The sequence below is a fragment of the Streptomyces sp. NPDC054783 genome (assembly GCF_053611725.1).
Window position 1 is genome coordinate 111,985 of sequence record NZ_JBSHAY010000010.1, and the last position, 57,671, is coordinate 169,655.

The following is a 57,671-nucleotide window of genomic DNA, read 5'->3' on the forward strand; positions in this document are numbered from 1 at the left end:
TGGAGGCCTGATACGTACGGACGTGTGTGCTGAGTCCGAGCGTATAGGCCGCCGAGGACAGCCGGTCCCGGGTGTACCGAACCGTTGCCGCGCTCCGGGGCTCTCAGTCCGGTACCACCGTCCCGTCCGTCAGCCCGTCGTACATCCCGCGCACGAGTTGCTCGCCGAGCCGGCCCGCAAGCCGCAGCGCCCGCTCGAACTCGTCGAGTGCGCGGAAACGCGCGCCGTAGCGCCGTTGTTCGTCCAGCGGAAGCCGGGGCAGCTGCAGTCGGCGCACGTCCAGCCGGGTCGCGGTGGAGGCGTAGCTGCTGGCCTGCCGGTTGTTGGCGGTGCCGCGCAGGAACCCGGCGAGGAACCACGGGTCGAGCGCCGTGCGATCGGGGCGCAGCAGCACGAGGTTGCGCCCCAGGGCGGCGCCCGCCGTCGCGTCGTCGATCACGCGCGCCACCGAGCCGCCGCCCAGCACCGGTACGACGACGTCGCCCGGCTCGGTCAGCACGGCCTCCTCCTCGCTCTCCGGAAGCGTCCCGGAGGGCGCCGCTGCGGCGAGGACGTCGTGGTCGGTGAGGACGGGTACGCGCGCGTGGCCGCCGTTTCCGCCGGTACGCAGCATCAGGGCGCCCCCGCGCGCGAGTTCACCGATGGTGGTGAGCGGCCAGCGCGCGCCCGGCGCGGGGATGGCGGGCGGCGGAGTCAGCTCGGCGGTCAGGCGCAGGGTCTCACCGAGGCGCTCGCGCACCGCCGCGAGCTGCTCCGCGCCGTCGGCCACGGCCGCCGGCGGCAGATGGCGGGCGGGGGCCAGGTCGACGTCGTCGTCGAGGAGTTCGATGACCGGCACGGAACGGGCGAGCCCCGGCCGCTCCGCCGGCCGCCCCGCGCGCTCGAAGGCACGCCAGGCGTCCAGCACGGCCTCGCGCACGGCCGGCCAGTCCGGCCCGCCGCGTCCTTCCCCGGCGAACCTGCCGGTGTCCACGAGCAGCACCTCGGGCGACGCCGGCGTGCGGTCGGGCCGGCGCAGCACCCACACGTGCAGCGGGATGTTGTACGGCGGTGCCGCCCCGACCGGCAGCGCGACCACGGCCCGCAGCGCGCCCCGGCGCAGCAGGTCTGCGCGGATCCGGCGCCCGGAGCGGCGGGAGGCGGCGGCCGGCGGCATGAGCAGCACGGCACAGCCGCCGTCGGCCAGCCGGGCCAGCGCATGCTGCACCCAGGCCAGTTCGGACTCCGTGCGGGCCGGGAAGCCGTACTCCCAGCGGGGGTCGTAGGCGAGTTCGTCGTGGCCCCAGTTGCGCTCGTTGAACGGCGGATGGCACAGCACGGCGTCGGCGCGCAACTCGGGGTGGGCGTCGGCGCGCAGGGTGTCGCCGACGGCGCCGCGTACGCCGGCCCGGGAGTGCAGGGCGAGCCGCAGCGCGGTGAGCGCGGCCAGGTCGGGCGCGCTGTCCTGGGCGTACAGCTCCCGGCCGGGGCGGGTGTCGACGGCCCGCAGCAGGGCGCCGGTGCCGCAGGCGGGGTCCAGGACGGTGCGGGCGGGGCCGGCGAGGTCGGCCATGAGTCCGGCGAGTTCGGCCGGGGTGAGCGTGTACTGGCGGGGGTTGGCGTCCAGGTGCCGGCCCAGCAGGAACTCGAAGGCCTGCCGCGCGCCGGTCTCGGCGGCCAGCTCGGCCGCGCCCCGCAGGAGCGGGGCGGAGGGGAGAAGTTGGGGGCCGGTGGGGGTGCGGAGGGCGGGGCTGCGGGGGGTGGCGGCGCTTGCGGTGGGGGTGGGGGCGGTGGGGGCGGTGGGGGCGGTGGGGGCGGTGGGGGTGCCGTGAACGGCGGCGGTCTTGTGAACAGCTGGTGGGGTGTTCACAGGCTGCTCGGCCGTTGAGGAGTTCACAGCGGGGGACCTGAGCGCCGCGTTCACACTCGGCGCCACGGAATCCGGGTTCACACCGGCCGTCCCAGGGGCCGCGTTCACACCCGGTACCGCGGCACCTGAGTTCACACCGGATGACCCCGAGCCGCCACGCCCGGTCCGCCGCCCCCGCACGCTGCCGAAACGCGCCGTCAGCACCTCCTCCAGGGCGCCCGGCAGCATCGCGGCGAGGCGCGCGTCGGAGCCTGCGCTCGCGTCGAGCCAGACGGTGGGGCGCTCGTGGATCAGGAGCAAGACGCAGCCGGCGTGCACCAGGGCGGTCAGCGGGCCCTCGGGATGTCCGACGAGCTGCTGCCAGACGCGTTCCCGCAGCGGGACCTCGGCTAGTTTGCCCTGCTTGCGCAGCCAGGCCTCGACCTCGGCGAGCGCGAAGGACGGGCTGGTCTCGGTGCCGCCGACCGGTTTGGGGAAATCGGCGTGCCGGCGGCGCCAGTTGCTGACGGCGGCCCGGCCCACTCCGGCGAGCCGGGCGATTCCGGCCGCGGTCACCTCTGTCGCGTTGTCCTGCACCGGCCCCGCTCCCCTCGTCCCGTCCCGTGTGTGCCCGAGCATACCGGCGTACACAAGATCCGTGCATTCACGCCGTGTACTCGCGCATGTCTGTGAATCGTGTTGACTCGGTTCACAGGCTCTGCTCTCATTGACCCAGCGAACGAGCGGCCACCGGAGGGGGAGGCCGCCGCTTTGGGGAGGGATTCGCCATGGGCATGAAGGCCAAGGTCGCGCTGGGCGCCGTCGTGGGGGTCGTCGTCATCGGTGCCGTGTCGGCGAACGCCGGCAGCAGCGGCAAGGACGGCGGTTCCGGCGGCAGCGGCAAGGGCTCTTCCGCCTCCGCCGAGCACACGCCCGGCGGCGCCAAGGACAAGAAGAAGGCCGCCGCCATCGCCGGTGACGGCGAGTACCAGGTCGGCTCGGATGTGAAGCCGGGCACCTACCGCACGACCGGCAACACCGACGACATGTGCTACTGGGAGCGTGCCAAGGACGCCAAGGGCGAGACGGAGTCGCTGCTCGCCAACGACAATGTCACCGGCACGAGTTACGTGACCATCAAGTCCACCGACAAGATCTTCAAGTCCACCGGCTGCAAGGACTGGGAGGCCGTCGACCCCAAGGCGAAGGGCACGCCCGGCTCCTCGATGGACGGCGACGGCGGCATGTTCAAGGTCGGCACCGACATCGCGCCGGGCACCTACCGGTCGACCGGGAACACGGCCGACGACAACTGCTACTGGGAGCGCACCAAGGACGCCGCGCACGGGCTGAACTCGGTCATCGCCAACGACAACGTGACCGGCACGGCCGTCGTCACCATCAGCCCGAGCGACGCCTACTTCAAGACCAACGGCTGCGGCGGCTGGAAGAAGGCGGCCTGATCCGGCCCGTCCTCGGCCTGACCCGGCCCGCCCCACCGCCGCTCACCGCACGCCGCTCGCCAACCGCGCACCGCACCCGCGCCCCCCAACCGCGCACACGCGCACCGCACCGCACCTGTCCCACCGGCTCCGGCTGCCCGGGCCCGACCCGGTGCAGCCGGACCGGTCCGGACGCCGTACGACTTGCCGTCCGGCTCGCCGTACACACATCCCCGTAACACCCGGCTCTCCTGAAGGACTGTCATGCGCCTCACCCCCCGTGTCGCCACGCTCCTCGCCGTCGCGGCGCTCCCGCTGGCCCTCACCGCCTGTTCGTCCGGTTCCTCGTCCGACAACGGGGGCACCGGCGCCAAGCCGGCCAAGGCGAAGGACCTGAACGCCGGTCTCGCCACCGGTACGCAGCTGAAGAAGGCGCTGGCTCCGGCGTCGGTCTTCCCCTCCGGGTTCGCCCCCGAGGCCGACGGCGCCTCCGACAGCGGCGGCCAGTTCCTCTCCCCCGTCGACCGGAGTACCGCGAAGCCGGACTGCGCCAAGCTGGAGAGCACGTCCTGGATACAGGTGACCGGCTTCAAGGGAGGCGTGTCGTTCGCGCAGAACGACTACGTCAACCACGACAGGACCGAGGAAGTGGCGCAGGAGATCGACGCGTTCCAGGGCACCACCGCGAACACGGTGATGAAGCAGCTGCAGACCGTCACCGGTGAGTGCGCCGGCTTCACGGACACCGACGCGCACGCCAAGGTGAAGCTCGCGGGCACGTCCACGGCCGGGCTCGGGGACGAGGCCTACACGATGACGCTGACGAGCGGTGCGTGGCAGAACGGCTCCACCCTCATCGCGACTCGTTCCGGCAATTCCGTGATCACCGTGCTGTCCACGGCGGGCACGGACAACGGAGCCGCCACCGCGAAGAAGGTGACGACGCGGATCCTGGGCGGCCTGAAGGGCCTGAAGACCGCCTGACCGGGGGAGTGGATACGGCACCCGCTCACAGCGGGTGCCGTATCCACACGTTGGGCTCGGCGTAGACGGCGCAACCCCGCTCCGGTTCGCAGCGGACCGGGACCAGTGCGCCGGGCACCTCGCCCGTCGGCCGCGGTGTCGAACGGCGGGCCGGTCCGGCGGCGCCACTCCTCCAGCGAGGCGCCCACGGTCATGGAGGCCGGCGCGATGGAGTCGATGGTGGCTCCGGCGCGCCCGTGGACGCGCAGCCACGGGTCCTCGGGCAGGCCGTCGGCGCGGAACCGGCCCGCGTAACGGTTTCGCCGGTCAGCGGGTCGGGTGCGGCGCGTGCGGCTTTAAGCTCCTGGGCCGGTTTACGCCCCCCGGGCCGGCGCGGCTCAGCGGGCGCGGAAACGTTCCGGTGCCTTGGTGGGGTTGCCGCCCGTGGGGAGTTTCTGGGCGGGGCAGCCGTCGAGGACCTTCTTCATGGCGGCCTTCTCGGCGGCGGTGACCCACAGGCCGTACTTCTTCTTCACGGCGACCTGGGCGGCCACATAGGTGCAGCGGTACTTGCTGTTGGGCGGGAGCCAGGTGGCGGCGTCGCCGTCGCCCTTGCCGCGGTTGGTGCTCGCGTCGACCGCGATGAGGTTGAGGGGGTCGTTGGCCAGGGCTATGCGCTTGCTCGCGTCCCAGTACTTGGCGCCCTTCTGCCAGGCGTCGGAGAGGGGGACGACGTGGTCGATGTCGACCTGGCTGCGGCCGCGCCGGTAGGTGATGTCCTTGCCGGAGTAGGGGTCGGGCTCGAGCAGACCGTAGGAGACCTTGCAGGTGCCGCCGGTGAACTTCACGTCCTTCAGGTCACGTTTGAGTATGTCGTCGCGGGTGTCGCAGGAGTTGGCGTCGGTGTCCGCCCATGCGGTACCGAAGCGGATCCGCGAGTAACCGGTCTTCGGCGCCCGGCCCTTGACGGCCAGTGTGTCGACGGCGGCCAGGACCGCGCCGTTGCCCCCGCCCCCGGCACCGGCACCGGCACCGGAGGTGCCCTTGTCCTGCCCGGACTTGCAGCCGGCCACGGCGACCAGCACCGCCACGGCGGCGACCGCCCCACCCCTCAGACGCGCCACGGTGCGTCCCCCTCACTCGCCCGGATCCGCCCGTCGGACACGGGCGGAATCGTTCCGTCCCTTACGGTAACCGCCGCCAAGCCCACTTCAGATGGGGACCAAAGCGTCGTTTTCGGGCGACCGGTGGTCGAGTTGGGGCATGGCGGTGCCGTACGGGGGGAGCACGGCCGGCGCGCGCGTGCGCCCGCTCACAACGGGCCGCCGGGGAGTCTTCCGGCTCCTACGACCCCAGGATCGAGGCGAGGAACTCCCCGACCCAGCCCAGCAGTTCACGGCCGACCAGCGGCTTGCCGCCGACCTTCGCGGTCTTCGGGCGCGGGACCAGCACCTGGTGCACGGCCGGCTTGATGACCGTGCCCGGGTACAGGCGCTTGACCCGCAGTTCCTGCGACTCGCGCAACTCCACCGGCGCGAAGCGGATGTTGGTGCCCTGCAGGACGATCTCGCCGACGCCGCACGCGCGCGCGAGCATGCGCAGCCCGGCCACCAGCAGCAGGTTCTCCACCGGTTCGGGCAGCTTGCCGTATCGGTCGGTGAGTTCCTCGCGGACGGCCTTGATGTCCTCCTCGGAGTTGGCGGAGGCGATGGCGCGGTAGGCCTGCAGGCGCAGCCGCTCGCCGGGCGCGTAGTCGTGCGGGACGTGCGCGTCGACGGGCAGCTCGATCTTGACCTCGAGCGGCGCCTCCTCCTCGATCCCGCCGGTCTCCAGCTGGCGCCGGTAGTCGGCGACCGCCTCGCCGACCATGCGGACGTACAGGTCGAAGCCGACGCCCGCGATGTGCCCGGACTGCTCGCCGCCGAGCAGGTTGCCGGCGCCGCGGATCTCCAGGTCCTTCATCGCCACGTACATGCCCGCACCCATCTCGGTGTGCTGGGCGATGGTGGCCAGGCGTTCGTGCGCGGTCTCCGTCAGAGGCTTCTCCGGCGGGTAGAGGAAGTAGGAGTAACCGCGCTCGCGGCCGCGGCCGACCCGGCCGCGCAGCTGGTGCAGCTGGGACAGGCCGAAGGTGTCGCCGCGTTCCACGATGAGCGTGTTGGCGTTGGAGATGTCGATGCCGGACTCGACGATCGTGGTCGAGACGAGCACGTCGAACTTCTTCTCCCAGAAGTCGACGACGACCTGCTCCAACGCCGACTCCGACATCTGGCCGTGGGCCGTGGCGATGCGTGCCTCGGGGACGATCTCGCGCAGGCGCGCCGCCGCGCGGTCGATGGACTCGACCCGGTTGTGGATGTAGAAGACCTGGCCCTCGCGCAGCAGTTCGCGGCGGATGGCCGCGCCGATCTGCCTCTCCTCGTACGGGCCGACGAAGGTGAGCACCGGGTGGCGCTCCTCGGGGGGCGTGGTGATCGTGGACATCTCGCGGATGCCGGTCACGGCCATCTCGAGGGTCCGGGGGATCGGGGTCGCGGACATGGTCAGCACGTCGACGTTCGCGCGGAGCTTCTTCAGCTGCTCCTTGTGCTCGACGCCGAAGCGCTGCTCCTCGTCGACGATGACCAGGCCCAGGTCCTTGAACCTGGTCTCGGAGGAGAACAGCCTGTGGGTGCCGATCACGACGTCCACCGCGCCCTCCTTCAGTCCCTCCAGGACGGCCTTGGCCTCGGTGTCGGTCTGGAAGCGGGAGAGTGCCTTCACGCTCACCGGGAACTGCGCGTACCGCTCGGAGAACGTCCCGAAGTGCTGCTGCACCAGCAGGGTCGTCGGCACCAGGACCGCGACCTGCTTCCCGTCCTGTACGGCCTTGAAGGCGGCGCGTACCGCGATCTCGGTCTTGCCGTAGCCGACGTCGCCGCAGATCAGGCGGTCCATGGGGACGGTCTTCTCCATGTCCTCCTTGACCTCGGCGATGGTGGTGAGCTGGTCCGGGGTCTCGGCGTAGGGAAAGGCGTCCTCCAGCTCGCGCTGCCAGGGCGTGTCGGTGCCGAAGGAGTGTCCGGGGGCGGCCATGCGGGCGCTGTAGAGCTTGATCAGGTCGGCGGCGATCTCCTTGACCGCCTTCTTCGCGCGTGCCTTGGTCTTCGTCCAGTCGGCGCCGCCCAGGCGGTGCAGGGTGGGTGCCTCGCCGCCGACGTACTTGGTGATCTGCTCCAGCTGGTCGGTGGGGATGTAGAGGCGGTCGCCGGGCTGGCCGCGCTTGGCGGGCGCGTACTCCACCACCAGGTACTCGCGGGTGGCGCCCTGCACCGTGCGCTGCACCATCTCGATGTAGCGGCCGACGCCGTGCTGTTCGTGGACGATGTAGTCGCCCGACTCCAGGGTGAGCGGGTCGATGGTCTTGCGGCGGCGGGCCGGCATCCGGGCGCCCTCGCGGCCGGTCGCGCGCTGGCCGGACAGGTCGGTCTCGGTGAGCACGGCCAGTTTCAGTGCCGCGTCCACGAAGCCGTACTCGATGGAGCCGCAGGAGACGTGCACCACCGACGGGCTCAGCTCGCCGAGGTCGGCGTCCATGCGGGCGGCGATGCCCTCGTTGCCGAGCACCTCGACCGTACGGGCGGCCGGGCCGTGGCCCTCGGTGACGAACACCGCGCGCCAGGCGTCGGCGAGCCAGCCCTTGGTGTCGGCGAGGGCCCGCGCGGTGTCGCCGCGGTAGGTCTCGGGCGCGTGCATGCCGAGCTTGAGGGTGTCCGCGTCCAGTTCCTCGTCGGCGGCGAACGGGGACACCGACCACCACATCATGTCCAGCTCGCGCGCGCGGTCGCGGACGTCTGCGATGGACCACAGGGAGGCGGCGCCGACGTCGATCGGGGCCTCGCCGCCGCCGGCGGTTGCCGCCCAGGAGGCCTGCAGGAACTCCTGGGAGGTGGCCACGAGGTCGGCGGCACGCGTGCGTACCCGCTCGGGGTCGCAGACCACGGCCATCGCGCCCTTGGGCAGGACGTCGAGCAGCAGCTCCATGTCGTCCACCAGGACGGGGGCGAGGGACTCCATGCCCTCGACCGCGATGCCCTCGGCGATCTTGTTCAGGAGTTCGCCCAGCTCCGGGTGTTCCTCGGCGAGGGCACGCGCGCGTGCGCGTACGTCGTCGGTGAGCAGCAGCTCGCGGCACGGCGGTGCCCACAGGCCGTGCTCGGCGACCTCGAGGGAGCGCTGGTCGGCGACCTTGAAGTAGCGGATCTCCTCGACGTCGTCGCCCCAGAACTCCACGCGCAGCGGGTGTTCCTCGGTGGGCGGGAAGACGTCCAGGATGCCGCCGCGCACGGCGAACTCGCCGCGCTTCTCGACGAGCTCCACGCGCGCGTAGGCGGCGGCCGCGAGGGCTTCCACCACCTCGTTCAGATCGGCGGTCCGGCCTGTCTTCAGCGACACCGGCTCCAGGTCGCCGAGGCCCTTGACCTGCGGCTGCAGCACGGAGCGCACGGGTGCGACGACGACGGAGACCGGGCCGGTCTCGGGGTCGTCCGTGCTGGGGTGGGCCAGGCGCCGCAGGACGGCGAGGCGGCGGCCGACGGTGTCGCTGCGCGGGCTGAGCCGCTCGTGCGGAAGGGTCTCCCAGGAGGGGTACTCCACGACGCCCTCGGCGGGCAGCAGGGAGCGCAGGGCTGCCGCCAGGTCCTCGGCCTCGCGGCCCGTGGCCGTGACCGCGAGCACCGGGCGGCCCGCCTCGCGGGCGAGGGCGGCGACCGTGAAGGGGCGGGCCGCCGGGGGGCCGACGAGGTCGACGTGCATGCGGTTGCCGTCCGCGGCCGCCTTGATCGCTTCCGCGAGGGCGGGGTCCTTGACGACGGCGTCGAGCAGACCGTGCAGGCTCATGGAGGGGCTTTCCGTCCGGTGGTGGGCAACGCGAATAACCCGACGCGTGTGACGGCCGGGGGTGTCCAGCGTACGACTCCGCCGGGGTTGGCGCCGGGGCCTGTGGACAACCCCTGTTTCCCCTGACGGCAGAAGCACCCGGTCGACGACAGAAGAACCCGGTGCCGGGCAGTCCGAAGACTCCCCGGCACCGGGTCTTTCCCCCGCAACCCCCGTGTGCGGTGGTCGTGGCGTCGGTCCAGCCTGTGCGGCTACTCCGTCGCGATGGCGTTCAGGACGTTCATGCGGCCCGCCCGGAACGCCGGGATCAGCGCGGCGAACAGGCCCACGAAGGCCGAGCCGATGAAGACGGCGGTGATCGTCGGCCAGGGGATCTCGAGGATCTTCAGGCCCTGGAGGGCGAGGAGCTTCTGGGCGGTCGCTCCCCAGCCCATGCCCAGGCCGAGGCCGAGCAGGGCGCCGAAGACGGCGATCACCACGGACTCCAGGCGGATCATGCGGCGCAGCTGGCGGCGCGAGAGGCCGATGGCCCGCATGAGGCCGATCTCCCGGGTCCGCTCGACCACCGACAGGGCCAGGGTGTTCACCACACCCAGGACCGCGACGATGATCGCCAGGGCCAGCAGGCCGTAGATCATGTTCAGCAGCTGGCCGATCTGGTCCTTCAGCGCCTTCTTGTAGTCGGTCTGGTCGCGCACGGTGTACTGCGGGTAGTCGTCGTGCAGGGCCGCCTTCAGCGCCTTGTAGGCGGCTGCCTGCCGACCTTCCTTGGCGCTGGCGAAGACCAGCTCGTCCAGCGGCATCCTGTCGGCGGGGACGTACTTGGCGAGCGTGGCGATGGAGGTGTACTTGGCGCCCTGGTCGATCACGTCGTCGCTGCTGGTGATCGCGCGGACCGTCAGGTGGGCGGTGGCGCCGTCCCGGAACGCGACGGTGATCTTCGAGCCGAGGTGGATGCCGTGGGCCTTGGCGAACTTCTCGTGGACGGACATCGAGTCGGGCAGGTAGGCGTCCTTGAGGTTCCCGGCGACGGTCTTCTTGCGCAGGTCGGTCGCGTACGTCGGGTCGGCCGCCGTGATGTCGGTGTCCTTGAGCGTCTGCCCGTCGGGGGTGGTGTAGTCGGCCACGGTCGTCCGGTACTCGGTGACCCGCGCGAGGTCCGGGGTGTTCTTGATGACCTTGACGGCCTGCGGGTTGATGCGCTGGCCGTTGTCGCCCTGGATGATGAAGTCCGTACCGACGGTCTTGTCGAGCTGGTCGGTGGCGGAGGCCACCATGGAGGAGCCGACCACCGACAGGCAGGCCACCAGGGCCAGGCCGATCATGAGGGCCGCGCCGGTGGCGCCGGTGCGGCGCGGGTTGCGCAGCGCGTTGCGCTCGGCCATCCGGCCCACGGGACCGAACATCCGCAGCATGACCGCGCCGAGGATCCGGACCAGTCCGGCGGCCAGCAGCGGGCCGATGACGACGAAGCCGATCAGCGTGGCGACCACGCCCAGGCCCAGCCAGCCCGACCCGGCCTTGGCCTTGTCGGCGCTCGCGGCGACGTACAGGCTCCAGCCGCCGGCGGCGGTGAGCAGCAGCCCGATCACCGCGCGGACGGTGCCGGCCTTGGCGTCGGCCGGGGCGCCGGCGTCGCGCAGGGCGGCCATCGGGGAGACCTTGCCGGCGCGCCTCGCCGGCAGGTAGGCGGCCAGGACGGTGACCACGACGCCGAGGAGCAGGCCGACCACCGGGGTGGTCCAGGCGACGGTCAGGTCGTCGGTGGACAGATGCATGCCCATCGTGCCCATGAGCTTCATCAGGCCGACCGCGATGCCGACGCCCGCGCCGACCCCGAGCACGGAACCGATCACGCCGAGCAGCAGCGCCTCGATCAGCACGGACCGGTTGACCTGCTTGCGGGAGGAGCCGATGGCGCGCATCAGGCCGATCTCGCGGGTGCGCTGGGCGACCAGCATGGAGAAGGTGTTGATGATCAGGAAGATGCCGACGAGGAAGGCGATCCCGGCGAAGCCGAGCATCGCGTACTTCATGACTTTCAGGAAGCTCTCGACGCTCTTCTGGTTGGCGTCGGCGACCTCCTTGGCGGTCTGCACCTTGTAGCCGTGGCCGAGGGCGGCCGTGACGTTCTTCTTCAGCTGGTCGTTCGTCACGCCCTGGGCGGCGGTGACGTTGACGTTGGTGTACACACCCGTCCGGCCTACCAGCGTCTGCTGGGCGGTCCTGGTGTCCAGGTAGAAGATCGCCGCGCCGGGGTTGGTGACCTTGAAGGCGGCGATGCCGGACACGCGCGCGTGGTGGGTGCCGACGACCGAGATCATGCCGATGTCGTCGCCGAGCTTCAGGTCGTGCTTGGCGGCGGTGTCCTCGTCGACCATGACCTGGTCCGGGCTCTTGGGCGCCGCACCGGAGGTGATCTTCATGGTGCGGGCGTCGTTGCCGTTCCAGCTGCCGACTATGGTCGGCGCGCCGCTGCTCGGCGAGAGCTTGTCCTTCTTGGCGTCGATGACGGTGACCGAGGTGGAGAACACCGTGCCCTCGGCCTTCCGCACGCCGTGGGCCTGCCGGACCTTGCCGACGACGGAGGCCGGCATGACCGGCGGCTTGCCGGTGCGGGAGGTGGTCTCACCGGTGTCGGAGGAACCCTTGGCGCTGACCGTCACGTCCGAGGACGTGGCCTGGAAGAGTTTGTCGAAGGTCGTGTTCATCGTGTCGGTGAACACCAGCGTGCCGCACACGAACGCCACCGACAGCAGGACCGCGATCGCCGACAGCGCCATCCGGCCCTTGTGCGCGAAGAAGTTGCGCATGGAGGTCTTCAGGACGGTCATGACGTGCGCCCCCGGGCGTCGAAGTCCTTCATGCGGTCCAGGACCTGATCGGCCGTCGGCTGGTACATCTCGTCGACGATCCGGCCGTCGGCGAGGTACAGCACGCGGTCGGCGTAGGACGCGGCGACGGGGTCGTGGGTGACCATCACGATGGTCTGGCCGAGTTCGTCCACCGACCGGCGCAGGAAGCCCAGGACTTCTGCGCCGGCGCGCGAGTCGAGGTTTCCGGTCGGCTCGTCCCCGAAGATGATCTCCGGGCGGGCGGCGAGGGCGCGGGCCACGGCGACGCGCTGCTGCTGGCCGCCGGAGAGCTGGGTAGGCCGGTGCTTGAGCCGTCCGGCGAGCCCGACGGTCTCCACCACGCGGTCCAGCCAGGCCTTGTCCGGCTTGCGCCCGGCGATGTCCATGGGCAGCGTGATGTTCTCGAGGGCGTTCAGCGTCGGCAGCAGGTTGAACGCCTGGAAGATGAAGCCGATCCGGTCCCGGCGCAGTTGGGTGAGCTTCTTGTCCTTCAGGCCGGTGATCTCGGTCTCGTCCAGGTAGATCTTGCCGCTGGTGACGGTGTCGAGCCCGGCGAGGCAGTGCATGAGCGTGGACTTGCCGGACCCCGAGGGGCCCATGATGGCGGTGAACTGGCCCCGCGCGATGTCCACGTCCACGTGGTCGAGGGCGACGACACGGGTCTCGCCGGCCCCGTACGCCTTCACGACCTGCCGCGCCCGCGCGGCAACGGCCGTACGCCCTCCAGTGCCCCCGTGCCTGGGAATGGTCACAGCCGATGTCACGGTATGTCTCCTATGTCGGTCGGCAAATCGGTGAGTGGTGCCCCGGCTTGCCGGGGCGTCGTCCTGGGTACGTCGTCGAGTCTCGCGGTCGGCGGGGCCCTCGCGCGCTGGTGCGAAGCCCCCTCTTTCCCGGGGGAAAACCCCACCCCGCCGGTGTGGTCTGCCGCCCCCCAGCGGCGTAAAGCCAGGCTAAGGACCGGGCCCCGCCCCTCTCGTCCTCCGCCGGGACGAACCCTCCCCGAGCCGTAGTACGGAGGTACCCCTAGGGGTGCTCCACCCCCGGGCGGAGCCCTCCTCGGGGTCGTCTCCACCCTTCGGCGCGGAAAGCCTCCACCCTCCCGTCGCGTCAGGGTCAAGTTCCGGCTGCCGCGGGGGAAGCTGTCGTAGCGGAAATAGGTGCAAGGGGCACGGGAGGGGATCCGGTGGGGGTACGACACCCGCGATACGCGGTGGCGAGGTCCCCGGGCAGGACACCCGGCACCGGGGTGCCGTCGTCGCCACGCCGATGCCGGCGACGGCACTGGCCGCGCTCGACGCCACCATCGTCTCCACGGCCGTACCGCAGATCGCCGGCGACCTCGGCGGGTTCTCCGTCTTCTCCCGGCTCTTCTCCGGCCATCTGCTCGCCGTGACCGTCACCCTCCCCGTCCACGGCAAGCCGTCCGACACCATCGGCCGCAAGCCGGTGCTGGTGACGGGCGCGGCCGTGTTCCTGCTGAGCTCGCTGCTGTGCGCGGGCGCCTGGAACATGGCGGCGCTGATCGCGTCCCGGATCGTGCAGGGGCTGGGCGGCGGGGCGTTGCAGGGCACCGTGCAGACTCCGGCCGCCGATCTGTGTCCGCCGGCCGAGCGGCCGAAGATCCGGTCCAGGCTGTCCACGGTGGGGACGGTGTCGGCGGTCGCGGGGCCGGGGCCCCGGCGGGGTGCTCGCCGCGCACGCCGACTGGCGCTGGATCTTCCTGATCAACCTGCCGATCGACGCCGCCACCCTGTGGCTGATCGCCCGTCATCTGCGCGAGCCCGGGCGGGAGACACCGGAAAACGGCGCCCACGCGCGCCTTCCTGGTGCTGCTTCTCGTCGCGCCGCGGCGGTTCCCGGTACGCGAGGAGTGACCCCGCCCGCCGGCGCCTGCCGCGAGAGCCGCAGGTTAACGTCGGTAACCCGCCACCTCGGAGCGGGTTTCGCCGTAGTAAGCGCATACCGACTGGCCAGTTTGGTGAAACCCCCACGCGGCCCCGAACTCGCGAGTAGCGTGCGTGGCTCCACCCCACCCTCCCTGCGGTCCGCCGCCACGGACCCGAGCCACGCAAGGAGCCCCGGGATGTCCTACGACCCGCCACGCCCGTCGTACGCCCCGCCCCATCCGCCCTACGAGCCGCCCCACCGGCCGTACGACCCGCCCCACCCCGCCTACGGCCCACCACTCCCCTACGACCCACCACCCCCCGCCTCCCTCACCTACCCCTGGCAACCCCCGCCCCCACCCCCGCAGCCGGCCCGCCCCGACCGCCGGCCGACCCATGAACCCCTCGGCCACCACAGCGACCTGCGGGTGCTGCGCAGCGCCTACCGCTGGCAGCGGCGTACGGCCACGATCACCGCGCTGGGCTACTTCACCCTGTTCCTGGTGCTGTCCGCGTCCGCGCCCGGCGTGATGACGCGCCCGGTCGCCGACGGCATCCCCGCCGGTCTCCTGCTCGCCCTGATCCAACTCCCGGTCACCTGGCTCGCGATCGCGCTGTACGAGCACACCGCGCGTCGGCACGTCGATCCGCTCGCGGACCGCATCCGCAAGGAGGCCGAATTGAACGCACGCCGAGGAGCCGCCCGATGACCGCCGCCGCCGGCACTCCGGCCGTGGGGGGCTTCGCCGGTTTCAGCGGCACGGGCCAGTCCATGTCCCTGGTCGCCTTCTCCACCGTCGCCACGGTGACCCTGCTGCTGTGCGTGATGACCGGCCCCGACCGCGACGACCTCGACGAGTTCTACACCGGCTACGGCTCCCTGTCCCCGCTGCGCAACGGCCTCGCCATCGCGGGGGACTACATCTCCGCGGCCACCGTCCTCGGCACCGGCGGAGTGATCGCCCTGTGCGGCTACGACGGAGTCGTCCTAGCCCTGAGCACCGCGCTGTCGCTGATGCTGCTGATGTTCCTGCTGGCCGAACCGCTGCGCAACGCGGGCCGGTTCACCATGGGCGACGCGCTGGCCCGCCGGCTGCCCGGACGGTGCGTGCGCATGACGGCCTGCGCGGTGACGATCGCCGCGCTGCTGCCGCTGATGCTGGTCCAGCTCGCCGGAACCGGGCAGCTGATGGCGTTCATCCTGGGCTTCACCGGCGAGTCGCTGAAGACCGCGTGCGTCGTCGGGCTGGGCGCCCTGATGATCGCCTACGCGGCGATCGGCGGCATGAAGGGCACCGCGCTCATCCAGATCCTGAAGATCGTGATGCTGGTCGGGTCGGGCGCCGTGGTCGCCGTGCTGATCCTGCGCCGCTTCGACTGGGATCCGGGCGCGCTGTTCGCCGCGGCCTCGCGGCAGAGCGGCGCCGGGCCGGCCTTCCTGCACTCCGGGCTGCAGTTCGGCACATCGGGCAGGTCACGCCTCGACATGATCGCCTCGGAGCTGACGGTGGTGCTCGGCGGCGCCTGCCTGCCGCACATCACCATGCGCATGTACACCGCCTCCAGCGCCCGCCAGGTGCGCCGCTCGATGTCCTGGGCGGTGTCGATCGTCGCCCTGTTCGTACTCGTCATCACGGTGGTCGGGTTCGGCGCCACGGCACTGGTCGGCCGTGCCGTGATCGCCGGGGCCGATCCGCAGGGCAACACCGCGTATCTGCTGGGCTCGCGGGCAGTGTTCGGCGCGGACGTGTCCACGACGGAGACCTTCCTGTTCACCATGGTGACGACGGCGATCTTCCTCACGCTGCTCGCATCGGTCGCCGGGATGATCCTCGCCTGCGCCAACTCCCTCGCCCACGACGTGTTCGCGGCCCACGTGCAGGAGATGCCGGCCCCCCGCGAGATGGCCCTCGCCCGCGTCTCGGCGCTCGCCATAGGCGTGCCGACGATCCTGCTCGCCACGATGGTGCAGCACCACAGCCTGCAGCCCCTGGTGACGCTCTCCTTCTGCCTGGGCGCCTCGGCCATAGCGCCCGCCCTGGTGTACGGGCTGTTCTGGCGCCGCTACACCCGCAGCGGGCTGCTGGCGACGCTGATCGGGGGCACGCTGACCGTGCTGCTGCTCATGCCGGGCACCAACCTGGTCTCCGGCTCACCGGTCTCGGCCTTCCCGCACGCCGACTTCAACTGGTTCCCGTTCACCACGACCGGCATCGTCTCCATCCCGGCCGGCTTCCTCTTCGGCTGGCTCGGCACGATCGCCTCGGGCCGCACCAAAGCGGAGCAACAGCGGCACCAGTACGAGGCGGTGGAGGGGTGGATCCTGGCGGGCGCGGTACGGAAAGGGAGTTGAGCGGAGGCACCGCGGGGTTTGCGGGTGGGCGCGGGGCCCGGCTGGACCGGGAGGGCGCGCGGTCGGGCACGGGAGCCTCGCGGTCGGCGCGGGTGCGCGAACCGAGCAGGAGCCTCGCAGCCGCCGCGGGTGCGCGAACCCAGCGGAGAACCTCGCAGCCGCCGCGGGTGCGCGAGCCGAGCGTGTGGCCCCGGCTCACAACTCCGGGTGCGCGATGCCGGAAAGCTCGAACTCCGTGCCGGCCGGCCGGAGTCGGAGGCCCAAGCGGCGGCGCTAGTCCAGGGCGGCTCCGCCGGTCAGGGAGATCAGGCTGCTGCGGACCTCGTCCATGGTCGCCTGGACGACGTCCCAGGTCTCGCCGTGCTCGCGCAGCACCTGTTCCGTCTGCCGGGCGATGCGTTCCTCGCGCACGCGCGCGCCGGCGATGATCTCGGCGGCACGCGCGTGCGCCTCTTCCTGGCTGCGGCGCGCGTACTCCTCGGCCTCCCCGAGGGCCCGCTCGGCGTCGGACAGTGCGGCCTCGGCCCGGCTCGCCCGCTCGGCGTGCCGGGCGTCCAGTGCGGCGATCCGCTCGGCCTCCTCGCGCTCGACCTCGGCCCACTGCTCGGCGTACTCCCGGGACCGCTCGGCGAGCATGCCGGTGGTGCGCTGCCGTACCTCGCGCAACGCGGTGAGCGCCTCCGAGCGCTCTTCCTTCACTGCGCGCCGGGTGCCGACGCGGATGTCGTATGCCTCGGTGCGCGCGGCGAGGAGAAGCCGGTGGGCGCATTCGTCGGCTTCCGCGCGGAGTGCGTCCGCCGCTTCCTGCGCCTCCCGGCGTACGCTCTCGGCGCGCGCTTCGGCCTGCGCGATGTGCTCGTGCGCTGCACGCCGCGTGCGCTCGCGGAGGTCCTCCGCCTCCTCCGCCACGAGCTGGAACAGACGCCGGGCGCCCTCCCCGAGCGACTCGTAATCCTGCGGTGGGAGCTGGGCGACGACCTCGCGCATCCGCGCGGCCTCCGCCTCCATGTCCTTGGCGAGCACGGTCAGCCGCGCGGCCCGTTCCCACGCGGCGTCGCGGTCGTACGACAACTCCTCCATGTACGCGTCGACCTGACCGGGGCGGTAGCCGCGCCCCCGGACGGTCACGAAGCCGTGCGGCGGCATCGATGCGCTGCTCACCGTGGGAACCCCTCTCCACCGGACATACACGACAGGATGATTTCGCGCACATCTTGATGGATCGGACGTAAGTATGCATAACGCGACACTCCGCAGTCACGTGCCGCTCCGAAGCCCGCACTTCGCGATTGGTACGGCGAACAGGGCCGGCTGCAGCACGTCCTCCTCAAGGGTGATGATCATGCTGTGGACGGGCGCCGGCTCCGCCGGCCGCGCCGTGTCCGCCGCCGTCGCGCGCCCCTCGGGCGAGGCGAACGCCGCGCGCAGCTGTGCCGCCGAGTCCCACTCCAGCGTCGCGACCAGGTAGTACGGCGCACCCCCGCGCACCGGCGCCACCCCCCGGCCGACCGTGTGGCGGCGCAGACCGGGCAGCCGTCGGCCGAGCGGGATGTGCACCTCGCGGCAGTGCCGGTCGAAGGCCTGGGCGTCGGCAGGGGCCTCGTACAGGGCGAGGAAACGGGCCGTCATCCCATGGCGCGTGAGGACCGCGGCGCCCACCCGTTCGGCCGACATGCACTCCGGCCCGGCCGGCTCACCCCCGGCCGGGAACAGCCGCCGGCCCTGCCCCGGCACGACCGGGAAGGTCAGCAGCCGGTACTCGTCCACCGGGTCCGCACGGACGCGCGCGTGGCGTCGTGGCGGTCCCGCGCTCGAAGTCCACCGGCCCGTCGTGCCCTCCACGCGTGCGTGGAGGGCACGATCCGCCGAGGTCCGGTCGGCGTGCCTACAGCAGGCCGTCCCACATCTGTTCCAGCAGCACCGACCACCAGGTCTCCGGCGAACCGAGGGCCGCCGGGTCCAGGGCGGCCAGCTGCGCCTGGAAGTCGACGGTCCAGCGGCCCGCCTGCTCCTGGTTCAGCCCGAACCGCAGGCGCCACATCCGGCCCAGCAGCGCCAGGCAGCGCGCGAACTCCGGCAGCCCGGTGTTCACGAACTGCGGCGGCACCGGAGCCCCGCCCGGCCCCGCCTCGACCGGCACGGCCACGATGTTCGCCGTGCCGTACTGCACACAGATCGCCTTGCCGAAGTCGGTGCCCATGACGAGGTACGAGCCCGCGTCCGAGGCCGGCTGCACCCCGCGCTCGGCCGCCAGCTCCGCCAGCGTCGGCACCGGGCGGCCCGGCTGGGCCTGCGCCCAGAAGAACGGGCCCATGTCCACCGGCAGACCGGCCACCACCAGCGTGTGCGCCACGATCGGCGGCACACCCTGCCGGGACACCGCCTGCTGCTCGAACCGGAAGACGCCCGGCCCGAACGCCGCCGCCAGCTCCTGCCCGATGCCCTCCGGCGGGACGGGCGGCGCCGCCTGCACCGGCGGCAACGGCGCCCGCACCGGCGCGGGCCGCGCCGGACCGTCCGCCACCTGGTGCAACTCGCCCTGGTGCGCCAACAGTTGCTGCATGCCCTGCTGTCGGCTCGCGTGATCCTTGCCGTACGGCGCGATGCTTGTGATCCGCGCCTGCGGCCACTGCTCCCGCATCATCCGCGCGCAGTAGGCACCCGGCAGCTCGCACGACTCCAGCTCCGTGTGCAGCTCCAGCACCTGGTCCGGCGGCACGTTCATCGCCCGCAGCTCGTGGAAGATCTGCCACTCCGGGTGCGGCGTACCCGGCGCCGAACGCCGGATCAGCTGCTGCTCCGAACCGTCCTGCGCGCGATAGCGCAGCACGGCCTGATAGCCGGGACCCACTGTCGGCTGCGCCTGATGCGGATACCCGTACGCCGGCGGCTGGCCGGGCGCGCCCGGCGGCATCGGCTGCGGGACGCCCGGAGCACCCGGCGGCATGCCAGGGGCGCCCGGCACACCGAGTGCGCCGGGGGCGGGCGGCGGAGGAGGTGCGCCCGGACCGGCCACCGGGGGCGCGGCCAGCACGGTCTCCGCGTGGTGCACGGCCCCGCGCCCGCCACCGGGCACGCCAGGCGTGCCGGGACCGGCAGGGGCCCCCGGAGGCTGTGGAGCGCCAGGCGCGGGAGGCATGCCCGGGGCACCCGGAGCCGCGGGAGCGCCGGGCGGATACGGCATGCCGGGGGTGCCCGGAGCCGCTTGGGCGCCGGGCGGATACGGCATGGCCGGGGCGCCCGGAACACCCTGCGCGCCCGGCATACCCGGAACCCCCGGAGCGCTCGGCGGCTGCGGCGCGCCCCCGCCCAGCTGGCTGGGGTCGGCCAGCACCGTGGCCGCGTGATGCACGTTGCCCGGAGGAGTGGCAGGCGGATTGGGGGCGCCGGGAGGCTGCGGCGCGCCCGGCGCCTGAGCCCCGTCCGCACCACCCGGACCGCCGGGCCCCTCCGACCCGAGCGCCGGCACCAGCCGCGTCGGCACGTACCCACCGCCGGGCGCACCCGGCGCGGGAGGCGTCGTCGCACTGCCCGGGCGCGCACCCGGTGTACCGGGGACACCCGGCGGCGGAGGCGGCGCACCCACACCACCGCGCGCCTTCTTCGGCGGCGGCGCGGCCTTGCTCGTCGCGGCATCCGCGATGTCCCCGGCGTTCGGCGCGAGCCGCCGCGCCGAGGCACCCGGGTCGGCCGGAGGCTGCGGCGCACCCGCCGTACCACCCGGCGCCTGCGCCTGCGCCTGCGCCTGCGCCTGCGCCTGCGCCTGCGGGTAGCCGTAACCCGGAGCGCCCTGCGGAACGCCGGGACCCTGCGGATAGCCGTAGGTCGGCGCGCCCGGGGGCGGCGGCGGAGGCGTACTGCCCTGCGGGACGCCCGGGGTACCGGGAGCGGCGGGGGGCACGAGCGGAGTGCCGGGCGCAGGCGGGTACACGGGTGCTCCCTGCGCAGGAGCGCCGGGACCCGCCGGCGGCTGCGGGTAGCCGTACGGCGACGGGGGCGTACTGCCCTGCGGGGCCCCCGGCGCACCGGGAGCAGCGGGCGCCCCGGGCACACCAGGCGCACCCAGCGCACCACCAGGGGCGGACGGGCCACCCGGCGCGCCCGGCGGGAAACCCTGCCCGCCCGGCGTGTTCGAGGGTTCGAGCGCCGGCGCGACCGCCGTCGGCGGCAACTGGCTGCCCCCCGACATCAACGCCGTCTTCGCATCCGGCGCACTCACCGGCGGTCGCGGAGCCTCCTCGTCGGAGTCGCTCAACGGCGGCGCGAACACCGTCGCGGGCAACGGCACCGAACGGTCGTCCTCACCGGAGTCCGCGTTCGTGTCCGTACCCGCCCAGGGCGTGGCCCCCACCGGCACATCCGCGGGAGGCATGCCCACAGGAGCGGGCGCCCCGGACGCACCCGCCGGCACCCCGGCCTGCGTCTCCGCCGGAACCAGCCCACCGGACAACGCGCCACCGACGCCGGACGACCCCGCACCGGCACCCACGCCCCCAGAAGCACCGGAACCGGCACCGGCCCCCGAACCGCCCTCGCCCCCCGGCCGCCGCTCCCCGATACCCAGCTTGTCCGCCGCCTCCTGCAACCACTCCGGAGGAGTCAGCAGGAACGACGTCTGATTCAGATCCACCCGCGCGGCAGCCGGCGCCGGAACCGCGTCCTGCGGCTCGTCCGCACGGCCGTACTCCTCCTCGTACCGGCGGATCACCTCACCCACCGGCAACCCCGGCCACAGCGTCGCTTCCCCGCTGTCCCGGGCGATCACCAGCCGCTGCGCACCCGCGTCCGAACGCGGACCCTCCGCCCGGTCCTCGCCCCACACGACGAAACCCAGCTCGAACTCCCGCACCCGCACCTCACGATGCTGGTACGCGGGCACATCACCGTTGATCCACTCCTCGGCGCGCTCCTGCGCCTGCGCGTAGGTCACCATCGCCTGAAGCTCACTCCCCCACCGGGCCGGAAGACGCCGCACCGGAAGCACCGGAAGAACCGGAAGACACCGGAACGACACGCGCGAAACCGCCGTCCACCATCAGATTCGCCACCGTCTCCAACTCCGGCGGACTGCCCGCCAGCCTCGACAGGAAGGCGTCGAAATCGTCACCGCACGGCAGCAGCAGACGCTCCACCCGCTCCGCCGGCGACCACGACGGATCCACATCACGCACGTCGTCGTACGCGCAGAACCACACCGAACCGGGCCGCTCCCCCTTCACCTTCACCGCAAGCAACCCGCCCTGCACGAACACCACCCCGAGGTAATCCTTCGTCAGATGGTCGCGCAGACACTTGTTCACATACACAAGGTCATTGACAGCCGCCTCCTCACGTACCGTGAAGAACGGCTGGTCCAGCAGCAGACCCAACTCCGGGTCCAGCGCCGTACCCACCGGCGCACACCCACCCGCAGCCTTCAAGAACGAGCGATACGCCCCCGGAAGCCGGTACCCCAGGTCCTCCTCGACACCCTGCACCTGCGCCTCCGACACCGCCACACCCGACTTCGGCAGCCCGAAATGCGCCGGCCGGGTCTCCTGCAACGGCCGCGTCCCCCGCTTCCCATGGTCCACCGCCGTCGTCACCAGCCCACCGTGATGCCGCAGCAACGCCTTCACCTCGACCGGAACCAGCTCCAGCCGCCGCGTCCCGGCCACGTGATGCCACGTCCACCCGTGCGGCGTCGCCACATCCGGCACCGTGTCCCACAACTCGTGCCGCTCCGCCGCCAACGCCGCGTTCGCCGACACATAGTCCGTCAGCCGCAACTCGTCGACACCGAAACCCTCCGGCGGCTCGGCGATCTCCACCGCCACACGCGCGTACGCAGAGAAATCCGGGTAACCACGCTCATCCACCCGTACCCCTCTCGGGTGACGCGCCGCCCGGACCGGATCCGGAAAGTGCACGACCTGCCCGGCATAGGCCGCGTTCGGCGGCGCGGCTTGCTGCCCGAGCCGACCTGTCGTCATGGCGGTAGCCCCCTGCGGCGTTCTCTCTGGCCTTAATACGGCGGTGTCGATCGCGGATGCCGACAGCCTATGCGGTACCCGAACCCCGGTCACCGGCCCACCACACCCCGGAGAAACCACCCCTCCACAACCCCGGAAAAACCACCCTCCGCTTCCGTGACCAGCCGTCACCCCACCGTGACGACCTCCCCCGACCCGGGCGTGTCGCACCGCCCCAGCTTCCGCACCCGCCACGGCATTTGGCACCCTGTGTCCTTCGGGGGATGCCGGGGAACGCCCGGGGAGGGGAAAACGAACATGAATACCTTGCGAACCGGAGGCACCGACGTGCGGGCCGGCGACCCACGCATCGGCTGGAGCGGCACCGACACACCCCCCGCCCCCACCCTCCACCACCGCCGCGACGGCATCCTGCCCACCATCGCCGCCGCCCTCTCCGTCCGCGGCGCCACCCTCACCGGCACCGCCGCCCGCAGCGACCAACCCCCACCCCTGCACCCCCTCGTCCAGGACTTCCTCGACACCCTCACCAGCAGCGAACGCGACCGCTTCACCGGACGCTGCGCCGAAACCATCCTCATCTCCCGGCACCTCACCGCCGCCGACGCCGCACGCAGCAAACGCGCCGCCCGCAAAGCCATGACCAACGGCGAAGCCCGCAAAACCCTGAAAAACGCCAAACTCACCGCCCGCCGCATACGCGAGGACGGCGACCCCCTCCACGGCAGCTTCGCCACCCCCTGCCGCGCCTGCACCGCCCTCAGCGCCCACTTCGGCATCCGCATCGTCGACCCCACGGCAACCGACAGCTGACAGCCCCCGTCAACACCAGTAACACCAGCAAGCTCGACGAACGAAGGGCCGATGCACACCGACCGCACATCCACCACACGCTTCCCCGTACTCGTCGACGCCGCCCTGCGCGCCGCCGGCTGGCAACCCGGACGCTGGGACATAAAGCAGGCAGAGATCTGGGCCGACACCCTGCGCGAACACACCTCACCCGCCGGCCACCGGCACACCGTCTTCCCCGCCGCCGTCGAAGCCTGGGCCGAATTCGGCGGCCTGACCATCACCCCCAACGGCCCCGGCCGCCAGATCGCCCCCGCCACCCTCCACCTCGACCCCCTCCACGGCCTCCACCACGCCCGCACCCTCGGCGACCTCGGCCGCGCCCTCGGCACCGAACTGTGCCCCCTCGGCCAGGAGACCGACACCACCGCCGTCCTCGCCATCGACGCCGAAGGCCGCGTCTACACCCTCGACCACACCGGCGACTGGTACGCCGGCCCCGACATCGACCACGCCCTCGCCACCCTCGTCACCGGCATCGAACCCGTACGCCTCACCGCCGGCTGAACCCCCGCACAGAACGCGCCTACGCCGCCGGAATCACCGCCGACACCCGGAAACCCCCCGCATCCGTCGGCCCCGACACAAACACACCACCCAGCGCCACGACCCGCTCACGCATCCCCACCAGGCCGTTCCCACCCGACGGCAACCCCGCCGCCGACGCCGACCCCGGCTCCGGCGGCGGCTCGTTCTCCACCTGCATCGCGATCTCCGACACCCGATGCGCGAGCCGCACATGCGTCTTCGCACCCGCCGCATGCTTGTGGACGTTCGTCAACGCCTCCTGCACCACCCGGTACGCCGTCTGCTCGACCACCGCCGCATACGACCGCGCCTCCCCCTCCACCGACAGACGCACGACCATCCCCGCAGCCGCCGACTGCCCGACCAACTCCTCCAGCTCCGACAGACACGGCCCCTCCACCGAACCATCCGCCTCCGCCACCCGGGAAGCAGCCGCCGCAGCCGCCTCCCGCACCGCCGCCAACGGCACCCCCGAGGCACGCCGCCCCGGCTCCTCCCCCGACCGCAGCACCCCCAGCATCTCCCGCAACTCGGTCAACGCCTGCCGCCCCATGTCCCCCACCAGCGCCGCATTCCGCACGGCCTTCTCCGGATCCTTCCGGGCCACCGCCTGCAACGCCGCCGCATGCACCACCATCAGACTCACCCGATGCGCCACCACGTCGTGCATCTCACGAGCGATCCGAGTCCGCTCCTCGTTCCTCGCCCACTCGGCCCGCTCCTCCGCCCGCTCGGCCAGCAACTGAAGCTCCCGCTCCAGACTGTCCGCCCGCTCCCTGAGACTCTCCATCAACCGCCGCCGCGCCCCCACATACAGGCCCAGCAGCACCGGCGGAGCCGTCAGCCCCAACGCCGTCGTCACCGCCGCGAACGGCACGAACCAGTCACCCAGTGTCAGATCGCCCCGCGCCATGTCCTGCCGCACCCGCACGAACGTCACGACCGCCGTACCCACCAGCGACATCCCCGCCAGCGCCCCGATGATCCGGCGCGGCAGCTCGCACGCGGCCAGCGTGTACAGGCCGACGACACCCAGCAGGAACCCCATCTGCGCGGGCGTGATCGCGATCGCCACGAGTACGACGGCAATGGGCCACTTCCGCCGCACGAGCAACACGGACCCGGCGATCACCCCGAAAACGATCCCCACCGCCAGCGGGATCCCCGCGTCCCGGGCGAACGGCACCCCCTCGGCTCCGCACTCCACGGCCGACACCAGCGCCAGACTCCCGTCGAGCACCGCACTGCGCCACCTGGTCCACCACCACGGCCCCGTCCGGGCCCTGGCGTGCTCTTCCCCCGTCGTGGTCATGCCTCCAGCCTACGGGCGACGGCTGCGGCATTTCCGGCGACTTTCACCGACCTCCACACACCACACTCCGTAACCGGACGACCTCGAAACACACCGGTATCACTCGAACTGGTGAACCCTTCCCGTTCGACTCCGGAACACCTCATTCCGGCGGACGGTATGCCTATGGCACATTCAATCGGCAAATACACCGACTTCGAGGACTTACGGGAACGGGCGGTCGCCCTGCGGCGGGCAGGTCTCAGCCGACGACAGATCCGCGACCGGCTGCATGTCGACAACAACGACATCCTCAACCGCCTCCTGGAGGGCGAGCCACCTCCTGAGTGGACCAAGCGCCCGAACGCGAAGGACGACCTCCGGGACAAGGCACGGGAGCTACGGCTCCAGGGCTGGACCTACGACCAGATCCAGGTCGAACTGGGCTGCTCGAAGAGTTCGATCTCGCTTTGGGTAAGGGAGCTGCCGAGGCCGGAGCGACGCGACCCCACGGAGCAGGCAAAGCTCGCGGCCCGGAAGCGCTGGGAGCACGAGCTCGCGGTACGGGACGAAGAGCGGCAGAAGACCAAAGCAGCGGCCGCGAGCGAAATCGGCGCAATGACTCCTCGCGAGCTGTTCATGACGGGCGTCGCCCTCTATTGGGCCGAGGGCGCCAAGGACAAGCCGTATGACCGACGCGAAAACGTGCAGTTCGTCAACAGCGACCCTGGCGTGATCCGGATCTACCTCGCCTGGCTGGATCTGCTTGGCGTAGAACGCGACCGCCTCCGGTATCGCGTCATGATCCACGCGACTGGCGACGTCGAAGGCGCCAAGCACTTTAGGGCTGAGCTCGTCGGCGTCGACGCCTCGGTGTTCCAGCGGACGACAATCAAGAAGCACAACCCGAAAACCGTCCGCAAGAATGTAGGCGAGGGCTATCGAGGCTGTCTCGTGATCAGCGTCTTGCAAGGCGCCGACCTCTATCGCCGCATCGAAGGCTGGTGGACAGGCATGGTGGATGCGGCCTCCGGGATCACGACGCCACTCTCCTCAGGTAAGGTCTGACGCAGCCATCCGCCATGGGGTAACTGGTAGCCCGCGGGCCTTTGAAGCCCTGTAGTGCTGGTTCGAATCCAGCTGGCGGAGCTGCTCGGTTCGGGCCCTGACCTCCCCGTCAGGGCCCGCTCTCACCTCCCCCAAGAATCGCCCCGGTATCCTGCGGCTGTCACCCCCACCACCCACAGCCGAAGGGCAACCCCGTGAGCGCCATTCGCCCGGCAGCCGTCGTCGTTCTCGCAGCGGGTGAGGGCACCCGTATGAAGTCGGCCACACCGAAGGTCCTGCACGAGATCTGTGGCCGTTCCCTGGTGGGCCATGTGCTGGCCGCCGCCCGTGAGTTGGACCCGGAGAACCTGGTCGTCGTCGTGGGGCATGCCCGGGAGCAGGTCGCCGCGCACCTGAACGAGATCGACCCGGGCGTGCGCACCGCCGTGCAGGCCGAGCAGAACGGGACCGGGCATGCCGTGCGGATGGGTCTGGAGGAGCTGGGCGGGGCCGTCGTCGGGACTGTCGTGGTCGTGTGCGGGGACACGCCCCTGCTCACCGCCGACACGCTCCGGGCGCTCGCCGGGACCCATGCCGCCGACGGCAACGCCGTGACCGTGCTGACCGCCGAGGTTCCGGACGCCACCGGGTACGGGCGGATCATCCGGGACGAGGTGACGGGTGCCGTGACCGCGATCGTGGAGCACAAGGACGCGTCCGAGGTCCAGCGGGCGATCCGGGAGATCAACAGCGGGGTGTTCGCGTTCGACGGGCAGTTGCTGGCGGACGCGCTGAAGAAGGTGCGGACGGACAACAGCCAGGGTGAGGAGTACCTCACGGACGTGCTGGGGATCCTGCGTGAGGCCGGTCATCGCGTCGGCGCTTCCGTGGCCGGGGATCACCGGGAGATCGCCGGGATCAACAACCGGGTGCAGCTGGCCGAGGCGCGCCGGATTCTCAACGACCGGCTGCTGACGGCCGCCATGCTGGAGGGGGTCACCGTGGTGGACCCTGCGTCCACCTGGGTCGATGTGACCGTCTCCTTCGAGCGGGATGTCGTCGTTCATCCGAATACGCAGCTCACGGGGTCGACGCAGCTGGGTGAGGGTGCCGAGGTGGGGCCGAACAGCCGGCTGAAGGACACGCAGGTCGGTGCGGGGGCGCGGGTGGACAACACCGTGTCGGACGGGGCCGTCGTCGGGCCGGAGGCGTCGGTGGGGCCGTATGCGTATCTGCGGCCGGGGACCCGGCTGGGGACCAAGGGCAAGATCGGGACGTACGTCGAGACGAAGAACGCGAAGATCGGTGAGGGCACGAAGGTGCCGCATCTGTCGTATGTCGGTGACGCGACGATCGGTGAGTACACGAACATCGGGGCGGCGAGTGTGTTCGTGAACTACGACGGTGAGAGCAAGCATCACACGACGGTCGGGTCGCACTGCAAGACGGGTTCGGACAACATGTTTGTGGCTCCTGTCACGGTCGGGGACGGTGCCTACACCGCCGCCGGGTCTGTGATCACGAAGGATGTGCCGCCCGGTTCGCTGGCCGTGGCCCGTGGTCAGCAGCGGAATATCGAGGGTTGGGTGGCTCGGAAGCGTCCGGGGAGCGCGGCGGCGAAGGCGGCCGAGGCGGCGTCCCGGAGGGGCGAGAGCGAGGACTGACCGGAAACGGGTGCGCCAAACACGGCGTACCGTGATAAGTGCACATCCGCACACGTGCACCCGCACCCCTACCAGCTGATTCGGCCTCTCATGCCCAGGCGGGAGGTCGGGGTAGCAGTCGGCTGGCTGAGACAACCTCTGAGGAGACTGTGCTGTGACCGGGTTCAAGACGACCGGCGAGAAGAAGATGATGTTCTTCTCCGGCCGCGCCCACCCCGAGCTTGCCGAGGAGGTCGCCCACGAGTTGGGTGTCGGGGTTGTCCCGACGAAGGCCTTCGACTTCGCGAACGGTGAGATCTACGTCCGTTACCAGGAGTCGGCGCGTGGTGCGGACTGCTTTGTGATCCAGAGCCACACGACTCCGATCAACCAGTGGATCATGGAGCAGCTGATCATGATCGACGCGCTGAAGCGTGCGTCGGCTCGCTCCATCACGGTGATTGTGCCGTTCTACGGTTACGCGCGGCAGGACAAGAAGCACCGTGGTCGTGAACCTATTTCGGCGCGTCTGATCGCGGATCTGATGAAGACGGCGGGTGCCGACCGGATTCTGACCGTGGATCTGCACACGGACCAGATCCAGGGTTTCTTCGACGGGCCGGTGGATCATCTGTTCGCGCTGCCGCTGCTCGCCGATTATGTGGGCGAGAAGGTGGACCGGGACAAGCTGACGGTCGTGTCGCCGGACGCGGGCCGGGTGCGTGTGGCGGACCGCTGGTGTGACCGGCTGGGTGCGCCGCTCGCCATCGTGCACAAGCGGCGTGACAAGGATGTGGCGAACCAGGTGACCGTCCACGAGGTCGTGGGTGAGGTCAAGGGCCGGGTGTGTGTGCTGGTGGACGACATGATCGACACTGGTGGGACGATCTGTGCCGCTGCCGATGCGCTGTTCGCGCACGGTGCGGAGGACGTGATCGTCACGGCGACGCACGGTGTGCTCTCCGGTCCTGCGGCGGACCGGCTGAAGAACTCGCGGGTGAGTGAGTTCGTGTTCACGAACACGCTGCCGACGCCGGCGGAGCTGGGCCGGGATCTGGACAAGATCACGGTGTTGTCGATCGCTCCGACGATCGCGAGTGCGGTGCGTGAGGTGTTCGAGGATGGTTCGGTGACCAGCCTCTTCGACGAGCAGTGAGGTTTCTGCGGCCCCGCTGCGTGAGGTAGCCGAAGATCCTTTTGGGTGCGGCCTCCTGGTCCGAGTAGACTGCTGCAGTTGCTCGGCGAGGGAGGCCGTACTCCGTTTCTGACGGGGGTACGGCGGTCCGTTATCGACGCGCTCTTCGTAGCAGGCCGTTCGTGGCCGGGTGACCACGTCCGTTCCGAGTTCTACGAGGAGTGATCATCATGTCCGAGGTGAAGCTCACCGCCGAGACCCGTACCGAGTTCGGCAAGGGTGCCGCGCGCCGCATCCGCCGTGCCAGCAAGGTTCCGGTTGTTCTCTACGGCCACGGCACCGAGCCGGTGCACCTGACCCTGCCGGGTCACGACCTGCTGCTGGCGCTGCGTACGCCGAACGTCCTGATCTCCCTGGACATCGACGGCAAGACCAACGAGCTGGCGATTCCGAAGGCCGTCCAGCGTGACGCGGTCAAGGGCTTCCTGGAGCACGTGGACCTGCTGCTGGTCAAGCGTGGCGAGAAGGTCACGGTCGAGGTCCCGGTGCACGCCGAGGGCGAGCTGGCCGCCGGTGGCAACCTGCTGGAGCACGTCCTGAACGCGCTGCCGGTCGAGGCCGAGGCGACGCACATCCCCGAGGCCGTCACGGTCTCCGTCGAGGGTCTGGAGGCCGGTGCCTCCGTCCTCGCCAAGGACATCACCCTGCCGAGCGGTGTGACCCTGGCCGTGGACGAGGACGCCGTCGTTCTCCAGGTGCTGCAGGCCCAGGTCGAGGTGACCGAGGGCGAGGCCGCCGAGGAGGGCGAGGAGGCGGCGGAGGCCTGAGCCTCGCCGTAGTCGTCAGTTGTTCAGCCGCCGCTTCCCTCGCGGGGAGCGGCGGCTGGCGCGTATCAAGGAGACATGGACGTGACCACTCCCGCCAGCACTGGTCCCTGGCTGATCGTCGGGCTGGGGAATCCCGGGCCGGAGTATGCGATGAACCGGCACAACGTCGGTTTCATGGTGGCGGACCTGCTCGCGGAGCGGATCGGGGGGAAGTTCAAGCGGGCGGGCAAGGCGCAGGCGCAGGTGCTGGAGGGCCGGATCGGTCCGGCGGGGCCGGCGAACCGGCGGGTGATCCTGGCGAAGCCGATGTCGTACATGAACTTGTCCGGTGGTCCGGTGAACGCGCTGAAGGACTTCTACAAGGTGCCGGTGGCGAACGTCGTGGCCGTGCATGACGAGTTGGACATCGACTACGGCACGCTGCGGCTGAAGCTGGGCGGTGGGGACAACGGGCACAACGGTCTGAAGTCGATGACGAAGGCGATGGGTTCGGACTATCACCGGGTGCGGTTCGGGATCGGGCGGCCTCCGGGTCGTATGCAGGTGGCGGACTTCGTGCTGAAGGACTTCTCGTCGGCGGAGCGCAAGGAGCTGGACTACTTCGTGGACCGTGCGGCGGACGCGGTGGAGTGTCTGGTGATCGAGGGGCTGGAGCGGGCGCAGAGCGCGTACAACTCCTGACATGTGCTTGTACGGCGGACAGCGAGGTTGACCGCCCGTACGGGAATGGCCAATGATCCCGGCCATGCCTGCCACAGCCAGCACTGCTCGCCGGGCCTCCGTGACCGCGTTGCGGTTGGGGCGGGTCGCGGCGATGGGTGCGCTCGCCGCGTTGATCCTGTTCGCCGGGGTGTGGGGTTCCTGGGGGACCGCGCAGCACGTGATGCTGTCCAAGGGTCGGGAGCAGGGCACGGTGAGGGTGACGTCCTGTTCGGGCGACGCCTGCAGTGGTCCCTTCACGCCGACGTCGGCGGGGGCGCGGGCGCGCGCGCGTGTGGAGATCGCGCAGCCGGTGGCGGTGCGCAAGGGGCGGACGTACGACGTCGTGCTGAAGCCGGGTACGGCGGACGCGGTGCGCTCGGGTCCGGCGGGGATCCTGTACTCCTGGGTGCCGTTGGGCGGGGCGTTGCTGCTGGCCTCGGTGGTGGTGGCGGGCGGGATGCGGCTGTCGCGGGTGGCGTGGGTGCTGGCGGGGTGCGGGGTGGCCTTGCTGACGGGGGCTTTTCTTGCGGTGTCCGCCGGTTCGTGACTCCGCGCGCCGGTCGTGGCGCGCAGGTGTTGTCTCTTCGTGATTGACCCTGGGTCAGCGGGGGCTGGAAGCTGGGGCGCCCCCTCCACATCTTTCCCGTAGGCCACTCGAAGATGGGCCAGCCCCATGCGTACCCTCATCCGTGCCGGCGCGGTGTCCGCCGGTGTGTCGGCAGCGCTGTTTCTCGCGCCCGCGGCGCACGCCGCTCCGCCCGGTGACAACGGCGATGTGAAGATCCACAAGTCCACGACGGACGAGTTCGACGAGCGCAATCAGCCGCATGTGTGCTCGTTCTACCTCGACGCCTTCCACTTCGACGGCGGCCAGCAGGTCGACTGGCGCATCGAGGTGTGGGCCCCGACCGGTGGGACGAAGGGCACGACGGTGAAGTCGGGTGCCCTGTCCCTGGACGCCGACGGCCACGGCCGCACGTCGGACATGACGCTGTCGGACGGGCACTACAAGCTGTTCTGGAACTTCGCCGGCGAGAAGGGCGCGGCCAAGCACAAGGTGTTCTGGACGGACTGCCGGGCCTCCGGCGGCGGTGGCGGTACGCCGTCGTCGGGTCCGTCGTCCGGTGCGACGTCGAGCGCGTCCCCGGCGCCGTCCTCGTCCCCGTCCTCGTCCGTGTCGCCGTCCTCGTCGGCCCCGGGTTCGGCGTCCTCGTCCTCCCCGGCTCCGTCGTCCTCGCCGTCCGCGCAGGGCGGTGGCGGTCTCGCCGAGACCGGCAACGGTGTTCCGGTGGGTGCGCTGTCGGGTGTCGCGGCCGTGCTGGTGGGCGCGGGCGGCTACCTGGTGGTGCGGCGCCGGAAGGCGCGCGGCTGACCTGAGCCACGTACAAGGGTGCCCCCGGGGTCGTACGACCCCGGGGGCACCCTTTTGTGCGGGGTGGCCGTCAGCCGGTGTTGCGCAGGCCCGCTGCCACGCCGTTGACGGTCAGGAGCAGGGCGCGGGAGAGCAGCGGGTCGGGGGTGAGACCGGCCGCGGCGGCGTCGCGCTGGCGCTTGAGCAGGGTGACCTGGAGGTAGGAGATGGGGTCCAGGTAGGCGTCGCGGATGGCGAAGGTCTGCCTGAGGACGGGCTGGGCGTCCAGCAGTTCCTGCTCGCCGGTGATCCGCAGGACCTCGCGGACGGTCAGCTCGTGTTCGGCCTTGATGGTGTCGAAGACGTGCTTGAGGTCGTCGGGGACGAGGGTGTCGACGTAGTGCTGGGCGATGCGCAGGTCGGTCTTGGCCAGGGTCATCTCGACGTTGGAGACGAAGTTCTGGAAGAAGTGCCACTGCTGGTACATCTCGTCGAGGACGGTGTCACCTTCCTGCCGCAGGCCTGCCTCGCGCAGCGCCTTGAGGCCGGAGCCGACGCCGAACCAGCCGGGGACGATCTGCCGGGACTGGGTCCAGCCGAACACCCAGGGGATGGCGCGCAGGCCGTCGAGGCCGGCGCCGGAGTCGGGGCGCCGGGAGGGCCGGGATCCCAGGTGCAGCTCGGCGAGCTGGTCCACCGGGGTGGCGGCGAAGAAGTACGCCGGCAGGTCGGGGTCCTCGACGAGCCTGCGGTAGGCGGCGTGGGCGGCGTCCGAGACGACGTCCATGGCGGCGTCCCAGCGGGCGAGGGCCTCGTCGGACTGGCGGGGGGCGGTGTGCAGGGCGGAGGCCTGCAGGGTGGCGGCGACGGTCAGTTCCAGGTTCTCCCGGGCCAGGGAGGGGATGAGGTACTTGTCGGAGATGACCTCGCCCTGCTCGGTGACCTTGATCTCGCCCTCCAGGGTGCCCCAGGGCTGGGCGAGGATGGCGTCGTGGGAGGGGCCGCCGCCGCGGCCGACGGTGCCGCCGCGGCCGTGGAAGAGCCGGAGGCGTACGCCGTAGCGGTGGGCGACGTCGCGCAGGCGCCGCTGCGCCCGGTGGATCTCCCACTGGCTGGTGGTGATGCCGCCGAACTTGGAGGAGTCGGAGTAGCCGAGCATGACCTCCTGGACGTCGCCGCGCAGCGCGACCAGGCGCCGGTAGGACGGGTCGGAGAGCATGTCCTCGAGGATGGTGTCGGCGGCCTTGAGCTCGTCGGTGGTCTCCAGCAGGGGGACGATGCCGATCTTCGCCCAGCCGGCGTGGAGGTCGATCAGGCCGGCCTCGCGGGCGAGGACGGCGGCGGCGAAGACGTCGTCGGCGCCCTGGCACATGGAGATGATGTAGGACTCGACGACCTCGGGGCCGAAGACCTCCAGGGCCTTCTTGACGGTCCCGAACACGCCGAGGGTCTTCTGGCCGGCCGCGTCGACGGGCGCCGGGGTGGGCGCCAGCGGCCTGCGCGAGCGCAGCTCCTTGGCGAGGAGCTTGGCCCGGTACTCGCGGGGCATGTCGGCGTAGCGCCAGGACTCCTCGCCGAGGCGGTCGAAGAGCTGGCCGAGGGCGTGGTGGTGGGCGTCGGCGTGTTCGCGGACGTCCATGGTGGCCAGCTGGAGGCCGAAGGCGGCCAGGGTGCGGATGGTGCGGGCCAGGCGGCCGTCGGCGAGGAGGCCGCCGCGGTGCTCGCGCAGCGAGGCCTGGATGAGCCGGAGGTCGGTGAGCATCTCGCTGGTGCCGAGGTAGTCGCGGCCCGACTCGTGCGGGGTGCCCTTGGCGAGGCGCTGCTTGGTGTTCTGCAGCTTCTGCCGGATGCAGGTGGCCTTGAGCCGGTAGGGCTCCTCGGCGTTGAGGCGCTTGTAGCGGGGGCTGATCTCGGGGAGGGTCTCCAGGTCCTGCTTGAGGGATTCCAGGAGCTCTTCGGTGGCGCCGGTGTAGCGGATGGAGTTGGAGAGCAGTCCGCGCAGCTCGTCGATCATCTCCAGGGCGTCGTTGATGCCGTGCTCGTGCTGGAGGATGAGGACGTCCCAGGTGACCTGGGGGGTGACGTTGGGGTTGCCGTCGCGGTCGCCGCCGATCCAGGTGCCGAAGGTGAGCGGGCGGGTGTCGTCGGGAAGCTTGACGCCGACCCGCTCCAGCTCCGCGGTGAGGTCCTCCAGGACGTCTCCCACCGCGCCGGCGTGCAGCTCGTCGAGGTAGTAGATGGCGTTGCGGGCCTCGTCGGCGGGCTCGGGGCGTACGACGCGCAGTTCGTCGGTCTGCCACACCAGGTCGATGTTCTCGGCGAGGCGGACGTCGAGGCGGCGGCGGTCGGAGCCCTGGACGGGGGTCTCCAGGAGCGCGGCGATGCGCCGGAGCTTGTTCAGCACCGAGCGGCGCGCGGCCTCGGTGGGGTGTGCGGTGAACACCGGGCGGACGTTCAGGTGCTGGACGGTCTGCTTGAGGTGTCCGGGGTCGGCGTCCTTGAGCCGGTCGGCGGTGCGGGCGAGGAGGCCGCCCTCGGCGGCGCGCCGGGCCCGCAGTTCGCGGCCGCGGTGCACCTGCTCGGTGACGTTGGCGAGGTGGAAGTAGGTGGAGAAGGCGCGGACCAGCTTGGCCGCGGTCTCCAGTTCGGTGCCGCGCAGCAGCTCGGCGGCGGCCTCGCCGTCCTCGCGGGTGAGGCGGCGGACCTTCTCGACCAGGTCGAGGAGCTCGGGGCCTTCCTGCCGTACGAGGGTCTCGCCCAGGAGATCACCCAGCCGGCGGATGTCGGCGCGCAGCTCGCTGCTGGTCGTGGTGGTCTGGTCGTCGGCACTGCTCACAGGTGCGGCTCCTTGCAGTGTGGAAGCTCGTCTGGGAGGGGAACCCGGCCGGCTGCCGCGCGGCGGGCGCCGCATACGGGCCGGAGCGTCCGGGAAGGAAACTTCAGCGGACCGCGCTGTCCGACCGAGTTCAAGGATAGGTGTCGATGGGGACGCGCAGGCTCTGGGGCTCTTGCCGCCGCTCGACACGCTGCCATACTTACGTCGCCGTAGGTTACGGAACCGTAGGGAACCGCCGTCGCCTCCCGTCCGGTCCCGGCGGCCCGGCACCTGCCTCGACCCTCGACCCTCGACCCCACAGGGGACGCGCATGACCTCAAGTTCCGATGTGATCGAAGAAACCCGTACGGCCGACGACAGTTCGATCCCGTCCGCCACGCTGGGTGGCGAGCAGAAGCGTTCGATCGAGCAGATCACGCTGCTTTTGTTCATCACCGTGCCGTTCCTGGCGCTCGTGGCGGCGGTGCCGCTGGCCTGGGGCTGGGGGGTGAGCTGGCTCGATCTGGGCCTGCTGGTGTTCTTCTACTTCCTGGGGTGCCACGGCATCACGATCGGCTTCCACCGGTACTTCACCCACGGTTCGTTCAAGGCCAGGCGGCCCCTGCGGATCGCGCTGGCGATCATGGGCTCGCTGGCCGTCGAGGGGCCCCTGGTGCGCTGGGTGGCCGATCACCGCAAGCACCACAGGTTCTCCGACGCGGAGGGCGACCCGCACTCTCCGTGGCGGTTCGGCGAGAGCGTTCCGGCGCTGATGAAGGGCCTGTGGTGGGCTCACATCGGCTGGATGTTCGACGAGGAGCAGACCCCGCAGGACAAGTACGCGCCGGATCTGATCAAGGACCCGGCGATCCGGGCGATCTCCCGGCAGTTCGTGTACTGGACGGGTGTCTCCCTGCTCCTGCCGCCGCTGATCGGCGGGCTGGTGACGATGTCCTGGTGGGGCGCGTTCACCGCGTTCTTCTGGGGTTCACTCGTACGAGTGGCGTTGCTGCACCATGTGACCTGGTCGATCAACTCGATCTGTCACGCGGTGGGCAAGCGGCCGTTCAAATCAAGGGACCGTTCGGGCAACGTGTGGTGGCTGGCGGTGCTGTCGTGCGGTGAGTCCTGGCACAACCTGCACCACGCCGACCCGACCTCGGCGCGGCACGGTGTGATGCGCGGTCAGATCGACTCCTCGGCGCGGATCATCCGCATCTTCGAGCTGCTCGGCTGGGCGTATGACGTGCGCTGGCCGTCACGCTCACGTATCGATTCGCGCCGGAACACCGAGGAAGGCGACTCCGGGCGCCGGAGGGAGAGCGCGAAGGCGGCATGATTGACGCCGTGGCGACCGACTCCAGCAGCACCTCCAGCAACGACAAACAACGGCGGACCCGCCGGACCCGTATGACCGGTGCCGAGCGTCGCCAGCAGCTGCTGGAGATCGGTCGCACCCTCTTCGCCGCGAAGGGTTTCGAGGGCACCTCGGTGGAGGAGATCGCCGCGAAGGCCGGGGTGTCCAAGCCGGTGGTGTACGAGCACTTCGGCGGCAAGGAGGGGCTGTACGCGGTGGTGGTGGACCGCGAGATGCGGCGGCTGCTGGACATGGTGACCGGCTCGCTGACCGCCGGCCACCCCCGTGAGCTGTGCGAGCAGGCCGCCTTCGCGCTCCTGGACTACATCGAGGAGTACACGGACGGCTTCCGCATCCTGGTCCGTGACTCGCCCATCCCCCAGTCCACGGGCTCCTTCGCCTCCCTCATCTCGGACATCGCCACGCAGGTGGAGGACATCCTGGGCCGCGAGTTCAAGTCCCGCGGCTTCGACCCGAAGCTGGCCCCGCTGTACGCGCAGGCGCTGGTCGGCATGGTCGCGCTGACGGGCCAGTGGTGGCTGGACGTACGCCGCCCGAAGAAGGCGGAGGTCGCGGCACATCTGGTGAACCTGGCGTGGCACGGTCTGGACGGGTTGGAGCAGAAGCCGCGGTTGATAGGGCACCGCAAGGCGTAGCCCAGGGGCCGCGCGGTCAGCGGGGCTGGAGGAACTCGAGTCGGTTGCCGACGGGGTCCTGCGAGTAGAAGCGCAGGTGGCCGGGGAGGTTGTCGTCCCAGGTGACCTTCGCTCCCTTCGCGGTGAGCCGGGCGGCGTACGCCTCGATCCGTGTCACCCTGAGCCCGGGGTGGGCCTTCTTCGCGGGCCGGAAGTCTTCCTCGATGCCCAGGTGGAGTTGCACGGCTCCGGCCCGGAACCAGCAGCCGCCGCGCGCCGCGAGCACGGGTGGTTTGGGGATCTCCGTCATGCCGAGGACGTCGGCGTAGTACGCCCGCAGCGCGTCCTCCGACCCGGGCGGGGCCGCCAGCTGCACGTGATCGACCGCGGCGAGCATGCTCAGGCCTCCTTCACGGCGACGGCGAACAGGCGGCGGAAGGGCAGGACCGTGCCGTACGGCGCGCTGGGGTAGGCCTGCCGCAGCAGCTCCCGGTACTCGCCGAGGAAGGCGTCCCGGGCCTCGGGGTCGCCGGCGAGTGCGGTCAGCGCGGGCCGCAGGCCGGTCCCCTTCACCCAGTCCAGAACGGGATCCTCACCCTGCAGGACGTGGAAGTACGTCGTCTGCCACACGTCGGTCGCACAGCCGAGGCGGGCGAGGCGGTCCAGATAGGCGCCGGGGGTGTGCACGGAGTCGGTGCGGCGCAGTACGTCGGCGAGGCGGGACTTCCAGCGGGGCGTGGCGGCCAGGTCGCGCATCAGGGCGTGCAGCGGGGCGTCGATGTTGTCCGGGACCTGGAAGGCGAAGGTGCCACCGGGGCGGAGGCCGGCGATCCAGTCGGCGAAGCGGTCGGCGTGCCCCGGCACCCATTGCAGGGTCGCGTTGGAGACGATCAGGTCGTACGGCTCTCCGGGCGCCCAGGTGCGGGCGTCGGCGTGGGCGAAGTCCAGCCGTCCGCCCCCGGCCGTGGGGCCCTCGTGGTCGGTGTGGGCCTTGTCCAGCATCTCCGGCGAGTTGTCGTAGCCGGTGACGTGCGCGGCGGGCCAGCGTTCGGTGAGCAGCACGGTGACGTTGCCCGGGCCGCAGCCGAGGTCGGCGATGCGGGGCGCCGGCGTGGGCAGGACGGGGACGCGGGCGAGGAGGTCGGCGAAGGGACGGGCCCGGTGACCGGAGTGCCGCAGGTACTGACCGGGGTCCCAGATCGGTGTCGTCATGACCACCACTGTCCCCTCCAGCTTATCTCGATGTCAAGAGACTTGATGTCAAGAGACTTCATGTCGACACAACCACTACACTGATCCCATGGAGGACGAGGTCGATCGGCTGGTCGCAGCGTGGCGCCGGGAACGTCCGGACCTCGACGTGGAGCCGCTGGAAGTGCTCAGCCGGGTGAGCCGACTCGCCCGGCATCTGGACCGTGCGCGCCGGCTCGCCTTCGCCGAGCACCAGCTGGAGCCGTGGGAGTTCGACGTGCTGACCGCGCTCAGGCGCGCGGGCACGCCGTACCAGCTCTCCCCCGGCCAGCTGCTGACGCAGACCCTGGTCACCTCGGGCACGATGACCAACCGGATCGACCGGCTGGCCAAGAAGGGCCTGGTGGAGCGGCTGCCCGACCCGAGCGACCGGCGGGGCGTGCTGGTCCGGCTGACCGACACCGGCCGGGACCGCGCCGACCAGGCGCTGGCCGGGCTGCTGGAGCAGGAGCGGGCGATCCTCGCCGAGCTGTCCCGCGCCCAGCGGGCGGAACTGGCCGGACTCCTACGCCAGTTGACCGCCCCGTTCGACAACATCCCCGGTTAGGTCGGCCGGTCCGACCCCCGCGCGGCGGGCGAGGGCGACGGCGGCCAGCGTCGAGTGGACGCCCAGCTTGCCGAGGACGTTCTGCATATGGGTGCGCACGGTGTGCGGGGAGAGGAACAGCCGCTCGGCCACGGCCTTGCGGCCCAGGCCCGCGACCATGCAGCGCAGCACCTCCCGCTCGCGCGGGGTGAGGGACTCCACCAGCCGCTCGCTCTCGGTACGGTGCCGGCGGGCCGCCGTCAGCTCCCTGAGCACGCCGGTGAGCAGGGCGGGCGGCAGATGGGTCTCGTCGCGCAGCACACCCCGGATCACCGTCAGCAGCCGGGACAGCGAGCAGTCCTTGGCGACCCACCCCGAGGCACCGGCCTGCAGGGCGAGCGCCGCCCGCCGGGGATCGTCCTTCTCGGCGAGTACGACGATCCGTACGGCCGCCTGGGCGCCCCGGACCCCGGCGACCAGCGAGATCCCGTCGACCAGCCCCTCCTCGTTGCCCTCCTGCACCGGCACCGGCAGAGCCGGGCGGGCGCCGGGCACTTGGCCGCCGAGGTCCGCGTCGACCAGCAGCACGTCGAAGCGGCGGCCCTCACCGGCCGCCCGCTCCAGGCAGCGCAGCGCGGCGGGGCCGCTGCCGGCTGCGGAGACGTCGACATCCGGCTCGGCGGCCAGGGCGGCCGCGAGCGACTCGGCGAAGATGCGGTGGTCGTCGACGACCAGGACTCGGATACGAACCACGAAACTCCTCCCGGACCGGGCCTGGCCCTCCGGAGAACGACGACCCGCGGGGGTACGCACACCCACGGAAAGGACACGCGCCGCGCGGCCGCCGCCGACGCGGAAACTGCTACCCCCACCGCGGGTGCCGTACCCGCCTGTCTCGCCCCCTGATCAGCACCGGCCCCCACCGGTGCTGTTCCACAGAGTACGGATGGGAGCACGCAGCGGAAGGAGATTTGCAGAACTGGCCGTCCAGCGTGTTTATCGTGTGCCGCATGTTTCGTATTGAGGCGGAAGTCGACAAAGGCCGACGTGATCTGCTCCGCTCGCGGCTACGGGACACCAACGCGCCCACCGAGACACCGGCCGGGCTAAGGAGGCGGTGGCGGGTAGGGCGGCCGGGGCGGGATCCGGGGCCCGGGCGGCGGCGGTGGCAACGGCGGCTCACCTTCCACCAGTACCGGTCCACCCGCCCGCAACCGCTCGATGGTCCGCTCGGCGCGGCGGCGGGCCCGGGGGTCGTCATCGCACCGGAAGAGCAGCACGAGGCTCCTGCGGCCCTGCTGCACGTCGGCCGACCGGTACCCGAACGGCTCAGACCACCCGCCGTGCCCCCGCCGAAGGCACCGCTTCGAAGACCCGAGGGGTCGTGAACCCGGCTGCGGCGAAGGCCTCTTCGATGGCCTTCGTGAGGGTGTCGACCTCCGTCGCCTCCGTCAGGACGATCGCCGAGCCGCCGAAGCCGCCGCCGGTCATGCGGGCGCCCAGGGCGCCGTTGGCCAGGGCCGTGTCGACGACCAGGTCCAGTTCCGGGCAGGAGATGCGGAAGTCGTCGCGCAGGGAGGCGTGGCCCTCGGTGAGGACCGGGCCGATCGCGCGGGTCTCGCCGGCACGCAGCAGCCCGACCACCCGCTCCACCCGCTCGTCCTCCGTCACCACGTGCCGGACCAGACGGCGTACCTCCTCCTCGTCGCCCAGCCGGGCCAGCGCCGCGTCCAGTTCGGCGTACGGAACGTCCCGCAGGGCGTCCACGCCGAGCAGGGCCGCGCCCTTCTCGCAGCCCGCCCGCCGCTTGCCGTACTCGCCGCCGCTGTGCGCGTGCTTGACCTGGGTGTCGACCACCAGCAGGCGCAGGCCCTCGGCCGCGAGGTCGAAGGGGATCTGCTGCTGGGACAGGTCGCGGGTGTCCAGGAAGAGCGCGTGCCCCTGCTCGCAGCAGGCCGACGCCGTCTGGTCCATGATCCCGGTGGGCGCGCCGACGTAGACGTTCTCGGCGCGCTGGCACAGCCGGGCCAGCTTCCAGCGCGGCAGGTCCAGTTCGTACAGGTCGTTCAGCGCGAGCGCGATCACCACCTCGAGGGCCGCCGAGGAGGACAGGCCTGCGCCGGTCGGGACCGTGGAGGACAGGTGGACGTCCGCGCCCGTCACGCCGTGGCCGGCCTCGCGCAGCGCCCAGACCACGCCCGCCGGGTACGCCGTCCAGTCGTCGTCGCCCTGCGGGGCCAGGGCGTCCAGCCGCAGCTCCTTGACGCCGCCGTCGATGTCCGCCGAGTGCAGGCGCAGGACGCCGTCGGTGCGGCGGGAGACGGCCGCGACCGCCCGGTGCGGCAGCGCGAACGGCATCACGAAGCCGTCGTTGTAGTCGGTGTGCTCACCGATGAGGTTGACCCGGCCGGGTGCCGCCCAGACGCCCTCCGGTGCGGCCCCGTACAGCTCGGCGAAGCGCTCCGCGACCTGCTGTGCCCCCACTAGTGCTCCTTCGTGATGCTCTGCGTGAACTCCCACGCGTCCGCGACGATGCCCGCGAGATCCGCGCGGGTCGGGTTCCAGCCCAGCTTCTCGCGGGCCGTGTCCGCCGAGGCGACCAGGACGGCCGGGTCGCCGCCGCGGCGCGGGGCCACGACCTCGGGGATCGGGTGCCCGGTGACCTGCCGGACGGTCTCGATGACCTGGCGGACGGAGAAGCCCTCGCCGTTGCCGAGGTTGCAGATCAGGTGCTCGCCCGGGGTGGCGGCGGCCAGGGCCAGCAGGTGGGCCTCGGCGAGGTCCGCGACGTGGATGTAGTCGCGGACGCAGGTGCCGTCGGGGGTCGGGTAGTCGTCGCCGTAGACCGAGATCGCCTCGCGGCGGCCCTGGGCGACCTGGAGGACCAGCGGGATGAGGTGGGACTCGGGGTCGTGGCGCTCGCCGTGGGCGCCGTAGGCGCCGGCCACGTTGAAGTAGCGCAGGGAGACCGCGGCCAGGCCGTGGGCGTTCGCCTCGCTGGTGATCATGTGGTCGACGGCCAGCTTGGAGGCGCCGTAGGGGTTGGTCGGCTTCGTCGGGGCGCTCTCCACGATCGGGACCTGCTCCGGCTCGCCGTAGGTCGCCGCCGTGGAGGAGAAGACGAGCTTGCGGACGCCCGCCTCGCGCATCGCGCCGAGCAGCGCCATGGAGCCGGCGACGTTGTTGTCCCAGTACTTCTCCGGCTTCACCACCGACTCGCCGACCTGCGAGGACGCGGCGAAGTGCAGCACGCCGTCGTAGGAGGGGTCGAGCCACTTGGCGGCGTCGCGGATGTCGCCCTCGACGAAGGCCGCCCCGGCGGGCACGCCCGCGCGGAAGCCGGTGGAGAGGTTGTCGAGGACGGTGACCTCGTGGCCGGCCTCCAGCAGATGCTGGGCCACGACACTGCCGACGTAACCCGCGCCACCCGTCACCAGGTACTTCATGAACTCGCTACCTCTCGCAGTCGCTCGGCCGCGCGCTCCGGCGGCACGTCGTTGATGAACACGCTCATGCCGGACTCGGAACCCGCGAGAAACTTCAGCTTGCCGGAAGTGCGGCGGATGGTGAAAAGCTCGAGGTGCAGCGCGAAGTCGTCCCGCGAGACACCGTCGAACTCCTCCAGCGCGCCGAACGGGGCCTGGTGCCAGCCCGCGATGTACGGCGTCGGAGGCTCACCCTCGCCGAAGATCCGGTCGAAGCGCCTCAAGAGTTCCAGATAGACCTGGGGGAATTCTGTGCGCGCCGCCTCGTCCAGGGCGAGCAGATCGGGCACGCGGCGCTTGGGGTACAGGTGGACCTCGTACGGCCAGTGCGCCGCGTACGGCACGAACGCCGCCCAGTGTTCACCCTCAAGGACGACCCGCTCACCGGCGAGTTCGCGCTCCACGACGGCGTCGAAGAGGTTCCCGCCGCCGGTCGCCTCCTTGTGTGCGGCGAGCGAGCGGAGCATGAGCGCGGTGCGCGGGGTGGTGAAGGGGTATGCGTAGATCTGTCCGTGCGGGTGGCCCAGGGTGACACCGATCTCGGCACCGCGGTTCTCGAAGCAGAAGACCTGCTCGACGGAGGACAGATGCGACAGCTCCGACGTACGGTCCGTCCACGCGTCCAGCACCAGGCGCGCCTGCTCGACGGTCAGGTCGGCGAAGGAGGCGTCGTGGTCGGAGGTGAAGCAGACGACCTCGCAGCGGCCGGAGTCGCCGGCGAGGGAGGGGAACCGGTTCTCGAAGACGACGACGTCGTACGAGGAGTCCGGGATCTCGCTCAGCCGGTCGCCCCGCGTGGGGCACAGGGGGCACTCGTCGGCCGGCGGATGGTACGTGCGGCCCTGCCGGTGGGAGGCGACGGCGACGCAGTCGCCGAGCAGCACGTCGGGGCGGATCTCGGACGTCGTATGGGTCCGCTCCAGCGGACGGCGGTCGACGGCGTCCCGCACGGCGTCGTCCCGGAGGTCGTAGTAGATCAGCTCACGACCGTCGGCCAGCCGTGTCGAGGTCTTCTTCAACGCCGGACTCCTCTACGTCCCGCACCCAATCACTCAACACAATCAAACATAACAGACCACAACTCGACAACGCCTAGGACCATCACAATCAAACAAAGAACACCAACATAAGTGTTCAATTCCTGAACGCGGAGGCGTAGGTTCCGCTCTGGATCAGTTCGCGCAACGAAGCGAGTACTCATGCAAACCCCCACAGACAGTCCCCTGTATCTGGCGGCGGGGCTACGGCTCCCCACCAACTGGCTGGACTACACGATCCTGGCGATCTACTTCGTCGTCGTCCTCGGCATCGGCTTCGCGGCCCGCCGGTCGGTGAAGACCAGCCTCGACTTCTTCCTCTCCGGACGCTCGCTGCCCGCCTGGATCACCGGCCTCGCCTTCATCTCGGCGAACCTGGCGGCCACCGAGATCCTGGGCATGGCCGCGAACAGCGCCCAGTACGGCGCCTACACCGTGCACTGGTACTGGATCGGCGCCATCCCCGCCATGGTCTTCCTCGGCCTGGTGATGATGCCGTTCTACTACGGCAGCAAGGTCCGCTCGGTCCCCGAGTTCCTGCTGCTGCGCTTCGACCGGGCCGCCCACCTGCTCAGTTCGATCCTGTTCGCGTTCGCCGCCATCCTGATCGCGGGCGTCAACCTGTACGCCCTCGCGATCGTCGTCGAGGCCCTGCTGGGCTGGCCACAGTGGGTCGCGATCGTGGTGGCCGGCGCCTTCGTCCTCGCGTACATCACCCTCGGCGGCCTGTCCTCGGCGATCTACAACGAGGTCCTCCAGTTCTTCGTGATCCTGGCCGCCCTCATCCCGATCACCGTCCTCGGCCTGAAGAAGGTCGGCGGCTGGGGCGGGCTGACCCACAAGCTCACCGCGACACACGGCGCGGACTTCACCACCGCCTGGGGCGGCACCGGCATCGGCCACGTCAACCCGCTCGGCGCGAACTGGCTGACCATCGTCCTCGGCCTCGGCTTCGTCCTCTCCTTCGGCTACTGGACGACCAACTTCGCCGAGGTGCAGCGCGCCCTGTCCGCGAAGAACCTCTCCGCCGGGCAGCGGACCCCGCTGATCGCCGCCTACCCGAAGATCTTCATCGTCTTCCTGGTGATGATCCCGGGCCTGGTCGCCGCCGCGCTCATCCCGAAGTTCGGCACCGCCGGCTCCGGCTACCAGTACAACGACGCCATCCCCTTCCTGATGCAGGAACTGCTGCCCAACGGTGTGCTCGGCATCGCCGTCACCGGTCTGCTCGCCGCCTTCATGGCCGGCATGGCGGCGAACGTCTCGTCCTTCAACACGGTCTTCACCAACGACATCTGGGCGAAGTACGTGGTGCGCGGCCGCGAGGACGCCTACTACGTCAGGTTCGGCCGTCTGATCACCGTGATCGGCGTCCTCGCCTCCATCGGCACGGCGTTCCTGGCGTCCTCGTTCTCGAACATCATGAGCTACCTGCAGACGCTGTTCTCCTTCTTCAACGTGCCCATGTTCGTCGTGTTCATCGTCGGCATGTTCTGGAAGCGCGCGTCCGCCAAGTCCGGCTTCTGGGGTCTGCTCGCGGGCACCGTGACCGCGATGATCAACTACTTCGTGTTCTACAAGAAGGGGATCATCTCCATCCCCTCCGACCAGGGCGCCAACTTCGTCTCCGCGATCGCGGGCTTCGTCGCCGGCGCGGTCGTGATGGTCGCGGTGTCCCTGTTCACCAGGCCGAAGCCGGCGGAGGAACTGCAGGGGCTGGTCTACGGCACCCGCTCCCCCGGCATGTCCGAACCGCCCGCGCCCGGCGACGAGGCCTGGTACCGCAGGCCGGCCCTGCTCGGCTGGGGCGCGGTCGTGCTGGCCGCCGCCTGCTACGTCCCGTTCTCGTTCTGACGCGGGAGGATCGAGGAAACCATGAGCGACAACGCGCACTCCGACCGCCGCCACGAGCCCTTCCACTACAGCGAGGAGGACGTCCAGCGGGAGGTCACCGAACTGGAGGGCAAGTCCGCCACCGCGGCCCGCATCTTCGACCTGCGCCGCATCATCGGCGGCCTGTTCGTGGTGTACGGCGTCATCGTCACGATCACCGGCATCACCGACTCCCAGTCCGCCATCGACAAGGCCCAGGGCGTCAACATCAACCTCTGGACCGGGATCGGCATGCTCCTGCTGGGCATCTTCTTCCTGGCCTGGCTGAAGCTCCGCCCGACGCCTCCGCCGCCTCCTCCGGTGGGAGTGCCGGAGGAGAAGCAGGGGGACTGAAGCTCCGTTCCGTCCGTGGGTGCGCGGGGGCTGGTCGCGCCCACGCGGCGGGGCCGCATGTCGATACGGCCCCGCGCCCCTTCCGGGTGCCTACCCGAGGTCGGAGCCCAGCGGCCCCGCCCGGTCCAGCAACCCCGTCCGCGCGGCCAGTGCCGCCGCCTCCAGGCGCGAGCCCACCCCCAGCTTCATCAACACCCGCTGGACATGGGTACGGGCCGTGCTCGGTGCGATTCCCATCCCCGCCGCGATCAGCCGGGTGTCCTCCCCATCGGCCACCCTGACCAGCACCTCCACCTCCCGCGGCGTCAGCATCGACAGCAACCGCTGCGCCTCGTCGTCGGGCTGAGCGGCGGGATTGAGCAGTTCCCCGAACGCCCCCTGCAGCAACTGCGGCGCCACCGCGGCCTCACCCGCCCGCGCCTTCATGATCGCCCGCTCGACGCCCTCGATCCGCTCGTCGTGCCGTACGTACCCCGACGCCCCGGCCGCGAAGGCCGCCGCGATGCCGCGCGGCGAGGGCACCGGGCCGAGCACCAGGACCGCCACCTGCGGCCGCTCCCGTTTGATCTTCGCCACCGGGTCGAAGACACCCGGTTCCGCCGGCGCCGCCGTACCCAGCAGGCACACCTCCGGCGCCCGCGCGATCACCAGGTCCGCCGCGCCCGCGGCCGGCGCCGCCGCGGCCAGCACCCGGTGGCCGCGCAGCTTGAGCGCCGACGCGAGCGCCTCCGCGAGCAGGCGATGGTCGTCGACGACCATGAGCCGCACTCCCATAGAGCAACCCCCCAGTCCCCCCCCATGGATGCCCCACTATGGACGCCCACCGGTCCGCAAGGACAGAGGGCCCCCCGGCACCTCGTCCTTCATGCCCCCGGAAGCTACACGCTTGTTCGACGTCGCGCTGCCCCTCTTGATGAGAAGTGCCCCGGATCGATGAAATCCGGGGCACTTCTCGGTAAGTCACCCATTCGGGCGAGACCCGCCGACGGCGTCGGCCAGGCGGTCAGCCCTTCGGGCCGAACGCCACGACCAGGTACTTCTTGTCGTACGAATCGCCCTTCTTGCTCGCGAAGACGTCCGACATGTACAGGCGGCCGTGCCCGAAGAGGATCTCCGCGTAGTCCGGCGACATGCTGGTCTCCGCCTGCCGCACGCTCTGCGTGGCCGGGTTCTCCAGCAGCTTGCTCTGCTTGAACGACCCGCCGTCGATGCTGACGACCTGGCCGCCCTTGTCGTACGGCGGCTGCTTGTAGGCAAGCAGGTTCGAGCCGTCCATGCGCAGCGGGGAGAGCGTGTAGCCGTCCCCCGCCTCGGCGCGCTGACCGGTCGGCTTTCCGGTGTTCAGGTCGAAGGAGACGATCTCGTTGGTGCGGCTGAACTCGCCGTTGCCGTCGTGCTCCGCGGTGGACAGGTACAGCTTGCCGCCACCGACGACGATCTCCTTGCAGTCCTCGATGCGGGTACCGCCGTCGCACCTGCCGCCGTAGGTCTTGCCCGGCGCGGAGATGTGGGCGAGCAGCTTGCCGGTCTTGTTGTCGATGGAGAAGTAGTCCAGGGCCTGGCTGTCGGAGCCGGCCTCGGCGGCCACCACCAGCGGGTCGGTGGAGACGACCGAGGCGTAGTCGATGCCCGGGTCCATCCGGTACTCGGAGATCACCTTCCCGGACTTCGGGTCGAGGTTCTGGATGAGCAGCCGCCCGTTGTCCAGGTCGCCGCAGTGGCGCACCGCGACGAGCTTTGCGCCGCCGCCGTAGCCCGCGTCGTAGCAGTCGTCGCCCGGCTTCGGCAGCCACAGCGGCTTGCCGGAGTCGATGTCGAAAGCGGCACCGCCGTCGGTGTCACCGACTGCGACGGTGTGCTGAGCGACCGTCACGTTCTGGTAGTCGACCGGGTAGTCACCGGACTTGACCGTCTGGGTCCACAGCTTCTTGCCCGTGTCGAGGTCGATCGCCGCGATCTGGGTACAGCCCGCGATGGTCTTCGCCGTGTCCCACTTCGGCTGGTAGGTGATCGCTGTCCTGTCGTCCGCGGTGGCGTGCTTGCTGGCCGCGCAGACCGGGCCGGGCAGCTTGAGCGTCCACAGCTTGGTGCCCTTGACCGGGTCGTAGCCGGAGACCTCGGCGACGCCGGTCTTGACGTACGCCTTGTCGGTCAGCCAGGAACCGACGGTCCTGACGATGTCGTTCGCGGTGGGCATGGGCGCCTGGAACAGCAACTGGCCCGAGGGGTCGGCCGGCACCTTCTCCTGGCCGCCGCCCGTGCCGCCGCTGCCGTCCTTGCCGCCGGTGCCGCCGCTGGAGGACCCGGTGTCGTGCTTCTTGCCGCTGCCGCCGGAACTGGCGTACCAGATACCGCCGCCGACGATCAGCGCTATGGCGACGACCGCCGCGACGACGATGAACAGCACGGTGTTGTTCCGCCCGCCGCCGCTCTGCCCCGGCTGCGGCTGCGTCGGCATGGTCGGCGGCTGGCCCGGATAGCCGTAACCCGGCTGCGTGGGCTGGGCGTACGGGTTCTGCGGCTGGGCCCCGTAGGGAGCGGCGGGCGGCTGGCCGTAGGCCGGGCCCTGCTGGCCGTACGGGTTCGGCTGCGCGGGGTAGCCGTAACCCGGCTGGGGCGGCTGGGGCGGCTGGGGGGCCGACGCGGCCTGCGGGTAGCCGTAACCCGGCTGCGGCTGCGGGGGCTGTGGATGCTGCTGCGGGCTCGGGGGGCCGAAACCGCCCTGCTGCGGGGGCTGGTTCGGCGGCGGAGGGGGCGGCTGAGTCATGGGACGGGTACCTCGGTGAGGCCGGAAAGGCCGGACGGCGAAAGGATTCGGTAGGGACGGGGAGAAGCCGGCACGGGCGGGAAGCCGGGACGGCGGCTCAGTTGCCGAAGGCCATGATCAGCTTCTCCTTCGACTGGTCACTGCCGGACAGCCGGCCGGCGGAGATGAAGAACCGCCCCTCGGCCCAGTCCACGACGGAGTCGTAGAAGGTGTCCTCGATCTCGGCGGTGCCGTGCGGGTGCTGCAGCAGCTTGGCGGGCGCGTGGGAGGAACCGGCGGTCGGGATCGACACCACCTGGCCGCCCGTGTCGTACGACGGCTGCACGTAGGCGACGAGCTTGCCGCCCTGGACCTTCAGCGGGGACATCGGCTCGTCCGCCGGGGACTTGGCCCGCCACTTCGCCTTGCCGGTGACCAGGCTGATGGCGACGATCTCGTTGGCGCTGCTCGTGCTGTCCGTCGGCAGGTACAGCGTGTCGGCGTCGGCCGCGACGCCCTGGCAGCCCTGCAGTTCCTGGTCGAGGAAGCCGCAGCGGGGGGCGAACTTCTCGTCGACCTTCACCTGGGAGCGGAACGTGCCGTCCTTGGTGAACGTGGAGATGTTCCAGACCTTCTTGTCCTGGTTGGTCAGGTACACCACGAGCGGGTCCAGGGAGTACACCTTGGTCACCGACCAGCCCTTCTTGAGCGGCCGGCTCCACTTGACCCTGCCGGTGGCCGGGTCCAGTTCCTGGATCTCGTCGTGCTCGTTGGGCGCGTACGCGGCACAGGAGGACGCCTGGATCAGCCGGCCGGCGCCACCCGCGTACGCGACCGGATAGCAGGACGCGCCGTACTTCCCCTTCTCGTACAGCTTCTTGCCGCTGTCGATGTCGTACGCCATGCCCGCCTCCCCGCTGCCCACCATCAGCGTCCTGCCGCTGACGGACAGGTTGATCTCGACCTGGATGTCGAACGCCCCGTGGCGGTCGAGCTTGCCGCTCCAGCCCTTTTGGCCGGTGTCCAGGTCGATCTGCTGCAGCTGGTTGCACTCGGCCTTGTCGCCGCTGCCGCTCATGTACGCCACGACGACCTTGTCGTCGGCCGACTTCTGCGGGGTGACCGCGCAGATCTTCTGCGGGAAGGTGATCGGGCTCCAGGCGGGCTTGCCGTCGCCGACGCCGTAGGCGAAGACCTGCTCGTACGCCGGCTTCACCACGGTCTTGTCGGTGACCCACATGCCGGGCGCGTCGGCGCCCGAACCGGGGGCGTCCGGCGCCGACTTGTACCAGAGCACCTTCGCCTCGCCGGCCTTCCGGCCCGCGTTGAGGTCCTCCGGGTCGTCACCGCCGCCGCCCGACGCGCTCGGCGAGCCGGAGACGGACGGCTTGGGGTCGTCGCTCTGCTGGGCGACCGGCTTCTTCTTGCCGCCGCCGTCCCCGCTCGTGACCGCGTACACCGTGCCGCCTATGACGAGCAGCGCGGCCACCGCGGCGCCGATGACCAGCGCGGTCTTCGCCCTGGGCCGCCCGCCGGGCGCGGCACCGGGCGCACCCGGGTACGGCGGCTGCTGCGGGTGCCCGAAACCGGGCTGGGGCGCCGCCCCGTAGGGGCCCGGCTGCTGCGGATATCCGTAAGGGCCCGGGGTGCCGGGCGCGGTGGGGGCGCCGTACGGGCCCGGCTGCTGGGGGTGGCCGTAGCCCGGCTGGGGCGGCTGCGGCGGGGCGGCGGGCGGCTGGGCCGGCGGCGGGGGCGTGGGAGGTGTGCCCGGGGCGCCGGGCATACCGGGAGCGCCCTGCGGGGCGCCGAAACCGCCCTGGGCCGGTGGCGGCTGCGGGGCGCCGAAACCGCCACCCTGTGGTGGCCGGTCCTGCGGCGCTCCGAATCCGCCGTGCGGCGGTTGGTTGGGCGGCTGGGTCATCAGCGCTCTTCCCCCTCGTTCACTGATTTTTCGCCACGCCCCTGAGGTTCTTGACGGACCCTGGGTCGTTACTCAGACAGTTCTCAGACGGCCCTTTCTATCACCCGGTACTGACAGCCCACGGGCTCGGATCCGCCGCTGTTCCCAAGGGACGACCGGCCCGTGATGCCGCCGTTACGAGCCTTCACGCCCCCTTCACGCAGCGCACGCAACAGCACCGCGCGCCGGGGGCGGGCATCGGCGCGGTTGAGGGGTGGGTGCTGAAGAGGGGGCGTGCGGTGGCTGGTTCACGCCGGAGCGCCCGGGCGCCGCACGAAGCAGGCGCCGCACGAAGCAGGCGCGCGCACGCTTGGGGCGCGCTCCTGGGCCCCCTCGCGCTCGCCCCGGCTCCCGTTACGCGTCCTCCGCCAACTCCAGCCAGCGCAGCTCCAGTTCCTCGCGCTCGCCGACGAGGTCACGCAACTGGGCGTCCAGGTCGGCCACCTTGGCGAAGTCCGTTGCGTTGTCGGCGATCTGGGCGTGCAGCTTGGACTCCTTCTCGGAGATCCTGTCCAACTGGCGCTCGATCTTCTGGAGTTCCTTCTTGGCGGCCCGCTGGTCGGCGGCGCTCCGCTCGGCCGCGGGGGCCTTGGGGGCCGCGGCGGTGGCGGCGACCGCCTCCTCCATGCGCTGCCTGCGCTCCAGGTACTCGTCGATGCCGCGCGGCAGCATCCGCAGAGTGGCGTCGCCGAGCAGGGCGAAGACGCGGTCGGTGGTGCGCTCGACGAAGAACCGGTCGTGGGAGATGACGATCATCGAGCCGGGCCAGCCGTCGAGGACGTCCTCCAGCTGGGTGAGGGTCTCGATGTCGAGGTCGTTGGTGGGCTCGTCGAGGAAGAGGACGTTCGGCTCGTCCATGAGCAGGCGCAGCAACTGGAGGCGGCGGCGCTCACCGCCGGAGAGGTCGCCGACCGGCGTCCACTGCTTCTCCTTGTTGAAGCCGAACGTCTCGCACAGCTGCCCGGCGGTCATCTCGCGTCCCTTGCCGAGATCGACGCGCTCGCGCACCTGCTGGACCGCCTCCAGGACGCGCGTGTTCGGGTTCAGCTCGGCGACCTCCTGGGAGAGGTAGGCGAGCTTCACGGTCTTGCCGACGGCGATCCGCCCGCCCGCCGGCTGCGCCTCGCCCTCCGTCCGCGCGGCCTCGGCCATGGCGCGCAGCAGCGAGGTCTTGCCGGCGCCGTTGACGCCGACCAGGCCGATGCGGTCGCCGGGCCCGAGCTGCCAAGTGACGTGCTTGAGCAGCACCTTGGGTCCGGCCTGCACCGTGACGTCTTCCAGGTCGAAGACGGTCTTGCCGAGCCGCGAGGAGGCGAACTTCATCAGCTCGCTGCTGTCCCGGGGCGGCGGCACGTCCGCGATCAGCTCGTTGGCGGCCTCGACCCGGAAGCGCGGCTTGGACGTACGGGCCGGGGCTCCGCGCCGCAGCCAGGCGAGCTCCTTGCGGACCAGGTTCTGCCGCTTGACCTCTTCGGTGGCCGCGATCCGCTCGCGCTCGGCACGTGCGAAGACGTAGTCGGAGTAGCCGCCCTCGTACTCGTGGACATCGCCGCGCTGGACGTCCCACATGCGCGTGCACACCTGGTCCAGGAACCACCGGTCGTGGGTCACGCAGACCAGCGCCGAGCGCCGGTTCTGCAGGTGCTTCGCGAGCCAGGCGATGCCCTCGACGTCGAGGTGGTTGGTGGGCTCGTCCAGGACGATCAGGTCCTGTTCCTCGATGAGCAGCTTGGCGAGCGCGATACGGCGCCGCTCGCCACCGGACAGCGGCCCGATGACGGTGTCCAGCCCCTTGGGGAAGCCCGGCAGGTCCAGTCCCCCGAACAGCCCGGTCAGTACGTCCCTGACCTTGGCGTTGCCGGCCCACTCGTGGTCGGCCATGTCGCCGATGACCTCGTGGCGGACGGTGGCGGCGGGGTCGAGGGAGTCGTGCTGCGTGAGCACGCCGAGGCGCAGCCCGCCGGAGTGCGTGACCCGCCCGGTGTCGGCCTCCTCCAGCTTGGCGAGCATCCGGACGAGGGTGGTCTTGCCGTCGCCGTTGCGTCCGACGACCCCGATCCGGTCCCCTTCCGACACGCCGAGCGAGACGCCGTCCAGCAGGGCACGGGTGCCGTACACCTTGCTGACGTTCTCGACATTGACGAGGTTGACGGCCATTTCACTCCTGTGCGCGGGGGCTGTGCGGGGCTGTGTCGACGTGCGGCTCCGCCGCGGGGGTCAGCCTTCTAGCGTAGGGCCTCGGGGGTGAGGGGCGGGGCGCGAGGGGGTCGTCACTCCTTGTGATGACGTGATCGAGAACGGGCCGCTACCGTGGAGGGCAGGCAGCAGGATCCCGTCCATGGGAGGAACCATGACCGCCGAGTCCGTAGAGCACCGCGTGCAGTGGCCGGTGCCGCCGCAGGACGGCTACACCGTGGACGATCTGTTCACGCTGCCTGATCTCCCGCCGCACACCGAGCTGATCGACGGGAGCCTCGTTTTCGTGAGTCCGCAGCGCCGTTTCCATGCCAATGTGATCGACCTGCTCGTCAATGGCCTGCGCGCGACCCTGACCGCCGAATTCAGGGTCGGTCGGGAAATGACCGTCGTGCTCGACAACCGCAATGGTCCAGAACCCGATGTGAGCGTCGTCCGCGCCGACGCCATCACAGGCCCTGGCCAGACGAAGTACGAGGCCAAAGACGTACTCCTTGCCATCGAGGTGGTCTCCCCGGACTCGGAGTCCCGCGACCGCACGACCAAGCCCCAGAAGTACGCCGCTGCCGAGATCCCGAACTTCTGGCGCGTCGAGGAGAACGGGACGAGCGGCAGGCCCGTCATCCACGTCTATGAGCTCGACCCGCTCACCAGGGCGTACATCCACACCGGCATGCACCGGGACCGGATCAAGGTCGACAAGCCGTACTCCATCGACATCGACCTCACCGCCATCGACGAGCTCTGAACCCCCTCAGACCACCGTCGCCCCCGGTACCGGCCCCGCCGCCGTCCGCACCGCCCTGCACGTCCCCGACGCCCGCAGGGCCTGGGCCACCTTCTCCGCCGACTCCGCATCCCGCGCGAGGAACGCAGTCGTAGGCCCGGACCCGGAGACCAGCGCAGCGAGCGCCCCGGCCCCGCGCCCGGCCTCCAGCGTCTCCGCCAGCTCAGGGAACAGCGACAGCGCCGCGGGCTGAAGGTCGTTCGACACGGCCGCGGCCAGCGCCTCGACGTCCCCCTTCGCCAGCGCCTCCAGCAGCTCCGCCGAAGCAACCGGCTCGGGAATCTCCCGGCCCTGAGCCAGCCGGTCGAACTCCCGGAAGACCGCCGGCGTCGACAGCCCCCGCTCGGCCATCGCGAACACCCAGTGGAAGGTGCCGCCGCCCTCGAGGGCGGTCAGCCGCTCGCCCCGCCCGATACCGAGAGCCGCGCCCCCGACCAGGCTGAACGGCACATCGCTGCCCAGTTCGGCGCAGATGGCGAGAAGCTCGGCCCGCGACGCCGCCGTACCCCACAGCGTGTTGCAGGCGACCAGCGCGCCCGCGCCGTCCGCGCTGCCGCCCGCCATGCCGCCGGCGACCGGGATGTCCTTGGCGATGTGGATGTGGACGTTCGGCTCGATGCCCCGGCGCCCGGCGAGCGCGATCGCGGCGCGTGCGGCGAGGTTGGTGCGGTCCAGGGGGACCTGGTCGGCGTCCGGGCCCTCGCAGGTGATCCGGAGTTCCTCGGCCGGGGTCACCGTCACCTCGTCGTACAGGCCGACGGCGAGGAAGACGTTGGCGAGGTCGTGGAACCCGTCGGGGCGGGCGGCGCCGACCGCGAGCTGGACGTTGACCTTGGCCGGGACGCGTACCGTGACGCTCACTTGCCGCTCTCCTCGTGCTCGGTGATCGCCGCGTCCTTGTGCTCGGCGATCCGCGCGAACTCCTCCACCGTCAGCGACTCGCCGCGCGCCTGCGGAGAGACACCGGCCGCGACCAGCGCGGCCTCGGCGGCAGCGGCGGACCCGGCCCAGCCGGCCAGTGCCGCCCGCAGGGTCTTGCGGCGCTGCGCGAAGGCCGCGTCGACGGCGGCGAAGACCTGCGCCTTGGAGGCGGTCGTCTTGATCGGCTCGGCCCTCCGGACGAGGGACACCAGCCCGCTGTCGACGTTCGGCGCGGGCCAGAAGACGTTGCGGCCGATGGCCCCGGCCCGCTTCACCTCGGCGTACCAGTTGGCCTTCACCGACGGCACGCCGTACACCTTCGAGCCGGGCGCGGCGGCCAGCCGGTCGGCGACCTCGGACTGCACCATGACGAGGGTGCGCTCGATGCTCGGGAAGGTGTCGAGCATGTGCAGCAGCACGGGTACGGCGACGTTGTAGGGGAGGTTCGCCACCAGCGCCGTCGGCGGGGGGCCGGGCAGTTCGGTGACGTGCATCGCGTCGGAGTGGACCAGCGCGAACCGGTCGGCGCGCGCCGGCATGCGCGCCCCGATGGTCGTGGGCAGGGCCGCGGCGAGCACGTCGTCGATCTCGACGGCGGTGACCCGGTCGGCGACCTCCAGCAGCGCGAGCGTGAGGGACCCGAGCCCCGGGCCGACCTCGACGACCACGTCGTCGGGGCGGACCTCGGCGGTGCGGACGATACGGCGGACCGTGTTGGCGTCGATCACGAAGTTCTGGCCGCGCTGCTTGGTGGGACGGACACCGAGCGCTGCCGCCAGCTCACGGATGTCGGCGGGACCGAGGAGGGCGTCGGGCGTGGGGCTGCTCACGGGACAAGGGTACGGGGGCCCGCCCGGCCGGATTGCCAGGCGTCCCGGTGCCGAGGCCGGGCACGGTGCCGCAGCCCCACGCGGCCCGCGCCCGGGCAGACGGCCCCCGGCCCCGCGGCGCACCCCCGCGTCAGCCGTGAACCCCGCGTCAGCGGTGCAACCGCGCCCCGCAGCTCGGCCAGGGTGTGGACCCCCGGCGCGTGTACAGCCTCTTCGCGCGGAAGGTCTGTTCCTCCGCCGGGGCGTCCTGGGGCCGGCCGCTGCCGCCGAGGGCGCGCCAGGTGCCGATGTCGAACTGGTAGAGCCCGCCGAACGTCCCCGAGGGGTCGACCGCGTGCGGGCGGCCACCGGACTCGCAGGCGGCGAGGCCGTGCCAGTTCAGGTGGTCGGCGCCCTTCACGGAGGCCGGCCGCGGCTTGGTGCCCACCTTCACCACCTGCTTGCGCGGCTTGCGCACGACCTCGGACTTCTCCCGGCGCGGCTTCTCCCGGACCCCGTTGACGATGCGCAGCAGGTAGGTGTCGCGGCGCAGCCCGGGCTGTCCGACCTGTGCGACGACCTCGGTGCCCTTGAAGAGGGAGGGGTCCTCGGTGTGCTCGACCTCGAACGGGATCTCTTCCTCGCGGACCTCCCGGCTGCCCTTGATCCGGAGCACGGTCACCGTCTGCCCGTCGCGCGGGAAGCTGTCCAGCGGGACGGAGGTGGCGTCCTGGCCGTGCAGGCCGATCCCGGCCTCCTCGACGGCCTCGCGGACGGTGGCCGCGTTGGTGCGGATGGTCTGGGTCTGGCCGTCGGCCATGATCGTGACGGCGCGTTCGGTGCGTACGTCGAGCGCGAGCCCGGCGCGTCCGATGGTCCGGGAGCCGGAGGCGGACAGGTACGCGCCCTCCGCGCGCACTCCCAGCTCGTCCAGCGCGCCCGCCACCGTGCGCGCCGTCGTCCACACTTCGCGCCGCTGGCCGTCGAGGGTGAGCCGGACGGGGCGCCCGTAGCGCACGGCGATCGCGTCTCCGCTGGTGAGCGCCTTGCCGGGGGCGGGCGCGATCATGTCGTGCGCCCCCACGTGCACTCCCTCCTCGGCGAGCAGCCCGCGCACGTCGTCGGCGAAGGTGTGCAGGGTGCGCTGCTTGCCGTCGACGGTCAGCTCGACCGCCTTGTCCTTGGCGACGAACGCGGTGGTGCCGCCGGCGAGGAAGGCCACGACCAGCGCCTGCGGCAGCAGGCGGCGCATGGCGGACTCCGGGCGCTCGGCGCAGCGCGCCTTGCGCCGGCGAGCGGCCCGCCCGCTCACACCGGCGGGCGCCCCGGCGCCGTACTCCCCTTCCTCGTCCTCGCCGAGCGCGCCCCGGCCATCCAGCGGGCCCCGCGCGCCTCCGGCGTCCCGCATGGCGCCGGCTCCCGCGACGCCCGGCCCGCCCCCGGCGGTCCGCGGACCCCCGGCGGGCTGCGTGGCCCCGACGGCCTGGGGTCCTCCCGCGCCACCACCGTCCTGCGCGTTCCCGGCCCACGGCACGCCGCTCCCGCCCTGCCGCGGCAGCACCGGCTCGGCGACGAAGTACGCCTGCGCCTCGTAAGCGGGCCGGTAGGTGTCCTCGTACCGCTCGTCAGGACCGTACGGTCCGTATGGCCCGTACCCGCCGTACGACAGGGTCTCCGCCGTGTGCACGGAGGTGTCGGGGCCGTACGGCTCATATGTCCCGTAGGCCTCGTAAGGCTCGAACGTCTCGTACGGCCAGTACGGCTCGTAGGCATCGAACGTCTCGTACTGCGACTTGCTCACGCCGACACGCTCCAGCGGTGCAGAGGGGTCCGGATCGGGCCCCCAGAACCTAGCGGAGCGGTCGTCACTCTCCAAAGCGGCGCGGCTACGCACTGTTGCCCGTCGAGCGCGCACCCAGTGCTCGAACAGGCGACTCAGCAGAACAGGAGGCCCATGAGTCTCATGAGCCTCAGTAGTCGAAGGCGCGGCTGGTGTTGACGGCGAGGGCCATCGCCAGCGCGTCCTCGTCGATGCCGCGCACCGCGGCCATCGCGCGCACCGTGACGGGGATCAGATACGGCGCGTTGGGGCGCCCACGGTACGGCGCCGGGGTCAGGAAGGGCGCGTCGGTCTCCACGAGGACCAGTTCCAGTGGGGCGACGGCGAGCGCGTCCCGCAGGCTCTGGGCGTTCTTGAAGGTGACGTTGCCGGCGAAGGACATGAAGTAGCCCTCGCGGGCGCAGATCTCCGCCATCCCGGCGTCGCCGGAGTAGCAGTGGAAGACGGTGCGCTCCGGGGCGCCCTCCTCCTTCAGGACGCGCAGGACGTCGGCGTGCGCGTCACGGTCGTGGATGACGAGCGCCTTGCCGTGCCGCTTGGCGATCTCGATGTGGGCGCGGAAGGACCGCTCCTGGGCCGCCTTGCCCTCCGGGCCGGTGCGGAAGTAGTCCAGCCCCGTCTCGCCGACGCCCTTGACCTGGGGCAGTCGGGCGAGCCGGTCGATCTCGGCGAGCGCCTCGTCGAGCGCCGTGTCCCCGCCCGGCTCCCGGGCGCCCTGCCGCGACCAGCCGTCGGGGTCGCCGCGCACGATGCGCGGGGCCTCGTTGGGGTGAAGGGCGACGGCGGCGTGGACGCTGTCGTGGGCGGCGGCGATCTCGGCGGCCCACTGCGAGCCCTTGATGTCGCAGCCGACCTGGACGACGGTCGTCACCCCCACCGACGCGGCCTTCGCGAGGCCCTCCGCGACCGTGCCGGACTGCATGTCGAGGTGGGTGTGCGAGTCGGCGACCGGAACCCGCAGCGGCGGCGGAAGCGGCGGTGCGGCGTTCTTGTCGCCCTTGGAGGTCTGGCCGGCGTTCGAAGGCATGCCCCGATCCTACGAAAGGGGCATGCCCGCACCGGCCGGCGATCCGCTCAGCCGGCCTTGCGCTGGAACGGGTGCAGGAGATCGGACAGGTGCCAGTGGTGCGGCTCCCCGTGCGCCCCTGGCTCCCCGGCCGTCGCGGGCTCTCCCCGCTCCGCGGGCACCACGGGCGCCTCGACCGGGCCCGCCTGCGGTACGGCGTGGTGCCGCTCGGCGCTGCCGCGCACCGACGAGACCTGCCCGGCGCGCATGATCCGCACGACATGGCCGTCGCAGTTGTGGCAGCTGGGCCGGCTCAGCGGCGACGGCACGACCCGTCCGTCGGCCACGTACCGCACGAACTCGTGCCCGTCGGCATCCGTGTGGTGCTCTATCTCGTACGACTGCTCCCAGCCGTGCCCGCATCGCATGCAGGCGAACGAGTACGACTCGTGAACGACGGCTGTGGGCGTGCCACGGAGGCCGGTCTGCCCTGCGGTCTCGCTCATGCCAGCTCCTCT

At 71.3% G+C, this 57,671-nt stretch carries 45 protein-coding genes, 1 tRNA gene and 2 pseudogenes; 21 read left to right on the top strand and 27 right to left on the bottom strand.

The window, feature by feature from the left end; translation table 11 throughout:
- Nucleotides 1-103 precede the first annotated feature (103 nt).
- Nucleotides 104-2,425, bottom strand: coding sequence for an N-6 DNA methylase (locus ACWGJ5_RS19580; protein ID WP_453310919.1), 2,322 nt, complete (start codon nt 2,423-2,425; stop codon nt 104-106).
- Nucleotides 2,426-2,616: 191 nt separating this feature from the next.
- Between ACWGJ5_RS19580 and ACWGJ5_RS19585 the strand changes: the two genes are divergently transcribed.
- Nucleotides 2,617-3,291: a hypothetical protein gene (locus ACWGJ5_RS19585; RefSeq protein WP_453310920.1), complete on the top strand. Its 675-nt coding sequence runs from the start codon at nt 2,617-2,619 to the stop codon at nt 3,289-3,291.
- A gap of 243 nt (nt 3,292-3,534) precedes the next feature.
- Complete coding sequence (locus tag ACWGJ5_RS19590) at nt 3,535-4,254, top strand: hypothetical protein (RefSeq protein ID WP_453310921.1); 720 nt, start codon at nt 3,535-3,537, stop codon at nt 4,252-4,254.
- A 25-nt stretch (nt 4,255-4,279) separates the two neighbouring features.
- On the opposite strand, the pseudogene ACWGJ5_RS19595 reads toward ACWGJ5_RS19590, so the two are convergent.
- From ACWGJ5_RS19595 to ACWGJ5_RS19615, 5 genes and pseudogenes are all read right to left on the bottom strand, one after another.
- Nucleotides 4,280-4,547, bottom strand: a pseudogene (locus ACWGJ5_RS19595) (N-acetyltransferase); the annotation flags it as partial.
- A gap of 84 nt (nt 4,548-4,631) precedes the next feature.
- Entirely contained in the window at nt 4,632-5,357 is a 726-nt protein-coding gene (locus ACWGJ5_RS19600; RefSeq protein WP_453310922.1) for an HNH endonuclease family protein, read from the bottom strand.
- Nucleotides 5,358-5,577: 220 nt separating this feature from the next.
- Nucleotides 5,578-9,111 (bottom strand): transcription-repair coupling factor, encoded by a 3,534-nt coding sequence (gene mfd / locus ACWGJ5_RS19605; protein ID WP_453310923.1) that lies wholly within the window; start codon nt 9,109-9,111, stop codon nt 5,578-5,580.
- A gap of 251 nt (nt 9,112-9,362) precedes the next feature.
- Nucleotides 9,363-11,945, bottom strand: a complete 2,583-nt coding sequence (locus tag ACWGJ5_RS19610) for an ABC transporter permease (protein ID WP_453310924.1) — start codon at nt 11,943-11,945, stop codon at nt 9,363-9,365.
- A complete protein-coding gene (locus ACWGJ5_RS19615) occupies nt 11,942-12,730 on the bottom strand; it encodes an ABC transporter ATP-binding protein (protein WP_453310925.1) in 789 nt (262 codons plus the stop codon). The genes ACWGJ5_RS19610 and ACWGJ5_RS19615 overlap by 4 nt, the downstream gene beginning before the upstream one ends.
- Nucleotides 12,731-13,235: 505 nt before the next feature.
- On the opposite strand from ACWGJ5_RS19615, the pseudogene ACWGJ5_RS19620 reads away from it, so the two are divergent.
- The 3 genes and pseudogenes from ACWGJ5_RS19620 to ACWGJ5_RS19630 form a co-directional block, all read left to right on the top strand.
- Nucleotides 13,236-13,764: pseudogene (locus ACWGJ5_RS19620) on the top strand (MFS transporter); the annotation flags it as partial.
- A 288-nt stretch (nt 13,765-14,052) separates the two neighbouring features.
- On the top strand, nt 14,053-14,565 hold the full coding sequence (locus ACWGJ5_RS19625) for a DUF485 domain-containing protein (protein WP_453311055.1): 513 nt from the start codon (nt 14,053-14,055) through the stop codon (nt 14,563-14,565).
- Nucleotides 14,562-16,208 carry a sodium/solute symporter gene (locus ACWGJ5_RS19630; protein ID WP_453310926.1) on the top strand — a complete coding sequence of 549 codons (1,647 nt, stop codon included), beginning with the start codon at nt 14,562-14,564 and terminating at the stop codon, nt 16,206-16,208. Before ACWGJ5_RS19625 ends, ACWGJ5_RS19630 begins: the two co-directional genes overlap by 4 nt.
- Nucleotides 16,209-16,481: 273 nt before the next feature.
- On the opposite strand, the gene ACWGJ5_RS19635 is transcribed toward ACWGJ5_RS19630, so the two are convergent.
- From ACWGJ5_RS19635 to ACWGJ5_RS19650, 4 genes are all read right to left on the bottom strand, one after another.
- The gene (locus ACWGJ5_RS19635) at nt 16,482-17,369 is read right to left on the bottom strand and encodes a cellulose-binding protein (RefSeq protein WP_453310927.1); all 888 of its coding nucleotides are present in this window, start codon (nt 17,367-17,369) and stop codon (nt 16,482-16,484) included.
- Between the two features lie 96 nt (nt 17,370-17,465).
- Nucleotides 17,466-17,975 carry an EthD family reductase gene (locus ACWGJ5_RS19640; protein ID WP_453310928.1) on the bottom strand — a complete coding sequence of 170 codons (510 nt, stop codon included), beginning with the start codon at nt 17,973-17,975 and terminating at the stop codon, nt 17,466-17,468.
- A 118-nt stretch (nt 17,976-18,093) separates the two neighbouring features.
- Nucleotides 18,094-21,141, bottom strand: a complete 3,048-nt coding sequence (locus tag ACWGJ5_RS19645) for an SUKH-4 family immunity protein (RefSeq protein WP_453310929.1) — start codon at nt 21,139-21,141, stop codon at nt 18,094-18,096.
- 10 nt (nt 21,142-21,151) lie between these two features.
- Nucleotides 21,152-22,180 (bottom strand): HNH endonuclease, encoded by a 1,029-nt coding sequence (locus ACWGJ5_RS19650; protein ID WP_453310930.1) that lies wholly within the window; start codon nt 22,178-22,180, stop codon nt 21,152-21,154.
- A 297-nt stretch (nt 22,181-22,477) separates the two neighbouring features.
- On the opposite strand from ACWGJ5_RS19650, the gene ACWGJ5_RS19655 reads away from it, so the two are divergent.
- Nucleotides 22,478-22,993, top strand: coding sequence for a YwqJ-related putative deaminase (locus ACWGJ5_RS19655; protein ID WP_453310931.1), 516 nt, complete (start codon nt 22,478-22,480; stop codon nt 22,991-22,993).
- Between the two features lie 51 nt (nt 22,994-23,044).
- Entirely contained in the window at nt 23,045-23,539 is a 495-nt protein-coding gene (locus ACWGJ5_RS19660) for an SUKH-3 domain-containing protein (RefSeq protein ID WP_453310932.1), read from the top strand.
- 19 nt (nt 23,540-23,558) lie between these two features.
- On the opposite strand, the gene ACWGJ5_RS19665 is transcribed toward ACWGJ5_RS19660, so the two are convergent.
- Nucleotides 23,559-24,872 carry a sensor histidine kinase gene (locus ACWGJ5_RS19665; RefSeq protein ID WP_453310933.1) on the bottom strand — a complete coding sequence of 438 codons (1,314 nt, stop codon included), beginning with the start codon at nt 24,870-24,872 and terminating at the stop codon, nt 23,559-23,561.
- A 165-nt stretch (nt 24,873-25,037) separates the two neighbouring features.
- Here ACWGJ5_RS19665 and ACWGJ5_RS19670 point away from each other — a divergent pair, with 165 nt between their 5' ends.
- The 8 genes from ACWGJ5_RS19670 to ACWGJ5_RS19705 all read left to right on the top strand — a co-directional run bounded on the left by ACWGJ5_RS19670 (nt 25,038) and on the right by ACWGJ5_RS19705 (nt 31,577).
- On the top strand, nt 25,038-25,919 hold the full coding sequence (locus ACWGJ5_RS19670) for a hypothetical protein (RefSeq protein ID WP_453310934.1): 882 nt from the start codon (nt 25,038-25,040) through the stop codon (nt 25,917-25,919).
- Nucleotides 25,920-25,927: 8 nt separating this feature from the next.
- A tRNA-Gln gene (locus ACWGJ5_RS19675) sits at nt 25,928-26,000 on the top strand.
- A 113-nt stretch (nt 26,001-26,113) separates the two neighbouring features.
- On the top strand, nt 26,114-27,562 hold the full coding sequence (gene glmU / locus ACWGJ5_RS19680; protein ID WP_453310935.1) for a bifunctional UDP-N-acetylglucosamine diphosphorylase/glucosamine-1-phosphate N-acetyltransferase GlmU: 1,449 nt from the start codon (nt 26,114-26,116) through the stop codon (nt 27,560-27,562).
- A 154-nt stretch (nt 27,563-27,716) separates the two neighbouring features.
- On the top strand, nt 27,717-28,697 hold the full coding sequence (locus ACWGJ5_RS19685; RefSeq protein WP_228624688.1) for a ribose-phosphate diphosphokinase: 981 nt from the start codon (nt 27,717-27,719) through the stop codon (nt 28,695-28,697).
- Nucleotides 28,698-28,906: 209 nt separating this feature from the next.
- A complete protein-coding gene (locus ACWGJ5_RS19690) occupies nt 28,907-29,503 on the top strand; it encodes a 50S ribosomal protein L25/general stress protein Ctc (RefSeq protein WP_453310936.1) in 597 nt (198 codons plus the stop codon).
- Nucleotides 29,504-29,578: 75 nt separating this feature from the next.
- A complete protein-coding gene (gene pth, locus ACWGJ5_RS19695) occupies nt 29,579-30,184 on the top strand; it encodes an aminoacyl-tRNA hydrolase (protein ID WP_453310937.1) in 606 nt (201 codons plus the stop codon).
- A gap of 52 nt (nt 30,185-30,236) precedes the next feature.
- Complete coding sequence (locus ACWGJ5_RS19700; RefSeq protein WP_453310938.1) at nt 30,237-30,752, top strand: hypothetical protein; 516 nt, start codon at nt 30,237-30,239, stop codon at nt 30,750-30,752.
- Nucleotides 30,753-30,878: 126 nt separating this feature from the next.
- The gene (locus tag ACWGJ5_RS19705) at nt 30,879-31,577 is read left to right on the top strand and encodes an LPXTG cell wall anchor domain-containing protein (protein ID WP_453310939.1); all 699 of its coding nucleotides are present in this window, start codon (nt 30,879-30,881) and stop codon (nt 31,575-31,577) included.
- Nucleotides 31,578-31,647: 70 nt separating this feature from the next.
- Here the strand turns inward: ACWGJ5_RS19705 and ppc are convergent, their stop codons facing one another.
- The gene (gene ppc / locus ACWGJ5_RS19710) at nt 31,648-34,392 is read right to left on the bottom strand and encodes a phosphoenolpyruvate carboxylase (protein ID WP_453310940.1); all 2,745 of its coding nucleotides are present in this window, start codon (nt 34,390-34,392) and stop codon (nt 31,648-31,650) included.
- A gap of 310 nt (nt 34,393-34,702) precedes the next feature.
- Here ppc and ACWGJ5_RS19715 point away from each other — a divergent pair, with 310 nt between their 5' ends.
- Entirely contained in the window at nt 34,703-35,710 is a 1,008-nt protein-coding gene (locus ACWGJ5_RS19715; RefSeq protein WP_453310941.1) for an acyl-CoA desaturase, read from the top strand.
- Nucleotides 35,707-36,384 (top strand): TetR/AcrR family transcriptional regulator, encoded by a 678-nt coding sequence (locus tag ACWGJ5_RS19720; RefSeq protein WP_067121286.1) that lies wholly within the window; start codon nt 35,707-35,709, stop codon nt 36,382-36,384. Before ACWGJ5_RS19715 ends, ACWGJ5_RS19720 begins: the two co-directional genes overlap by 4 nt.
- A gap of 16 nt (nt 36,385-36,400) precedes the next feature.
- On the opposite strand, the gene ACWGJ5_RS19725 is transcribed toward ACWGJ5_RS19720, so the two are convergent.
- Both ACWGJ5_RS19725 and ACWGJ5_RS19730 read right to left on the bottom strand, forming a co-directional pair.
- Nucleotides 36,401-36,760, bottom strand: a complete 360-nt coding sequence (locus ACWGJ5_RS19725) for a VOC family protein (protein WP_453310942.1) — start codon at nt 36,758-36,760, stop codon at nt 36,401-36,403.
- Nucleotides 36,761-36,762: 2 nt separating this feature from the next.
- Nucleotides 36,763-37,575, bottom strand: coding sequence for a trans-aconitate 2-methyltransferase (locus ACWGJ5_RS19730; protein ID WP_453310943.1), 813 nt, complete (start codon nt 37,573-37,575; stop codon nt 36,763-36,765).
- Nucleotides 37,576-37,663: 88 nt separating this feature from the next.
- Between ACWGJ5_RS19730 and tamR the strand changes: the two genes are divergently transcribed.
- The gene (gene tamR / locus ACWGJ5_RS19735) at nt 37,664-38,161 is read left to right on the top strand and encodes a MarR family transcriptional regulator TamR (RefSeq protein WP_069780386.1); all 498 of its coding nucleotides are present in this window, start codon (nt 37,664-37,666) and stop codon (nt 38,159-38,161) included.
- Here tamR and ACWGJ5_RS19740 read toward each other — a convergent pair.
- From ACWGJ5_RS19740 to galT, 4 genes are all read right to left on the bottom strand, one after another.
- On the bottom strand, nt 38,120-38,893 hold the full coding sequence (locus tag ACWGJ5_RS19740; RefSeq protein WP_453310944.1) for a LuxR C-terminal-related transcriptional regulator: 774 nt from the start codon (nt 38,891-38,893) through the stop codon (nt 38,120-38,122). The two genes, tamR and ACWGJ5_RS19740, sit on opposite strands and share 42 nt — an antisense overlap.
- Nucleotides 38,894-39,469: 576 nt before the next feature.
- A complete protein-coding gene (gene galK, locus ACWGJ5_RS19745; RefSeq protein ID WP_453310945.1) occupies nt 39,470-40,624 on the bottom strand; it encodes a galactokinase in 1,155 nt (384 codons plus the stop codon).
- The gene (gene galE, locus ACWGJ5_RS19750) at nt 40,624-41,586 is read right to left on the bottom strand and encodes a UDP-glucose 4-epimerase GalE (RefSeq protein ID WP_453310946.1); all 963 of its coding nucleotides are present in this window, start codon (nt 41,584-41,586) and stop codon (nt 40,624-40,626) included. The genes galK and galE overlap by 1 nt, the downstream gene beginning before the upstream one ends.
- Nucleotides 41,583-42,644, bottom strand: a complete 1,062-nt coding sequence (gene galT / locus ACWGJ5_RS19755) for a galactose-1-phosphate uridylyltransferase (protein ID WP_453310947.1) — start codon at nt 42,642-42,644, stop codon at nt 41,583-41,585. The genes galE and galT overlap by 4 nt, the downstream gene beginning before the upstream one ends.
- A 180-nt stretch (nt 42,645-42,824) precedes the next feature.
- On the opposite strand from galT, the gene ACWGJ5_RS19760 reads away from it, so the two are divergent.
- Both ACWGJ5_RS19760 and ACWGJ5_RS19765 read left to right on the top strand, forming a co-directional pair.
- Complete coding sequence (locus tag ACWGJ5_RS19760; protein WP_453310948.1) at nt 42,825-44,516, top strand: sodium:solute symporter family protein; 1,692 nt, start codon at nt 42,825-42,827, stop codon at nt 44,514-44,516.
- Nucleotides 44,517-44,537: 21 nt separating this feature from the next.
- Nucleotides 44,538-44,888 (top strand): hypothetical protein, encoded by a 351-nt coding sequence (locus ACWGJ5_RS19765; protein WP_453310949.1) that lies wholly within the window; start codon nt 44,538-44,540, stop codon nt 44,886-44,888.
- Nucleotides 44,889-44,978: 90 nt separating this feature from the next.
- On the opposite strand, the gene ACWGJ5_RS19770 is transcribed toward ACWGJ5_RS19765, so the two are convergent.
- The 4 genes from ACWGJ5_RS19770 to ACWGJ5_RS19785 all read right to left on the bottom strand — a co-directional run bounded on the left by ACWGJ5_RS19770 (nt 44,979) and on the right by ACWGJ5_RS19785 (nt 51,751).
- Nucleotides 44,979-45,662, bottom strand: coding sequence for a helix-turn-helix transcriptional regulator (locus tag ACWGJ5_RS19770; protein ID WP_453310950.1), 684 nt, complete (start codon nt 45,660-45,662; stop codon nt 44,979-44,981).
- Between the two features lie 229 nt (nt 45,663-45,891).
- The gene (locus ACWGJ5_RS19775) at nt 45,892-47,655 is read right to left on the bottom strand and encodes an outer membrane protein assembly factor BamB family protein (RefSeq protein WP_453310951.1); all 1,764 of its coding nucleotides are present in this window, start codon (nt 47,653-47,655) and stop codon (nt 45,892-45,894) included.
- A 97-nt stretch (nt 47,656-47,752) separates the two neighbouring features.
- Entirely contained in the window at nt 47,753-49,555 is a 1,803-nt protein-coding gene (locus tag ACWGJ5_RS19780; protein WP_453310952.1) for an outer membrane protein assembly factor BamB family protein, read from the bottom strand.
- 393 nt (nt 49,556-49,948) lie between these two features.
- A complete protein-coding gene (locus ACWGJ5_RS19785; protein WP_453310953.1) occupies nt 49,949-51,751 on the bottom strand; it encodes an ABC-F family ATP-binding cassette domain-containing protein in 1,803 nt (600 codons plus the stop codon).
- 193 nt (nt 51,752-51,944) lie between these two features.
- Between ACWGJ5_RS19785 and ACWGJ5_RS19790 the strand changes: the two genes are divergently transcribed.
- On the top strand, nt 51,945-52,538 hold the full coding sequence (locus ACWGJ5_RS19790; protein WP_453311056.1) for a Uma2 family endonuclease: 594 nt from the start codon (nt 51,945-51,947) through the stop codon (nt 52,536-52,538).
- 6 nt (nt 52,539-52,544) lie between these two features.
- Here ACWGJ5_RS19790 and ACWGJ5_RS19795 read toward each other — a convergent pair whose 3' ends face one another.
- The 5 genes from ACWGJ5_RS19795 to ACWGJ5_RS19815 form a co-directional block, all read right to left on the bottom strand.
- Nucleotides 52,545-53,438, bottom strand: coding sequence for a 4-(cytidine 5'-diphospho)-2-C-methyl-D-erythritol kinase (locus ACWGJ5_RS19795; protein WP_453310954.1), 894 nt, complete (start codon nt 53,436-53,438; stop codon nt 52,545-52,547).
- Nucleotides 53,435-54,328, bottom strand: a complete 894-nt coding sequence (rsmA, locus tag ACWGJ5_RS19800) for a 16S rRNA (adenine(1518)-N(6)/adenine(1519)-N(6))-dimethyltransferase RsmA (RefSeq protein ID WP_453310955.1) — start codon at nt 54,326-54,328, stop codon at nt 53,435-53,437. Before rsmA ends, ACWGJ5_RS19795 begins: the two co-directional genes overlap by 4 nt.
- Nucleotides 54,329-54,476: 148 nt before the next feature.
- Nucleotides 54,477-56,108, bottom strand: coding sequence for a ubiquitin-like domain-containing protein (locus tag ACWGJ5_RS19805; RefSeq protein ID WP_453310956.1), 1,632 nt, complete (start codon nt 56,106-56,108; stop codon nt 54,477-54,479).
- Between the two features lie 169 nt (nt 56,109-56,277).
- Nucleotides 56,278-57,174, bottom strand: coding sequence for a TatD family hydrolase (locus ACWGJ5_RS19810; protein ID WP_453310957.1), 897 nt, complete (start codon nt 57,172-57,174; stop codon nt 56,278-56,280).
- Between the two features lie 47 nt (nt 57,175-57,221).
- Nucleotides 57,222-57,659, bottom strand: coding sequence for a hypothetical protein (locus ACWGJ5_RS19815; protein WP_453310958.1), 438 nt, complete (start codon nt 57,657-57,659; stop codon nt 57,222-57,224).
- Nucleotides 57,660-57,671: the final 12 nt, after the last annotated feature.

Excerpts from the sequence above, each read along its gene's own strand:
- ACWGJ5_RS19585 (WP_453310920.1), top strand. The coding sequence starts at position 2,617 with ATGGGCATGAAGGCCAAGGTCGCGCTGGGCGCCGTCGTGGGGGTCGTC.
- ACWGJ5_RS19590 (WP_453310921.1), top strand. The coding sequence starts at position 3,535 with ATGCGCCTCACCCCCCGTGTCGCCACGCTCCTCGCCGTCGCGGCGCTC.
- mfd (WP_453310923.1), bottom strand. The coding sequence starts at position 9,111 with ATGAGCCTGCACGGTCTGCTCGACGCCGTCGTCAAGGACCCCGCCCTC.
- ACWGJ5_RS19610 (WP_453310924.1), bottom strand. The coding sequence starts at position 11,945 with ATGACCGTCCTGAAGACCTCCATGCGCAACTTCTTCGCGCACAAGGGC.
- ACWGJ5_RS19625 (WP_453311055.1), top strand. The coding sequence starts at position 14,053 with ATGTCCTACGACCCGCCACGCCCGTCGTACGCCCCGCCCCATCCGCCC.
- ACWGJ5_RS19630 (WP_453310926.1), top strand. The coding sequence starts at position 14,562 with ATGACCGCCGCCGCCGGCACTCCGGCCGTGGGGGGCTTCGCCGGTTTC.
- ACWGJ5_RS19645 (WP_453310929.1), bottom strand. The coding sequence starts at position 21,141 with ATGGTGACCTACGCGCAGGCGCAGGAGCGCGCCGAGGAGTGGATCAAC.
- ACWGJ5_RS19650 (WP_453310930.1), bottom strand. The coding sequence starts at position 22,180 with ATGACGACAGGTCGGCTCGGGCAGCAAGCCGCGCCGCCGAACGCGGCC.
- ACWGJ5_RS19655 (WP_453310931.1), top strand. The coding sequence starts at position 22,478 with ATGAATACCTTGCGAACCGGAGGCACCGACGTGCGGGCCGGCGACCCA.
- ACWGJ5_RS19660 (WP_453310932.1), top strand. The coding sequence starts at position 23,045 with ATGCACACCGACCGCACATCCACCACACGCTTCCCCGTACTCGTCGAC.
- ACWGJ5_RS19665 (WP_453310933.1), bottom strand. The coding sequence starts at position 24,872 with ATGACCACGACGGGGGAAGAGCACGCCAGGGCCCGGACGGGGCCGTGG.
- ACWGJ5_RS19670 (WP_453310934.1), top strand. The coding sequence starts at position 25,038 with ATGGCACATTCAATCGGCAAATACACCGACTTCGAGGACTTACGGGAA.
- ACWGJ5_RS19690 (WP_453310936.1), top strand. The coding sequence starts at position 28,907 with ATGTCCGAGGTGAAGCTCACCGCCGAGACCCGTACCGAGTTCGGCAAG.
- pth (WP_453310937.1), top strand. The coding sequence starts at position 29,579 with ATGGACGTGACCACTCCCGCCAGCACTGGTCCCTGGCTGATCGTCGGG.
- ACWGJ5_RS19700 (WP_453310938.1), top strand. The coding sequence starts at position 30,237 with ATGATCCCGGCCATGCCTGCCACAGCCAGCACTGCTCGCCGGGCCTCC.
- ACWGJ5_RS19705 (WP_453310939.1), top strand. The coding sequence starts at position 30,879 with ATGCGTACCCTCATCCGTGCCGGCGCGGTGTCCGCCGGTGTGTCGGCA.
- ACWGJ5_RS19715 (WP_453310941.1), top strand. The coding sequence starts at position 34,703 with ATGACCTCAAGTTCCGATGTGATCGAAGAAACCCGTACGGCCGACGAC.
- ACWGJ5_RS19720 (WP_067121286.1), top strand. The coding sequence starts at position 35,707 with ATGATTGACGCCGTGGCGACCGACTCCAGCAGCACCTCCAGCAACGAC.
- ACWGJ5_RS19725 (WP_453310942.1), bottom strand. The coding sequence starts at position 36,760 with ATGCTCGCCGCGGTCGATCACGTGCAGCTGGCGGCCCCGCCCGGGTCG.
- ACWGJ5_RS19730 (WP_453310943.1), bottom strand. The coding sequence starts at position 37,575 with ATGACGACACCGATCTGGGACCCCGGTCAGTACCTGCGGCACTCCGGT.
- tamR (WP_069780386.1), top strand. The coding sequence starts at position 37,664 with ATGGAGGACGAGGTCGATCGGCTGGTCGCAGCGTGGCGCCGGGAACGT.
- galE (WP_453310946.1), bottom strand. The coding sequence starts at position 41,586 with ATGAAGTACCTGGTGACGGGTGGCGCGGGTTACGTCGGCAGTGTCGTG.
- ACWGJ5_RS19760 (WP_453310948.1), top strand. The coding sequence starts at position 42,825 with ATGCAAACCCCCACAGACAGTCCCCTGTATCTGGCGGCGGGGCTACGG.
- ACWGJ5_RS19765 (WP_453310949.1), top strand. The coding sequence starts at position 44,538 with ATGAGCGACAACGCGCACTCCGACCGCCGCCACGAGCCCTTCCACTAC.
- ACWGJ5_RS19770 (WP_453310950.1), bottom strand. The coding sequence starts at position 45,662 with ATGGGAGTGCGGCTCATGGTCGTCGACGACCATCGCCTGCTCGCGGAG.
- ACWGJ5_RS19775 (WP_453310951.1), bottom strand. The coding sequence starts at position 47,655 with ATGACTCAGCCGCCCCCTCCGCCGCCGAACCAGCCCCCGCAGCAGGGC.
- ACWGJ5_RS19780 (WP_453310952.1), bottom strand. The coding sequence starts at position 49,555 with ATGACCCAGCCGCCCAACCAACCGCCGCACGGCGGATTCGGAGCGCCG.
- ACWGJ5_RS19785 (WP_453310953.1), bottom strand. The coding sequence starts at position 51,751 with ATGGCCGTCAACCTCGTCAATGTCGAGAACGTCAGCAAGGTGTACGGC.
- ACWGJ5_RS19790 (WP_453311056.1), top strand. The coding sequence starts at position 51,945 with ATGACCGCCGAGTCCGTAGAGCACCGCGTGCAGTGGCCGGTGCCGCCG.
- ACWGJ5_RS19810 (WP_453310957.1), bottom strand. The coding sequence starts at position 57,174 with ATGCCTTCGAACGCCGGCCAGACCTCCAAGGGCGACAAGAACGCCGCA.
- ACWGJ5_RS19815 (WP_453310958.1), bottom strand. The coding sequence starts at position 57,659 with ATGAGCGAGACCGCAGGGCAGACCGGCCTCCGTGGCACGCCCACAGCC.